Annotated in this window: 54 protein-coding genes (2 of these 54 running past the window's edge); 33 read left to right on the top strand and 21 right to left on the bottom strand. The window is 68.4% G+C overall.

Features of this window, described 5'->3' with window-relative positions; genetic code table 11:
- The 7 genes from nuoF to TY25_RS02870 form a co-directional block, all read right to left on the bottom strand.
- Positions 1-1,198, bottom strand: the 5' portion of a protein-coding gene (nuoF, locus tag TY25_RS02900) for an NADH-quinone oxidoreductase subunit NuoF (RefSeq protein ID WP_042253882.1). The gene continues 116 nt to the left of window position 1, outside the view; the window shows 1,198 of its 1,314 coding nt (coding positions 1-1,198); it begins with the start codon at positions 1,196-1,198; its stop codon lies off the left edge, out of view.
- 1 nt (position 1,199) lies between these two features.
- A complete protein-coding gene (nuoE, locus tag TY25_RS02895; protein ID WP_042253881.1) occupies positions 1,200-1,928 on the bottom strand; it encodes an NADH-quinone oxidoreductase subunit NuoE in 729 nt (242 codons plus the stop codon).
- The gene (gene nuoD, locus TY25_RS02890) at positions 1,925-3,304 is read right to left on the bottom strand and encodes an NADH dehydrogenase (quinone) subunit D (protein WP_226887345.1); all 1,380 of its coding nucleotides are present in this window, start codon (positions 3,302-3,304) and stop codon (positions 1,925-1,927) included. The genes nuoE and nuoD overlap by 4 nt, the downstream gene beginning before the upstream one ends.
- A complete protein-coding gene (locus TY25_RS02885; protein ID WP_226887344.1) occupies positions 3,304-4,074 on the bottom strand; it encodes an NADH-quinone oxidoreductase subunit C in 771 nt (256 codons plus the stop codon). Before TY25_RS02885 ends, nuoD begins: the two co-directional genes overlap by 1 nt.
- Complete coding sequence (locus tag TY25_RS02880; protein ID WP_014984960.1) at positions 4,071-4,625, bottom strand: NuoB/complex I 20 kDa subunit family protein; 555 nt, start codon at positions 4,623-4,625, stop codon at positions 4,071-4,073. Before TY25_RS02880 ends, TY25_RS02885 begins: the two co-directional genes overlap by 4 nt.
- Before the next feature lie 50 nt (positions 4,626-4,675).
- On the bottom strand, positions 4,676-5,044 hold the full coding sequence (locus TY25_RS02875; protein WP_228832056.1) for an NADH-quinone oxidoreductase subunit A: 369 nt from the start codon (positions 5,042-5,044) through the stop codon (positions 4,676-4,678).
- Positions 5,045-5,605: 561 nt separating this feature from the next.
- On the bottom strand, positions 5,606-6,001 hold the full coding sequence (locus TY25_RS02870; protein ID WP_042253878.1) for an Rv3143 family two-component system response regulator: 396 nt from the start codon (positions 5,999-6,001) through the stop codon (positions 5,606-5,608).
- Positions 6,002-6,161: 160 nt separating this feature from the next.
- Here TY25_RS02870 and TY25_RS02865 point away from each other — a divergent pair, with 160 nt between their 5' ends.
- The 3 genes from TY25_RS02865 to TY25_RS43855 are packed head-to-tail and all read left to right on the top strand — an operon-like array spanning position 6,162 to position 10,469.
- Positions 6,162-7,703 (top strand): hypothetical protein, encoded by a 1,542-nt coding sequence (locus TY25_RS02865; protein WP_042253877.1) that lies wholly within the window; start codon positions 6,162-6,164, stop codon positions 7,701-7,703.
- Between the two features lie 4 nt (positions 7,704-7,707).
- Positions 7,708-8,151, top strand: coding sequence for a hypothetical protein (locus TY25_RS02860; RefSeq protein ID WP_042253876.1), 444 nt, complete (start codon positions 7,708-7,710; stop codon positions 8,149-8,151).
- A complete protein-coding gene (locus TY25_RS43855; RefSeq protein WP_052382758.1) occupies positions 8,148-10,469 on the top strand; it encodes an FHA domain-containing protein in 2,322 nt (773 codons plus the stop codon). The genes TY25_RS02860 and TY25_RS43855 overlap by 4 nt, the downstream gene beginning before the upstream one ends.
- A gap of 248 nt (positions 10,470-10,717) precedes the next feature.
- On the opposite strand, the gene TY25_RS02845 is transcribed toward TY25_RS43855, so the two are convergent.
- Complete coding sequence (locus TY25_RS02845) at positions 10,718-11,311, bottom strand: helix-turn-helix domain-containing protein (protein WP_042253875.1); 594 nt, start codon at positions 11,309-11,311, stop codon at positions 10,718-10,720.
- Between the two features lie 89 nt (positions 11,312-11,400).
- Between TY25_RS02845 and TY25_RS02840 the strand changes: the two genes are divergently transcribed.
- From TY25_RS02840 to TY25_RS42370, 5 genes are all read left to right on the top strand, one after another.
- On the top strand, positions 11,401-12,027 hold the full coding sequence (locus TY25_RS02840; RefSeq protein WP_042253873.1) for an SAM-dependent methyltransferase: 627 nt from the start codon (positions 11,401-11,403) through the stop codon (positions 12,025-12,027).
- Between the two features lie 38 nt (positions 12,028-12,065).
- A complete protein-coding gene (locus TY25_RS02835; protein ID WP_201773631.1) occupies positions 12,066-12,524 on the top strand; it encodes a DinB family protein in 459 nt (152 codons plus the stop codon).
- A gap of 422 nt (positions 12,525-12,946) precedes the next feature.
- Positions 12,947-13,963: an alpha/beta fold hydrolase gene (locus tag TY25_RS02830; RefSeq protein WP_042253869.1), complete on the top strand. Its 1,017-nt coding sequence runs from the start codon at positions 12,947-12,949 to the stop codon at positions 13,961-13,963.
- 251 nt (positions 13,964-14,214) lie between these two features.
- Entirely contained in the window at positions 14,215-14,400 is a 186-nt protein-coding gene (locus TY25_RS42375; protein ID WP_042253867.1) for a hypothetical protein, read from the top strand.
- An 18-nt stretch (positions 14,401-14,418) separates the two neighbouring features.
- On the top strand, positions 14,419-14,943 hold the full coding sequence (locus TY25_RS42370) for a hypothetical protein (RefSeq protein ID WP_156055034.1): 525 nt from the start codon (positions 14,419-14,421) through the stop codon (positions 14,941-14,943).
- Between the two features lie 186 nt (positions 14,944-15,129).
- Here TY25_RS42370 and TY25_RS02815 read toward each other — a convergent pair whose 3' ends face one another.
- On the bottom strand, positions 15,130-15,999 hold the full coding sequence (locus tag TY25_RS02815) for a LysR family transcriptional regulator (RefSeq protein WP_226887343.1): 870 nt from the start codon (positions 15,997-15,999) through the stop codon (positions 15,130-15,132).
- 385 nt (positions 16,000-16,384) lie between these two features.
- Between TY25_RS02815 and TY25_RS44750 the strand changes: the two genes are divergently transcribed.
- From TY25_RS44750 to TY25_RS02780, 8 genes are all read left to right on the top strand, one after another.
- Positions 16,385-16,873, top strand: a complete 489-nt coding sequence (locus TY25_RS44750) for a hypothetical protein (RefSeq protein WP_236639085.1) — start codon at positions 16,385-16,387, stop codon at positions 16,871-16,873.
- A gap of 25 nt (positions 16,874-16,898) precedes the next feature.
- Complete coding sequence (locus TY25_RS44745) at positions 16,899-17,828, top strand: ribulose-bisphosphate carboxylase large subunit (RefSeq protein ID WP_236639084.1); 930 nt, start codon at positions 16,899-16,901, stop codon at positions 17,826-17,828.
- Between the two features lie 17 nt (positions 17,829-17,845).
- On the top strand, positions 17,846-18,268 hold the full coding sequence (locus TY25_RS02805) for a ribulose bisphosphate carboxylase small subunit (RefSeq protein WP_042253864.1): 423 nt from the start codon (positions 17,846-17,848) through the stop codon (positions 18,266-18,268).
- Positions 18,258-19,280: an AAA family ATPase gene (locus TY25_RS02800; RefSeq protein WP_042253863.1), complete on the top strand. Its 1,023-nt coding sequence runs from the start codon at positions 18,258-18,260 to the stop codon at positions 19,278-19,280. The genes TY25_RS02805 and TY25_RS02800 overlap by 11 nt, the downstream gene beginning before the upstream one ends.
- Positions 19,281-19,296: 16 nt before the next feature.
- On the top strand, positions 19,297-20,376 hold the full coding sequence (locus TY25_RS02795; protein ID WP_042253862.1) for a class 1 fructose-bisphosphatase: 1,080 nt from the start codon (positions 19,297-19,299) through the stop codon (positions 20,374-20,376).
- Positions 20,377-20,405: 29 nt separating this feature from the next.
- Positions 20,406-21,284 carry a phosphoribulokinase gene (locus TY25_RS02790; RefSeq protein WP_042253861.1) on the top strand — a complete coding sequence of 293 codons (879 nt, stop codon included), beginning with the start codon at positions 20,406-20,408 and terminating at the stop codon, positions 21,282-21,284.
- A 109-nt stretch (positions 21,285-21,393) separates the two neighbouring features.
- Positions 21,394-21,807, top strand: a complete 414-nt coding sequence (locus tag TY25_RS02785) for a nuclear transport factor 2 family protein (RefSeq protein WP_042253860.1) — start codon at positions 21,394-21,396, stop codon at positions 21,805-21,807.
- Between the two features lie 136 nt (positions 21,808-21,943).
- On the top strand, positions 21,944-22,495 hold the full coding sequence (locus TY25_RS02780; protein ID WP_042253858.1) for a Uma2 family endonuclease: 552 nt from the start codon (positions 21,944-21,946) through the stop codon (positions 22,493-22,495).
- Positions 22,496-22,501: 6 nt separating this feature from the next.
- Here TY25_RS02780 and dinB read toward each other — a convergent pair whose 3' ends face one another.
- Positions 22,502-23,734, bottom strand: a complete 1,233-nt coding sequence (dinB, locus tag TY25_RS02775) for a DNA polymerase IV (RefSeq protein WP_042253857.1) — start codon at positions 23,732-23,734, stop codon at positions 22,502-22,504.
- Between the two features lie 141 nt (positions 23,735-23,875).
- Here dinB and TY25_RS02770 point away from each other — a divergent pair, with 141 nt between their 5' ends.
- Genes TY25_RS02770 through TY25_RS02755 form a run of 4 tightly spaced genes read left to right on the top strand, consistent with a single transcriptional unit; the run spans position 23,876 to position 27,759 of the window.
- Positions 23,876-24,280 (top strand): BlaI/MecI/CopY family transcriptional regulator, encoded by a 405-nt coding sequence (locus TY25_RS02770; protein WP_226887342.1) that lies wholly within the window; start codon positions 23,876-23,878, stop codon positions 24,278-24,280.
- Positions 24,277-25,227: a M56 family metallopeptidase gene (locus TY25_RS02765; protein WP_042253855.1), complete on the top strand. Its 951-nt coding sequence runs from the start codon at positions 24,277-24,279 to the stop codon at positions 25,225-25,227. Before TY25_RS02770 ends, TY25_RS02765 begins: the two co-directional genes overlap by 4 nt.
- Positions 25,228-25,245: 18 nt before the next feature.
- Complete coding sequence (locus TY25_RS02760) at positions 25,246-26,352, top strand: winged helix DNA-binding domain-containing protein (RefSeq protein ID WP_042253854.1); 1,107 nt, start codon at positions 25,246-25,248, stop codon at positions 26,350-26,352.
- A gap of 3 nt (positions 26,353-26,355) precedes the next feature.
- Complete coding sequence (locus TY25_RS02755; RefSeq protein ID WP_042253853.1) at positions 26,356-27,759, top strand: MFS transporter; 1,404 nt, start codon at positions 26,356-26,358, stop codon at positions 27,757-27,759.
- Here TY25_RS02755 and TY25_RS02750 read toward each other — a convergent pair.
- The 3 genes from TY25_RS02750 to TY25_RS44395 are packed head-to-tail and all read right to left on the bottom strand — an operon-like array spanning position 27,733 to position 29,628.
- Positions 27,733-28,221 carry a UCP032817 domain-containing protein gene (locus TY25_RS02750; protein WP_042253912.1) on the bottom strand — a complete coding sequence of 163 codons (489 nt, stop codon included), beginning with the start codon at positions 28,219-28,221 and terminating at the stop codon, positions 27,733-27,735. The genes TY25_RS02755 and TY25_RS02750 overlap by 27 nt on opposite strands.
- Before the next feature lie 11 nt (positions 28,222-28,232).
- On the bottom strand, positions 28,233-29,444 hold the full coding sequence (locus TY25_RS02745; protein WP_042253851.1) for a hypothetical protein: 1,212 nt from the start codon (positions 29,442-29,444) through the stop codon (positions 28,233-28,235).
- Between the two features lie 49 nt (positions 29,445-29,493).
- Positions 29,494-29,628 carry a hypothetical protein gene (locus TY25_RS44395; RefSeq protein ID WP_256656775.1) on the bottom strand — a complete coding sequence of 45 codons (135 nt, stop codon included), beginning with the start codon at positions 29,626-29,628 and terminating at the stop codon, positions 29,494-29,496.
- 262 nt (positions 29,629-29,890) lie between these two features.
- Here TY25_RS44395 and TY25_RS41405 point away from each other — a divergent pair, with 262 nt between their 5' ends.
- The 4 genes from TY25_RS41405 to TY25_RS02730 all read left to right on the top strand — a co-directional run bounded on the left by TY25_RS41405 (position 29,891) and on the right by TY25_RS02730 (position 33,055).
- Positions 29,891-30,049 (top strand): hypothetical protein, encoded by a 159-nt coding sequence (locus tag TY25_RS41405; protein ID WP_226887341.1) that lies wholly within the window; start codon positions 29,891-29,893, stop codon positions 30,047-30,049.
- Positions 30,050-30,157: 108 nt separating this feature from the next.
- Positions 30,158-30,562, top strand: a complete 405-nt coding sequence (locus TY25_RS02740; RefSeq protein ID WP_172595853.1) for an NUDIX hydrolase — start codon at positions 30,158-30,160, stop codon at positions 30,560-30,562.
- A gap of 78 nt (positions 30,563-30,640) precedes the next feature.
- Complete coding sequence (locus tag TY25_RS02735; protein ID WP_042253849.1) at positions 30,641-31,696, top strand: fatty acid desaturase family protein; 1,056 nt, start codon at positions 30,641-30,643, stop codon at positions 31,694-31,696.
- Between the two features lie 261 nt (positions 31,697-31,957).
- A complete protein-coding gene (locus TY25_RS02730) occupies positions 31,958-33,055 on the top strand; it encodes an MBL fold metallo-hydrolase (protein WP_052382757.1) in 1,098 nt (365 codons plus the stop codon).
- 315 nt (positions 33,056-33,370) lie between these two features.
- Here the strand turns inward: TY25_RS02730 and fadD11 are convergent, their stop codons facing one another.
- Positions 33,371-35,173: a fatty acid--CoA ligase FadD11 gene (gene fadD11 / locus TY25_RS02725; protein WP_042253847.1), complete on the bottom strand. Its 1,803-nt coding sequence runs from the start codon at positions 35,171-35,173 to the stop codon at positions 33,371-33,373.
- A gap of 607 nt (positions 35,174-35,780) precedes the next feature.
- Between fadD11 and TY25_RS02720 the strand changes: the two genes are divergently transcribed.
- A complete protein-coding gene (locus TY25_RS02720) occupies positions 35,781-38,342 on the top strand; it encodes a heavy metal translocating P-type ATPase (RefSeq protein ID WP_226887340.1) in 2,562 nt (853 codons plus the stop codon).
- Positions 38,343-38,728: 386 nt separating this feature from the next.
- Complete coding sequence (locus TY25_RS02715) at positions 38,729-39,448, top strand: dienelactone hydrolase family protein (RefSeq protein ID WP_042253846.1); 720 nt, start codon at positions 38,729-38,731, stop codon at positions 39,446-39,448.
- A 364-nt stretch (positions 39,449-39,812) separates the two neighbouring features.
- On the opposite strand, the gene TY25_RS02710 is transcribed toward TY25_RS02715, so the two are convergent.
- The gene (locus tag TY25_RS02710; RefSeq protein WP_081868632.1) at positions 39,813-40,595 is read right to left on the bottom strand and encodes a crotonase/enoyl-CoA hydratase family protein; all 783 of its coding nucleotides are present in this window, start codon (positions 40,593-40,595) and stop codon (positions 39,813-39,815) included.
- 448 nt (positions 40,596-41,043) lie between these two features.
- Between TY25_RS02710 and TY25_RS02705 the strand changes: the two genes are divergently transcribed.
- The gene (locus TY25_RS02705; RefSeq protein ID WP_042253845.1) at positions 41,044-42,207 is read left to right on the top strand and encodes an AI-2E family transporter; all 1,164 of its coding nucleotides are present in this window, start codon (positions 41,044-41,046) and stop codon (positions 42,205-42,207) included.
- 11 nt (positions 42,208-42,218) lie between these two features.
- On the top strand, positions 42,219-43,469 hold the full coding sequence (locus tag TY25_RS02700) for an MFS transporter (protein WP_042253843.1): 1,251 nt from the start codon (positions 42,219-42,221) through the stop codon (positions 43,467-43,469).
- Between the two features lie 311 nt (positions 43,470-43,780).
- Here the strand turns inward: TY25_RS02700 and TY25_RS02695 are convergent, their stop codons facing one another.
- Positions 43,781-44,440 (bottom strand): enoyl-CoA hydratase-related protein, encoded by a 660-nt coding sequence (locus tag TY25_RS02695; protein WP_042253842.1) that lies wholly within the window; start codon positions 44,438-44,440, stop codon positions 43,781-43,783.
- 9 nt (positions 44,441-44,449) lie between these two features.
- Positions 44,450-45,088, bottom strand: coding sequence for a TetR family transcriptional regulator (locus TY25_RS02690; protein WP_042253841.1), 639 nt, complete (start codon positions 45,086-45,088; stop codon positions 44,450-44,452).
- Positions 45,089-45,315: 227 nt separating this feature from the next.
- Here TY25_RS02690 and TY25_RS02685 point away from each other — a divergent pair, with 227 nt between their 5' ends.
- On the top strand, positions 45,316-45,864 hold the full coding sequence (locus TY25_RS02685) for a TetR/AcrR family transcriptional regulator (RefSeq protein WP_042253840.1): 549 nt from the start codon (positions 45,316-45,318) through the stop codon (positions 45,862-45,864).
- A 3-nt stretch (positions 45,865-45,867) separates the two neighbouring features.
- Here the strand turns inward: TY25_RS02685 and TY25_RS02680 are convergent, their stop codons facing one another.
- Positions 45,868-47,721, bottom strand: coding sequence for a Na+/H+ antiporter (locus TY25_RS02680; protein ID WP_042253839.1), 1,854 nt, complete (start codon positions 47,719-47,721; stop codon positions 45,868-45,870).
- 125 nt (positions 47,722-47,846) lie between these two features.
- Between TY25_RS02680 and TY25_RS02675 the strand changes: the two genes are divergently transcribed.
- The 3 genes from TY25_RS02675 (at position 47,847) to TY25_RS02665 (ending at position 50,701) form a co-directional block, all read left to right on the top strand.
- Positions 47,847-48,734, top strand: coding sequence for an alpha/beta fold hydrolase (locus TY25_RS02675; RefSeq protein ID WP_042253838.1), 888 nt, complete (start codon positions 47,847-47,849; stop codon positions 48,732-48,734).
- Positions 48,735-49,399: 665 nt separating this feature from the next.
- A complete protein-coding gene (locus TY25_RS02670) occupies positions 49,400-49,951 on the top strand; it encodes a TetR/AcrR family transcriptional regulator (protein WP_014984975.1) in 552 nt (183 codons plus the stop codon).
- A 360-nt stretch (positions 49,952-50,311) separates the two neighbouring features.
- Entirely contained in the window at positions 50,312-50,701 is a 390-nt protein-coding gene (locus TY25_RS02665) for a hypothetical protein (protein WP_042253837.1), read from the top strand.
- A gap of 198 nt (positions 50,702-50,899) precedes the next feature.
- On the opposite strand, the gene TY25_RS02660 is transcribed toward TY25_RS02665, so the two are convergent.
- The 3 genes from TY25_RS02660 to TY25_RS02650 all read right to left on the bottom strand — a co-directional run bounded on the left by TY25_RS02660 (position 50,900) and on the right by TY25_RS02650 (position 56,253).
- Complete coding sequence (locus TY25_RS02660) at positions 50,900-52,366, bottom strand: FAD-dependent monooxygenase (protein WP_256656777.1); 1,467 nt, start codon at positions 52,364-52,366, stop codon at positions 50,900-50,902.
- Positions 52,367-52,936: 570 nt separating this feature from the next.
- Positions 52,937-55,141 carry a molybdopterin oxidoreductase family protein gene (locus TY25_RS02655; RefSeq protein WP_042253834.1) on the bottom strand — a complete coding sequence of 735 codons (2,205 nt, stop codon included), beginning with the start codon at positions 55,139-55,141 and terminating at the stop codon, positions 52,937-52,939.
- A gap of 143 nt (positions 55,142-55,284) precedes the next feature.
- Positions 55,285-56,253, bottom strand: coding sequence for an SGNH/GDSL hydrolase family protein (locus TY25_RS02650; RefSeq protein WP_146153974.1), 969 nt, complete (start codon positions 56,251-56,253; stop codon positions 55,285-55,287).
- Positions 56,254-56,277: 24 nt separating this feature from the next.
- Here TY25_RS02650 and TY25_RS02645 point away from each other — a divergent pair, with 24 nt between their 5' ends.
- On the top strand, positions 56,278-56,660 hold the 5' portion of the coding sequence (locus TY25_RS02645; RefSeq protein ID WP_146153973.1) for a hypothetical protein. 280 nt of this gene lie beyond the right edge of the window; 383 of the gene's 663 nt are visible here — the first part of the coding sequence; the start codon lies at positions 56,278-56,280; its stop codon lies beyond the right edge, outside the window.

The following is a 56,660-nucleotide window of genomic DNA, read 5'->3' as shown; positions in this document are numbered from 1 at the left end:
TGGCCGCGCCGTCACCGAGCGCGCAGAACGACTTGCCGTTGATGGTGTCGCTGATGTCGAGCAGCTTGTCCAGGTCGGCCTCGGTGCCGCGGCCCTGTTCGATCCGTTCGAGCAGTTGCACCAGCCAGTAGGTGCCCTCGCGGCAGGGGGTGCATTTGCCGCAGGATTCGTGCGCGTAGAACTCGGTCCAGCGCAGCACCGCGCGGACCACGCAGGTGGTTTCGTCGAAGATCTGTAAGGCCTTGGTGCCCAGCATGGATCCGGCCGTGGCGACGCCCTCGTAATCCAGTGGCACGTCGAGGTGAGCGGCGGTGAACAGCGGCGTGGACGAACCGCCCGGCGTCCAGAACTTCACCTCGTGGCCGTGGCGCACACCGCCGGCGTAGCCGAGCAGTTCGCGCAGCGTGATCCCCAGCGGCGCTTCGTACTGCCCGGGCCGGTGCACGTGACCCGACAGCGAGTAGAGCGTGAAACCCGGCGACTTCTCGGTGCCCATCGCGCGGAACCATTCGGTGCCGTGCAGGATGATCGCGGGCACGCTGGCAATGGATTCGACGTTGTTCACCACGGTCGGGCAGGCGTAGAGCCCGGCGACGGCGGGGAACGGTGGCCGCAATCGGGGCTGGCCGCGGCGGCCTTCGAGCGAATCGAGCAGTGCGGTTTCCTCACCGCAGATGTAAGCGCCCGCGCCGGCGTGCACGATGAGTTCGAGGTTGTAGCCGGAGCCGAGGATGTCGTTGCCGAGAAAGCCTGCCTCATAGGCCTGTGCGACGGCGGCCTGCAGGCGGCGCAGCACCGGCACCACTTCGCCGCGCACATAGATGAACGCGTGCGCGGCGCGGATGGCGTAGGCGGCGATGACGACGCCCTCGATCAGCGCGTGCGGACTCGACAGCATCAGCGGAATGTCTTTGCACGTACCGGGTTCCGATTCGTCGGCGTTGACCACCAGGTAGTGCGGTTTGGTGACGCCGTCGGGGCCCGGGCCCTGCGGGATGAAGCTCCATTTCATGCCGGTGGGGAAGCCCGCGCCGCCGCGGCCGCGCAGCCCGGCGTCCTTGACGGTCTGGATGACGTTGTCCGGCTGCATCGCCAGCGCCTTGCGCAGCGCCTGGTAGCCGTCGTGGCGGCGATAGGTGTCCATCGTCCAGGACTGCGGGTCGTCCCAGTACCGGGTGAGCACGGGGGTCAACGTCATGTCAGGCCTCCGAATCCTGTTGCAGTACCGAGGTTTGCGCGGGATCGGGGGCGGTCATGCGCTGCTCGCGCGCGACTTCCAGTCCCGCCAGCGTGGCCGGGCCCGCCGCGCCGTCGAGCACACCGGGCCGCTCGTCCGGGAAGCCGGCGAGGATGCGCGCGGTCTCCTTGAACGTGCACAGCGGCGCGCCCCGGGTCGGCGTCACCTGCTGACCCGCGCGCAGCGCGTCGACGAGGGCCTGCGCCGATTCGGGGGTCTGGTTGTCGAAGAACTCCCAGTTGATCATGATCACCGGGGCGAAATCGCAGGCCGCGTTGCACTCGACGTGCTCGAGGGTGATCTTGCCGTCCGCGGTGGTGTCGCCGTGCGCGATGCCGAGATGCCGTTCGAGCGCGGCGAGGATGGCGTCGCCGCCCATCACCGCGCACAGCGTGTTGGTGCACACGCCGACGTGGTAGTCGCCGGTCGGGGTGCGCCGGTACATCGAATAGAAGGTGGCGACGGCGGTGACCTCGGCGCCGGTCAAACCCAGCTGGTCGGCACAGAAGTCGATGCCGGTGCCGGTGACGCAACCCTCCTCGGCCTGCACCAGATGCAGCAGCGGCAGCAGCGCCGAGCGCGGCTCCGGATAGCGGGCGATGATCTGCTTGGCGTCGAGTTCGAGCCGCTCGCGAATGAACGGCTGGAACGGTTCCGGCCGCGTGCTGAGCTTCAACAGTATTTCTGTCATCGGTCTACTCCGCCCATCACGGGGTCGATGCTGGCGACCGACGCGATGACGTCGGCGACCATGCCGCCCTCACACGTCGCCGCCACCGCTTGCAGATTGGTGAACGAGGGGTCGCGGTAGTGCACCCGGAACGGCCGGGTGCCGCCGTCGCTGACCATGTGCACGCCGAGTTCGCCGCGCGGCGATTCGACGGCGGTGTACACCTGACCCGCCGGCACCCGGATGCCCTCGGTGACCAGCTTGAAATGGTGGATCAGGCCCTCCATCGAGCTGCCCATGATCTTGCTGATGTGCTTGGGAGAGTTGCCGAGTCCGTCCGGGCCGATCTGCAGATCGGCGGGCCAGGCGATCTTCTTGTCGTCCACCATCACCGGGCCGGGCCGCAGCTTGTCCAGGCACTGCTCGACGATCTTGAGCGACTCCTTCATCTCGTCCACCCGGATCACGTAGCGGCCGTAGCAGTCACAGCCCGTGGTGGTGGGGATGTCGAATTCGTAGTTCTCGTAACCGCAGTAGGGCTGGGCCTTGCGCAGGTCGTGCGGCAGGCCGGTGGCGCGCAGCACCGGACCGGTGATCCCCAGCGCCATGCAACCCTGCAGATCGAGGTAGCCGATGTCCTGGGTGCGGGCCTTCCAGATCGGGTTGGCGGTGAGCAGCTGCTCCATGTCGCGCAACCGTTTCGGCATGAGCGCCAGCAGTTCCCGGACCTTGGCGACACCGTCGTCGGGCAGATCCTGGGCCAGGCCGCCGGGCCGGATGTAGGCGTGGTTCATCCGCAGGCCGGTGATCGTCTCGAAGACGTCGAGGATCAGCTCGCGTTCCCGGAAACCGAACAGCATCGGGGTCAGCGCGCCCAGTTCCATGCCGCCGGTGGCCAGCGCCACGAGGTGCGAGGAGATGCGGTTCAGTTCCATCAGCATGACGCGAATGATGCTGACCCGCTCCGGGATCGCGTCGGTGATGTCGAGCAGCTTCTCCACCCCGAGGCAGTACGCGGTCTCGTTGAAGAACGGGGACAGGTAGTCCATCCGGGTGACGAAGGTGACGCCCTGGGTCCAGTTGCGGAATTCCAGGTTCTTCTCGATGCCGGTGTGCAGATAGCCGATGCCGCAGCGGGCCTCGGTGACGGTTTCGCCCTCGATCTCCAGGATCAGGCGCAGCACGCCGTGCGTGGACGGGTGCTGCGGGCCCATGTTGACGACGATGCGTTCCTCGCCGGCGCCGCGCAGCGAGTCGGCGACCTCTTCCCAGTCCTGTCCGGCGACGGTGACGACGGTGGGTTCGGGCCCGGCGGCACCGGGTTCGAGCTCGGTCTCGTGCGCCCCACCCGTCACCCGCCCGCTACTACGCACGGAATCGTTTTGCGATGCAGTCATCAGTTGTACGCCCTCCGCTCGTCGGGCGGCGGTATCCGCGCGCCCTTGTACTCGACCGGGATCCCGCCGAGCGGGTAGTCCTTGCGCTGGGGGTGACCGCGCCAGTCGTCGGGCATCAGGATTCGAGTGAGCGAGGGGTGCCCGTCGAAGAGGATGCCGAAGAAGTCGTAGGTTTCCCGCTCGTGCCAGTCGGTGGTCGGATACACCTCGTACAGCGACGGGATGTGCGGGTCGGCGTCGGGCGCGGCCACTTCCACGCGCAGGCGCCGGTTGTGCGTGATCGACATGAGCGGGTACACGGCGTGCAGTTCGCGGTCGGCGTCTTCCGGGTAGTGCACCCCGCTGACGCCGAGGCACAGTTCGAAACGCAGTGCGGCCGTGTCGCGTAACGCGCGTGCGACGGCGACGAGATGTTCGCGCCGCACGTGCAGGGTGAGTTCGCCGCGGAAGACGACGATCTTCTCCAGCGCCGTCTCCAACCGCAGGCCGCCCTGGTCGAGCGCGGTGCGCAGCGCGTCGACGATCTCGTCGAAATAGCCGCCGTAGGGCTGGGGCGAGCTGCCCGGCAGGCTGACCGGGCGGACGAGCCCGCCGTAGCCGGAGGTGTCGCCGGTGCCGCGCACGCCGAACATGCCGTGCCGGGTGCCGATCACCTCGTCGGGTTGTTCCGGGATCGGCCGCGTGCCTTCCGGGCCCGCCGTCGCCGCGGCATCGATCTCGTCGTGCGCCGCGGTGGTGGTGTTGTTGTTGTCGGGGGAGTCGAAAGTCATCGCAGCAGCCCCTCCATCCGAATGGTGGGCGTCGAGGCCAGGGCCGCCTGCTCGGCGGCGCGCACGGCCTCCTCCCGATTGACCCCGAGCGGCATCTCCTGAATCTTGGCGTGCAGGGTCAGGATTGCGTTCAACAGCATCTCCGGCCGCGGCGGGCAGCCGGGCAGGTAGATGTCGACCGGTACGACGTGATCGACGCCCTGCACGATGGCGTAGTTGTTGAACATCCCGCCCGATGACGCGCAAACGCCCATGGCGAGAACCCATTTCGGCTCGGTCATCTGGTCGTAGACCTGTCGCAGCACCGGCGCCATCTTGTTGCTGACCCGGCCCGCGACGATCATCAGATCGGCCTGCCGCGGCGAGGCGCGGAACGCCTCCATGCCGAAGCGGGCAATGTCGAAACGGCCTGCGCCCGTGGCCATCATCTCGATGGCGCAGCAGGCCAGACCGAAGGTGGCGGGCCACAGTGAGCCCTTACGCAGATATCCGGCGAAATCTTCGACCGTGCTCAGCAGAAAGCCGCTGGGCAGTTTTTCCTCGAGACCCATATCCGACTAACCTTCACTTCCACTCGTCGCCCGAACATGCTGTGCGGCAGTCAGTCCCAACTGAGCCCGCCGCGCCGCCATTCGTAGGCGTAGGCCACGGACACGTTGAAGATGAACAGCGCCATCGCGGCGAGACCGAAGAGACCGAGTGCATCGAAGTGGACTGCCCACGGGTAGAGGAACACGATCTCGATGTCGAAGATGATGAACAGCATGGCGGTGAGGTAGTACTTCACCGGAAAGCGCTGGCCCGTAACGTTTCCCGGGCCACCGGCCACGGCGTGCGGGGTCGGTTCGATACCGCACTCGTAAGCCTCGAGTTTGGCCCGGTTGTACCGCTTCGGGCCGACGAGGGCCGCCATGATGATGGTGAACACCGCGAACGCCGCAGCGACCGCGCCTAGTACAAGAGTCGGCATTTCGATATTCACGACTGCCCTCTCCCTTGGTGTGAGCCGGCCCCCTCCGGGTGGGCTGGAGCCTGCGGGTGGGCCGTCCGTTAGCCGGACGGCAGCTTCCGAGGCGGGCTGACGTCGTTGTCCGCCTCGGCCAGACTCGCCCCATGGCCAGCTCGGCGCGGGGTGATGGCTGTGCCCGCGCACCTGTGAGCTAGGGCACAGCCTACAACCGATATGTCTGGGTGCCGCAGCTTTGACTGCTGCGTTTGATCTAATTCGTGACGCGGATTTATGACTGAAACGGTGGTAATCGCAAGGGCTGTCACGTGACGTTGGTCGACCGGTCAGTCGGTGTCGTGAAAAACCGCTCCTCGGAGCGGGTTTCGCGTGGTGGCCAGGGTTTTGCCGTTAGGTGAGCCTCACTACGTTATCGGCTGTGGCGGCAGGCAAGGGCGAGGTCTCTATGCGCGACGTCCGCGATAAGTCTGCAACTCGGCGTCGGCTTATGTAGTGGCAGGACTGTTTTCAATCAATGCAGACTATGCATCAATGCCCGCGCTGAAAGTGGTACGGGGGAACCGCTCAGGCTGCCGAACGGTTGCGCAGCAGGCCGACCACGGCCTCGGTGAGCCGGATCGGATCGATCGGATGCGAGACCGCCGCCTCGGCGCGCGACCAATTGGCCAGCCAGGCATCGTCGGGCCGGCCGGTGAGCACGAGCACCGGTGGGCAGTGCTCGATTTCGTCCTTGAGCTGCTTGGCGATACCCAGCCCGCCGGTCGGGGTGGACTCGCCGTCGAGGATGACGAGATCGATGCCGCCGGCGTCCATGTGCTGGATCACCACGGGGCCGGTGGCCACTTCGAGGTAGTCCAGCGCCGGTAGCTCCGGATGCGGCCGTTTACCCAACGCCAGGATCACCTGGCGCCGCGTATCGGCGTCGTTGCTGTACACGAGGACCCGCAGTGAGTCGGCCACGACCGCATGCTACTTCCGCCGGGCCCACCCCCGTGGCATCTTCGATCAGATCCGGGGTTTCTCGCGCGTCGTACGGCCCGCACCGCGCGTCGCCGGGAGTGCTTGCGCCCGCAGGGTAATCGCAAGTTGTCCATAAGAATCGGCCGGTAGCATCCCCGCAATGCGGGGCGATCTCACACAGGTCCTCGTCGATACCGACGTGTGGACCGATGACATGCTGAACAGTGCCGGGATACCGGTGATCGATGTGCCGTTCGTGACGATCGGCAGTGGGATCGGCTCGTTCGTCACCTATGACACGTTGCGCATCTTCGGGGTGCCCGCCCAGGCGATGGCCGTGCTCGGCCCGCAGCAACATCCGTGGTCCTCCTACGAATATCTCACCCGGGTCTCGCAGATCCCGCGCGGCGAGCGACTGCGCAGCGATTCCGCGTCCGAGCCGGACAACATGTGGGGCTTTCCCTCGTATGCGGTGCGCGAGGCGCTCGCAGACAAGTCGATCAAGCCGCTGTGGAATGTGTTCGTGGAGCCCATCTTCGCGAACTACTACACGCCGCGAGCCGGGCAGGCGTTCGAAGGTATGGAACGCGAATTCCATCGCATCGGATACCCGAGTTCGTTGCATCGCGGGCAGGTTCGCATGGTGCGCAAGCGCCACGGCGGCGGCTATTTCACGATCCTGACCCCGCCCGCGGATTCGACGCCGACCAAACGGATCGCGTTCCGCAGCACCTATGTGCATGTGGCCGTGGGATATCCCGGGCTCAAGTTGCTGCCCGATCTCCAGGAATATCGCGAGACCCATCGCGATCCCACCCGCGTGGTCAACGCCTACGAGCCGCACGAGCACGTCTACCAGGCGTTGCAGCGCAGACCGGGGACGGTGCTGATCCGCGGTAGCGGGATCGTCGCGAGCCGGGTGCTGCAGCGGCTCATCGACGATCGCGACCGGCTGAACCTGAACACGCAGATCCTGCATCTGTTCCGGACCTACGTCGCCAAAGCGCACGGCAAGAATGTGTTCAACCGGCGACCCGGTTCGCACGGCTGGGCGTATCAGGGGTTCAACTATCCGAAATCGGTATGGGGCGGGCAGCTCAAACAGAAGATCCGCAACCTGCAAGGCGAACAGCGGGCCGAGGCCTACAAGGAGATCTCGGGAACCAACACCCCGATCCGGAATTCGTGGCAGAAACAGCTGCGGCGCGGCCGGGCCGAAGGGTGGTATCAGGTGATGGCCGGGACCATGCGCGCCCCGCGGCCCGCGGAGGGACGCCAAGGTGTAATCGCGACGATCCTGCCGGACGTGAATGCCGAACTGCCGGTGCCGCCGCCGACCCAACCGTTCGACACGACGGTCGATTACATCATCGACTGCACCGGGCTCGAAGCCGATATCCGGGAACATCGCCTGCTCGCCGATCTACTCGAGCACACCGGGGCCGGGCGGAATCCGGTCGGGCGGTTGGACGTCGACACCACCTTCGAGTTGATCGGCACCCGAAGTGGCACCGGACGCATCTATGCATCCGGTAGCGCCACACTGGGCGGCCCGTTCATCGGCGTCGACACGTTCCTCGGGTTGCAGATCGCCGCGCAGGAAATCGCCGACGATCTTGCGGCGCTGGGGTTCTGCCGCCGGATGGGTCCGCTGCGCTCGACGAGCCAGTGGTGGTCATGGGTTACGAACAAGAAGATCTGAGCTGATGCTGCCAACCTTGAACGGGCGTATCCAGACCCGTGTGCTCGCGCTGAGTGTGATCGGCGTCTTCGTCGCCTTGCTCATCACGCCGCTGCTGCCGACCGGTTCGCTGAGCCTGGGCCAGGCCTATCGGGTGACGCTGTCGGTGCTGCTCGCCACCGTTCTGGTCGGCGTGCTGTGGGAGTTGCTCTACCATTTCTTGCAACAGTTCCGCTGGGAAAAGGACTGGCCGACGCTGTTCGGCTTCCTGACCGTGATCAACGAGGGGGCACTCATGTGGGTGCTCGTGGACCGCACCACCATCGTGCTCCCTGAGCACCTGCACCCCTCGCTCACCGCGTTCCTCATCCAGTTCGTCCTCACCTGGATGGTGTTCTGGCTCATCGTGAACGGGCCGCTGCGGGTGCCGTTCCATCGTTGGCGATTCCAAGGTGGCAGGTTCCTGTGAACAGGCAGATCGAGGTCCTTCCCGGCGCGCACCTGGTGGCCGGCGCCGGCGGCGTGGTCGTTGTCGTCGCCCACCGGTCGGTGACGCCGGTGACCCAGGCATCGATCGCGGCCCGCACCATGACGGCGCTGCTCGGGATCGTCCGGCGGGTCGCCGCCGACGAACCCCGCCGCAGCGGGCGAACCGTCGCGCGGCTGGCCACCAACTGGCTGATGAGCCTGGAAAACGGCGACGAGGACGCCGTCGAATTCGGGGTACTCACCCCGACCGACACCGGCCTGGCCGTCTTCCTGCACGGCGGGGTGAGCGCGATCCTGGACGCAGGTCCGCGGACCGAGATACTGCGCGGCCGCGAAGCCGGATTCACCGTCGACCGCGTAGTGCTACCCGCTCCGTCCGTCGGTGCCGGACTGTTCGTCGACGAAGTCGGCCTCGATATCGAAACCTTGCCGACCCGTGGGGTTTTCACGTTGACCGAGGGGACCACACCGGGGGCGGGAGCCGTCCTGTGGTTCGGCGCGAACGAGGCGGCGCTCGGGGGTATCCAGAACGCGGAAGGTGCGGCGGGGTCCGCTGCGGCACGGCACATCGCTCCGCCGCCCGTACCCGGAAACGCACCGGCAGCCACAACCCAGCCTCCACCCGCCCCGCCCGGAATCAGCCACCCGCCCACCGACGTCCGGCCCGGCACCGCACCGCCAGCGGCCCTGCCCAGCGCCACAGACCTCCGCAAGCCCGCCGAATCCGCTCCGGCCCAGCCTGATTCGCGGGCCGGTTCCTACCGCACCCCCGTTGGCGCACAAGAGGTCTCGCAGTCGCGCGAGGGCGAGGAACGGGATCCGTCGGCAGCCGAACTCACTGGCTCGACGTCGGGCGGTAGCGCCACATCCGCGGATTCGGGTGGCGTTGCGTCCGGCGGCGATGAGCGACCGGCAACCTACCTGCCGCCCGCCGGGAGCGAAAATGATGCACCCGGTGCAGCGCTGGGCGTTGGGCGTAGTACGGATCGCGGTGGTGTGGCGGCTGGTCGTGGTGACGCGCCGACCGAGTATGTCGCGGCTGCCGATGGTGGACTGTCCGCGTTCGCGGGAAGTGTTGTGCCCCGAGGTGATCAGCGACCTTCGAACAATACGCCGCCTTCTGGGGGTGATGCTCCGACGGAATTCGTGGACAGTGCGGCCGTGGAGTCCGCCCCCGGCCGTTCGACTCGCAGCGAGCGGGCGGCCCGGGGTAGCGAGACAGGCGGCGGGGACGCGCCGTCGGAATATGTCGACAGTGAGGCGATCAGCTCTGCCCTGGGCGGCGCCCGGGGGGCGGGGCGAGGTGGGTCTTCGCCCGGAAGTGGGGCGGTTGGCGGCGGGTCGGCGCAGAGTGTCGCGCCCGGGGGAGACGAGCGCCGGCGGAGGTCCATGTCCGCTGCGGGTGATGCCCCTACTAAATACGTTGCGTTGGCGGACAGCGGGTCGGTCGGAACGCGCGGCACCGACGCAGGTGCCGGCGGTGGCGACAGCGGGGCGGTCGGGAAACGTGATGCGGGTGCTGTCGGTGGGGACGACAGCGGGGCTTCGAGCGTCTTCGGTGATGCTGTTCAGGACTCCGGGGTGGCCGATGAGCGGCCGACGTCGTATATGCCGCCGGCGGCTGTCACACCGCCGCGACTGGTGAAGCCGTCGAATGTGGTTGCGCCGCCGTCGAATACCGGACCGCAGGAGCGGGCGGTACGTGACCGGGGTTCCGGGCCGGTGCATTACGGCGGGTCGGCGTCGGAGATCGATATGCAGGAGACCGTGGTGCCGACCTCGGCGCGGACTCCGCACGTACCCGAGGTGGCGTCGAACGATCCGGGGGTGGTGATCAAAGGGTTCAAGTGTGCCCGTGACCATCTCAACGATCCGCGGGTGTCGTTCTGCGCGGTGTGCGGTATTCGGATGGATCAGCTCACCTGTGTGCTGACCGACGGCGTGCGCCCACCCCTGGGCCTGCTACTGCTCGACGACGGCACCTCCTTCGTCCTCGATGCCGATTGCGTTCTCGGCCGCGAACCCGAACACGCCGAAGCGGTTTCGCGCGGCGCCCGCCCGGTCCGCCTCGAAGACCGCTCGGGCGGCATGTCGCGCGCGCATGCCGAGATCCGTTTGGTCGACTGGGATGTCACCGTCGTGGACGGCGGCTCCACCAACGGCACCCACATCCGCCAACCCGGCCACCAGGATTGGTCCCGCGCCATCCCCGGCCACCCGGTCAAACTCATCCCCGGTGCCCAAGTCCAATTAGGCAGCCGCGTAGTAACTTTCGACTCCCAGCACGGCCAACTCTAGGCCCCATCGGGGAGCGTCGAACCACTACGTCCGAGGACTTCGCGGCCCACGCACGCGATCCCGATTACCTGGCCCGGCCCGGCATGCCGGGCCACCCGCGCGCCCTCGGGCGACACGCCGAGGTTCCGTTGGTCAGTCGATCAGGTGGAATTGGTGGCGGCATCGGCCGAGAGCCCGCCGCCACCAGTTCCTCCTGATCGACTGTCCAGCTCCAGCGGGTGCGAGTTCCGCGTCGAGAGCCGAAGGGTTCAGCGCTCTTTCGACGTCGGCGGGTCGGCGCGGACGTGGGCGCGCATTCCTTGGGGGCCGAAGAGGATGAGGAGTTCGACGGCGCCACCGTCGGCGCTGCCCAGCCAGTGCGGGACAGCGGTGTCGAATTCGGCGGCCTCGCCGGGCGGGAGGGTGAAGTCGCGATCGCCGAGCACCAGGCGCAGGTGGCCGTTGAGCACGTAGAGCCATTCGAAGCCTTCATGCGTCTGCGGTGTGGGTTCGAGCGGTTCCGGACGGGCGGGGATGATCATCTTGAACGCTTGGATCCCGCCCGGTCGCCGGGACAGCGGCACGAAGACCATGCCGTAGCGGCGGATCGGTTTCAGGTGGATGCGCGGATCGCCGGTGCGGGGCGCGCCGACCAGGTCGTCCAGCGGGACGTCGTAGGTGCGGGCCAGCGGCAGCAGCAGCTCCAGGGTCGCGCGGCGTTGCCCGCTTTCGAGCCGGGACAGGGTGCTCTCGGAGACGCCGGTGCGGGCGGCGAGGTCGGCGAGGGTGATGCCGCGTTCGCGGCGCAGGGCGCGCAGGCGGGGCCCGACCACGTCGAGCACGTCTTCGGTTTCGCGGTCCATGCCGCCATCTTGCCGGAACCGCAAGTTTGCGTGCCAGATGGTGGTGGGGCTGGCGAGACTGGGCGCGTCACGACAAGTTAGGAGCCCCGATGAGCACCACCGATGCGGTCGCGTTCTGGGACGGCGTCTATGCGACCCGGCCGGCCGCGACCGATCCGACGCCCAATGATCGACTCGTGGAAACGGTCACCGACCTGCCACCCGGTGCCGCGTTGGATCTCGGCTGCGGCAACGGCGGAGACGCGCTGTGGCTGGCGCGGCGCGGATGGCGGGTGACTGCGGTAGACATCTCCGCGGTCGCCGTTGCGCGGCTCGCGGAACTCGCCGCCGCGCACGGACTGGGTGCGCGGGTCCGGCCGGAGCAGCACGACATGCGGGAGTCCTTCCCGCCGGGGCAGTTCGATCTGGTCACCGCCCATTACCTGCACACGCCGTTCGATCTGGACCGGGCCGCGGTGTTGCGGCGGGCCGCGCACGCGCTGCGGGTGGGCGGGTTGTTGCTGGTCGTCGATCACGGGTCGACCGCGCCGTGGTCGTGGCAGCAGGATCCCGATCTCCGGTATCCGAGTCCGCTCGAGGTCGCGGCCGATCTGGCATTGGATCCGGCGGCGTGGACGGTCGACCGGGCCGTCGCGGCCCGCCGCAACGCGCGCGGCCCCGACGGGCGCACCGCCGAGGTCGTCGACCACATTCTGCTCATTCGCCGCATCGCCTGAAGGAGATCCTCGTGCCGACCACCAAGCGCCGCAAGGACATGCCGCCGCCGCGCACCGGAAGCAGCGAAGCCGAGACCCTGCGCGGCTTTCTCGATTACTTGCGGGATTCGATCGCCGCGAAGGTCGACGGCGCGCCCGAACCGCAGGTTCGTACGGCCGGGGTGGCGTCGGGGACGAATCTGCTCGGCCTGCTCACCCACCTGACCGCCGTCGAGCGCTCGATGTTTCTGGGCGACAACGTCTCCGACTGGCAGGCGACCTTCCATGCCGACCCGGCGGACACCGTCGCCGACGTCGTCGCCCGCTACCGGGAAGCCGTCGCGCGGGCGAACGAAATCCTCGACGGGTGTGCAGATCTCACCGCCCCCATCCCGCGGCCGGGCCGTCCAGCCCCTAGTGTCCGCTGGGCACTGGCGCACATGATCGAGGAAACCGGCCGCCACGCAGGCCACGCCGACATCCTGCGCGAACTGATCGACGGAACCACCGGACGCTGAACCGAGTCCCGAGCCGAGCGGCGTGGACTGGCTGCTGACCGACGAGGGCGGCTCTATACCAGGCCGGGCAATCGGAACCAGGCCGGGCGAGCGGAACCGGGGCCGGGCAAGCGGAACCGGGCCGCGCAATCGGAACCAGGCCGCGGAACCGGGCCGTGCGAGCGGAACCGGGACCGGGACCGGGCGGATTCGTCCGCACCGATACCTCGAGCGCCGCTCTACCGACTGCCCGGGTAAGCGGCCAGTCCGGTCGGTCTCGGGAACTTGTGCGTGCACGTCGGCCTAGGGACTGCGCGGACTGCGCCTGACTGCAGTCGAGTTGCTGCCGAGTTGACCGCCCCCGGCGAGGACGTACCTGTTCAGCGGCGCGTGTGGCCTGGACGCAACCACCGCCGGACACCATTCACCTTTGAAAGGAAGCTATGAAAACCGAATCGCGGCCGACGCCGAGCAGTTTCGCGCGCTCGATGGGAGCACTCGTTTTCGCTCTGCTGCTCACGATCGGCACCGCGGCGTGCACCACGACGGCGGCCGCTGCGGTGCCGCCGTATGCCGTTGCCACGCAGGGTGATCCGAAGTTCGAGAACACCTTCCGGCACGAGTTCGCCGATGTCGACGGTGTCCGTATGCATTACGTGCAGGGCGGCAGTGGTTCGCCGGTGGTGTTGATCCACGGCTGGCCGCAGACCTGGTTCGGCTGGTGGCCGATCATGCCCGCCCTCGCCGAGAACCACACCGTCTACGCCGTCGATCTGCCCGGGCTGGGTGACAGCACGGGTTCGCCGAGCGGCTACGACAAGGCGACGCTGGCCAGGTATGTGCACACGCTGATCGCGGATCGGCTCGGGGTGCACGATGCCCAGGTGATCGGGCATGATTTCGGCGCGGCGGTGGCCTTCCAGTACGCGAGCCGATTCCCTTCCGACACCGCACGTCTCGGCTATCTCGACCTACCGCTGCCCGGGCCCGCGATCGACGGCCCCACCTACCGGTCGCTGAGCTGGCATATCGCCTTCCACTCGCAGCGCCGCGTCCCCGAGGCCGTGGTGCGCGACGATGTGCGCGACTACCTCGCCCTGTTCTACCCGCAAGTCTCGTTCGGCGGCACGGCTTTCGGTGGCACCTCGGACCGCTCACCGTTCAGCGATGCCGAAATAGACGAATTCGCAAGGACTTACCGCAGGCCCGAGGCCCTCTCCGGCGGTTTCGAACTCTACCGGGCCCTCGACCAGGACGTCCGCGACACCGTGGCCGCGACTCCGACCGCCGTGCCCACCCTCGTGCTGACCGCCCAGGGGCAACTCGACCCGGTCCGCGCCACCGCCGCCCCCCGAATGACCAACATCGTGCAAGCGGCCGACGTCCCGCACGCGGGCCACTGGCTGATCGAGGAAAACCCGGAGTTCGTCACCGCGCAACTACAGCGCTTCCTGCAGTGACCGCCACCGAGCGCGCCAATCGAACTGGGACGCGGCGGTCCGTGCGGCCGGATCCACGGAACCTCAACGCTGCTGCACTGACCCCGACGACGTGTCCGTGACCCGGAACTCGACGGATAGCTGCTGCCGCAGCCGGATCCGCTGTCCCAGCCCAACCCGGCTGTGGCGACCGTCCGCCGTACAGCAGCCGGATCCGCGGAACTTCAGCCTGCGCGGCCCGGCTGCGGATGCGGCCGATGCCCGTCGCCGCAATGACCTTGATGACCGCGCCCCGCCACCTGAGAAACCGGGACGCGGCGACAGCGGTTGCTCCACCGGATCCGCTGTTCTGGCTGACCCGGCTGCCGCAACTGAACCGCTGCCCGGCCCTTGCGCGCGGTCCGCCGAACGTTGCCGACCCCGCGCGGCTGAGCCTGGACGCGTGGGCGGCGCAGTAGCGTGGTGCCGTGCGACCGATGCGGATGGGGTTGGGGAAGCGGGGTGCGTGGGCGGGGTTGCTCGCGGGTGTGGGGGCGCTCGGCCTGCTCGAGGTCGCGGTGCTGCATTTCGTGGTCGGAGCCTATGCCCCGCGGGTGGTGACCCTCGTGCTCGACGTCCTGTTCGGTGTGCCGACGCTGGCCTTGCTCGCGGCGATGGCTTCACCGCTGTGGAGCGCGCAGCGGGTGGACGGCGAGCGGTTGCGGCTGCGGTTCGGTTGGCTCGCGGCATTCGACGTACCGCTGGGGATCGTCCGCACCGCCGAGCCGCACCGGCCGAGCGTCCGCTATCCCGCGCAAACAGGTCTGGATTTCGCGGACGAGTCTGCCACCGTCTCGCTGATACGTTCGCCCGCTTCGGAATTGGTCCGCGTCGAGTTCACCGAAGAGGTGCCCGCGCGCATCCAAGGGTTCCGCCGGGTCCGTGCGCGCTCGGCGGTCGTCAGCGTCGACGCCGCCGCCGAGTTCTGCGCCGCGATCGCCGCCCGCCGGTCGAGCAAGTGACGCGGTGGCCGACCGTCGACCGCGAATCATCCACCCGCTTCGCACTTTCCGTGCTCACCGGCATGGTGAATGTGCCGTTCCTGGGCGGGCAGCGCCACACGTGGCCAGGAATTCCCGACCGGCGCGGGACATCACCGGTCGGCGTCTCCCACTGCATCATTCGCGCCGGAGCGGGCGGCTCCCTCCTCACGCGGGGTGGAAAGCATCGCAGCCTACTTCGGCGGCGTCGCAGAGGTGATTGAGGAACAGGCGGGTGGTGGGGGTGGGGGTGCGGGTGGTGATGGCGTGCCAGGGGCGGTCCATGGGGGTGCCGGTGACCGGAAGGATGTGCAGCGCAGCGGTTTCGAGGTCTTGGGAGACGGCGTCGCTGTGAATCAATGTGACGCCGAGACCTGCTCGGGCCGCCGCGAGGACGGCGCCGTGACTGCCGAGGGTGAGGGTGGGTGGGGCGAGGTCGAGTTGATCGAGCAGTCCGAGGGTGGCATCGCGGGTGCCGGAACCGCGCCCGCGCAGCAGCCACGTGGCTTGTAGTGGACGCTGGCCTGCGGCGCCGACGACGACCAGGCGGCTGGCTCGGCGCGCGCGGACGACGAGTCCGGTGTTGCGGGGCGGGCGGCCGGCGATGACGAGATCTGTTTCGTGGTGCTGTAATTCGAGGAACAGCACGTCGCGCGGGTGCACCGAGAGGCTGAGTTCGATATCGGGGAAGCGGTGGCGAAACGAGGCGAGCGGGCGCAGCAGCACGTATTCGCCCGCGGTGGCGACCACGCCGATGCGTAGTCGCCCGGTTTCGGCCTGCTGGACGGCGGCGTGCGCTTCGTTCATCAGTCCGAGGATGCTGCGGCAGTATCCGGCGTAGACGCGGCCGGCCTCGGTGAGCACGATGCCGCGCCCGGATCTGGCGATCAGCTTGGCGCCCAGCTGTTTCTCGATGTGCGCGACGGCCGCGGAGACGGCGGCCTCGGTGATGTGCAGCTGGGCGGCGGCGCGCCGGATGCTGCTCATCCTGGCCACGACCAGGAAAGTTTCCATCCTGGCGGCACTGACCGCTGCCATCCGCCGACGGTAGCAGACTTCGACGGTGACTCTGGTGCCATAGGAATTGATGGCGTCGCGGGAGCGGCGCGCGGGCGGTGATCTGTGGAAACATCGGATCTGTCAGGGTCAACCCGACGGCGGCGCGTGACTCCCCTTCCGCGCCGTGCTCGAACACCCCGGAGTGGTGCGCGCTCCGGGGTGTTCGTAGCGACTCCGGAAGTTTTCCAGCACTCCTCGCCGCCCTTTCCCGAACTCGAGTACGACGAAACCTTACTTTTCGGTTGAGCTTACGCAGGAACAATCAAATTGTTTGTTGTCCGCGCTGCCGTCATCCTGGAATTCGCAAGGCGCACAACCCGAATCGCCGGACGCGCCTGCCGATCACCGACCGCCAGGAGGAACGATGGCCGAAGCAACCGAGCGGGACCGGTGGGATCCGGGTGTTCAGTCGTATGCGTCGATGGGGTATTACGCGCCGGACTATCAACCCTCCGATACCGATGTGCTGGCCGTGTTCCGGGTGACGCCGCAGCCCGGCGTCGATCCGATCGAGGCGGCGGCCGCAGTGGCGGGCGAATCATCCACGGCGACATGGACGGTGGTGTGGACCGACCGGCTCACCGCGCACACCAAGTATCAGGCCAAGTGCTATCGGATCGACGAGGTGCCCGGCCGGGCGGGCGAGTATTTCGCGTATATCGCCTACGATCTCGACCTTTTCGAAGAAGGTTCGATCACCAATCTGACCTCCTCGGTGATCGGTAATGTGTTCGGCTTCAAACCTTTGCTGGCGCTGCGGCTGGAGGACATGCGCATTCCGGTGGCATACGTGAAAACGTTCCAGGGCCCGCCGCACGGCACCGTGATGGAGCGCGAATATCTGAACAAATAACGGCAGGCCACTGCTGGGCGCGACGGTGAAACCGAAACTGGGTCTGTCGGCACGCAATTACGGCCGGGTGGTGTACGAGGCGTGCAAGGGCGGCCTGGATTTCACCAAAGACGACGAGAACATCAATTCCCAGCCGTTCATGCGCTGGCGGGACCGGTATCTGTATGCGATGGAGGGCGTGAACCGCGCGATCGCCGAGACCGGCGAGCTCAAGGGCCATTACCTCAATGTCACCGCGGCGACGATGGAGGACATGTACGAACGTGCCGAGTTCGCGAAGGAACTGGGCAGCGTCGTGATCATGATGGACCTGACCGTCGGCTACACGGCGATGCAGTCGATGTCGCATTGGGCGCGGCGCAACGGAGTGCTGCTGCATCTGCACCGGGCCGGGCATTCCACCTTCACCCGGCAGAAGACGCACGGGGTGAGTTTCCGGGTGCTGGCCAAGTGGTGCCGGTTGATCGGTGTCGATCATCTGCACGCAGGCACCGTCGTCGGCAAACTGGAGGGCGATCCGGCGATGACCAAGGGGTTCTATGACACGTTGCGGGACAACCACATTCCCACCAATCCGGGCAACGGCATCTTCTTCGATCAGCAGTGGGCGAGCCTGCCCGGGGTGATGCCGGTCGCCTCCGGCGGTATCCACGCCGGCCAGATGCATCAGCTGCTCGACCTGTTCGGTGACGACGTGATCCTGCAGTTCGGCGGGGGCACCATCGGCCATCCGCTGGGCATCGCGGCGGGCGCCGAGGCGAACCGGGTGGCGCTGGAGGCAGTGGTCAAGGCGCGCAACGAAGGTCGCGATCTGCTGAAGGAGGGGCCCGACGTGCTGCGCAACGCGGCCGAGAGCTGCCGCCCGCTCGAGGTCGCGCTGGCGACCTGGGGCGATGTCACTTTCGACTACGCCGCCACCGACGCACCCGACGCCGTGCCGACGGCGACCCGCTGACCGTCCAGGAGCCACTCATGTATCTGCGTCACGGAACCTTTTCCTACCTCCCGGAATTCACCGATGCCGAGATCGCCGCGCAGGTGCGTTACGCACTGCTCAACAGCTGGCCGGTGTCGATCGAATACACCGACGACCCGCATCCGCGCAACGCCTACTGGGAGATGTGGGGCCTGCCGCTGTTCGATCTGGACGAGCCCGACGGCGTGCTCGCCGAGATCAACGCCTGCCGTGCGACCTTCCCGCATCACTACGTGCGGGTGCTGGCCTATGACGCCCGCTACGGTAGGCAGACGACGGCGCTGAGTTTCCTCGTGCAGCGTCCGGGCGACGAGCCGGGCTTCGTGCTGACCCGGGCCGAGGGCCCGGATCGACGGCAGCGCTACGGTTTCCACTCCTATGCCACCGACGACCGCCAGGGGCAGCGGTATGGCGGCTGAACACAACGGTTTCCGGCTGCACCGGCCCGGTACCGGCGACGGCAGGCCGGTACGCGCCGAGCCTGCTGCCGAGGCCGCGCCGCAGCCGCTGGATGCCGATGCGCTGCTGGATCTTTCGACCGATATCGCGGGCAACGACGTCGAGGAGACGCTGCGCAGGCTCGACGCCGAACTGGTCGGGCTGGCGAATGTGAAGGGCCGGGTCCGTGAGATCGCGGCACTGCTGCTGATCGACCGGGCCCGGCAGCGGTTCGGGTTGAGTTCGTCGCGGCCCACCATGCATATGAGCTTCACCGGCGGCCCGGGCACCGGCAAGACCACCGTCGCGCTGCGCATGGCCGAGATGTTGCACGCGCTGGGCTATATCCGTAAACCGAAGGTGCACACCGTCACCCGTGACGATCTGGTCGGGCAGTTCATCGGCCACACCGCGCCCAAGACCAAGGAGGCGCTGGCCAAGGCGGCGGGCGGGGTGCTGTTCATCGACGAGGCCTACTACCTGTTCCGCCCGGAGAACGAGCGCGACTACGGGCAGGAGGTCATCGAGATCCTGTTGCAGGAGATGGAAAGCGAACGCGACAGCCTGGTCGTGATCTTCGCCGGCTATCCGGATCGGATGGAGCGCTTCTTCTCCGCGAACCCGGGCCTGTCCTCGCGGGTCGCCCATCATCTGGAGTTCGCCGACTACACGCACGCGGAGTTGCTCGGTATCGCCGAATTGATGGTGGCGCGGGAGAACTTCCGGTTCGATCCGGCCGCGCACACCGCGTTCGCCGAGTACCTGACGTTGCGGATGGCCCGGCCCCGGTTCTCCAACGCGCGCAGCGTGCGCAACGCGCTGGACCGCTGCCGGCTGCGACAGGCGAAAAGGCTGGTGGAGCTGCACCGGCCGCTCGGCAAGTCCGATCTGATCACGCTGACGGACCGGGATGTCTACGGCAGCAGCGTGTTCGAGCACGACCGCAGCACCACAGCGCCGCCGGACGGGCCGAGCGCGCGGGCTCCGGTGTGAGGAGAACGAGGCGCCCATGCCAGAAGGACTCAAGACGCTCACCCGGTACACGATCGAGGAGGAGCATCGGCATCCCGGCTCGTCCGGTGAATTCTCGGCCCTGGTCAATGTGGTCGCGACGGCGACGAAGATCATCGCCAACCAGGTGACCCGGGGTGCCATCGTCGGTTCGCTGGGCGCCGCGGAGCCGGACAATCTGCCGCCGACGGTGCACCGCAAGCTCGACGCGATCGCCAACGACATCATGGTCGCCGAGACCCAGTGGACGGGACATCTGGCGGCGTTGCTCTCCGAGCAGATGTCGGCCGTTCATCCGGTGCCCGACGCGCATCGGCGCGGCAAATATCTGCTGGCGTTCGATCCGCTCGACGGTTCTTCCAACATCGACGTGAATCTGCCCGTCGGCACCATCTTCAGTGTGCTGCGCGCCCCGGAACCGGGCGAGAACGGCCCGGTGGCAAGCGATTTCCTGCAAGCCGGGGTGCATCAGGTGTGCGCGGGCTTCACCCTGTACGGCCCGGCGACGATGCTGGTGCTCACCACCGGCCGGGGTGTGGACGGGTTCACCCTGGACCGTGAGATCGGCGCGTTCGTGCTGACCCACCCGCGCATGCGCATCCCCGAGGACACCTCCGGGTTCGCGATCAACGCCGCCAACGAGCGGTTCTGGGAGCGCCCGGTGCGCCGGTACGTGCACGAATGCCTCGACGGGGTGGAGGGCCCGCGCGGGCGCGATTTCAACATGCGCTGGGTCGCGTCGCTGGTGGCGGACACCTTTCACATCCTGACCCGCGGCGGGGTCTACCTGTATCCGCACGACGATCGGCCGCCGGTGCGGCCCGGCCGGGTCGCGCTGCTCTACGGTGCCAATCCGATCGCGTTCATCGTCGAACAGGCGGGCGGCTGGGCGACCACCGGCGGGGAACGCGTGCTCGAGGTGCCGCCGCGCGAGGTGCACCATCAGGTGCCGCTGATCTTCGGCTCCCGCAACGAGGTGGCGCGGATCGAGCGGTATCACGCCGAGCCCGACGAAGGACCGAGCTTCGACAGCTCGCTGTTCGGGTCGCGCTCGCTGTTCCGGCCCGCGCCGCACTGAGTTCTGTCCGCCGGCCATCGAGGAGTGCCATGTCGGTCAAACATCCCGTCGTCGCCATCACCGGGTCCTCTGGTGCGGGCACCACCAGCGTCACGCGGACCTTCCAGGAGATCTTCCGCCGCGAAGGGATCAATGCGGTGGTGGTAGAGGGTGATTCGTTCCATCGCTACGACCGCAACGAGATGAAGCAGGCGATGGCCGAGGCCGAGCAGAGCCGCAACGTCACGTTCTCGCATTTCGGCGAGGAGGCCAACCTGCTGAAGGAACTCGAGCGGTTGTTCCGCGACTACGGCGAGACCGGGGTCGGGCAGGTGCGCAAGTATCTGCACGACGAGCGCGAGGCCGAACCGTACGGGCAACCGGCGGGCACGTTCACGCCGTGGGAAGACCTGATGCCCGGCAGCGACCTGCTGTTCTACGAGGGACTGCACGGGGCCGCGGTCACCGACAGCGTGAACGTCGCGCAGTACGCGGATCTGCTGGTCGGGGTGGTGCCGATCGTGAACCTGGAATGGATTCAGAAGGTCATCCGGGACAAGACCGAACGCGGCTATTCCAGTGAGGCGGTGATCGACACGATCCTGCGCCGGATGCCGGACTACGTGAAGTACATCTGCCCGCAGTTCTCGCACACCTACGTCAACTTCCAGCGGGTGCCGACCGTGGACACCTCCAATCCGTTCATCGCCCGCAGCATCCCCACCGCGGACGAGAGCTTCGTGGTGATCCGCTTCGCCGACCCGAAGGTGATCGACTTCCCGTATCTGCTCTCGATGCTGCACGACTCGTTCATGTCGCGGCCCAACTGCATCGTCGTGCCCGGCGGCAAGATGGAGCTGGCCATGCAGCTGATCTTCACGCCGTTGATCCTGCGGCTGATGGACAAGCGGCCCAAGCGCGCCCGCTGATCCGGCACCCGGTGCCGTTGTGCATCGGGTGCACCTCTGGTGGAGAAGCGCGGTCCTGGGCTACTGTCGATCGGACCCTATTCAACGAGTTGCATATGCGAGGTGGGATATGACCACGTTCCGCGAGGCCGTCGAAGCGCGGGACACCGCGGCGATCGAAGCCCTGTTCGCCGACGACGTCGTCTTCACCAGCCCGGTCGCGTTCAAGCCCTACCCGGGCAAGGCGATCACCACCGCGATCCTGCGTGGCGTGCTGCGAGTCTTCGAGGACTTCCGCTACGTCCGCGAGATCGCCGACGCCGGCGGCCGCGACCATGCCCTGGTCTTCGAGGCCACCGTCAACGGCAAGACCGTCAACGGCTGCGACTTCCTGCACTACGACGAGTCCGGCAAGATCGACGCTCTCACCGTCATGGTCCGCCCCCTCTCCGCCGCCCAAGCCATCTCCGAAGCCATGGCCGCCCAATTCCCCCGTATCCAAGAAGAAGCCCTCGCCGCCACCCCATCCCAACCCACCCCCTGACCCGACCCGGCGCTCGGCGCGCGCCTGCGACCGGCCATCTGCCGCGTAGCATCACCATCGACCGATAGCCCTACTCCGAGCGAGGCAGTCAGTGAGCGTTCTTCCGGTATGGGCCGATGATCCAGGCGCTTTGGAGATGTCCGAGGCCGCCTATGATGTGCTGCCGGACGATTTGCGCAAGCTCATCGAGGTCATCGACGGCAACGTCATTCGTTGCCAGAGCGGTTCACCCGAACACAGCGACGTCGCTCGGCGTCTGGCCAATCATCTGGAGGCCGCGAAACCGGAAGACCCGTGCACCCGGGTGTCGACCGATGTCGACGTTCGCTTCACCCGTCGGCAACCCCGGGACGGCGCGTTCTCGTTTCGGCGACCCGACGTCACGGTCTATCGGTGCGTCGAGCGCGGAACGAAGCTGACGACCGGCGATGCCCTGCTCGTCGTCGAAGTGGTCTCGCCGGGCTCGGGCTATACCGACACAGTCGACAAACTGGCCGAATACGCCTACGAGGGCATCCCCGTCTACCTCGTGGTGCATCTGGATGCGAGCTTGTACGTGAAGATGATTCAGGAGTATCGCCTCGATTGGGCGACTCGCGTCTATCGGCTGGTCGAAACCCATCAAGAAGCCGTGGCACTGGAGAGCCCGTTTCCGGCGACGATCCTGTTCGAGCAGCTCGACGGCTGAACCTGGTCAGTCCGGCAGGAGGGGGACCGAGAGGCCTTCGCCGCGGTTGAGGAGGGCGGCGCGGGTGACGGCGGCGGAGCCGAAGCGGTGGCGGAGGCTGTCGAGGGTGGCGTCGAGGGTGTTGCCGGGGCGGTGGTCGAAGGGGAGGGGGAGTTGGTAGGGGTCGGCGTTCTCGAGGTTGGTGAAGGCCAGGCCGATGAGGGTGAGGCCGCGCTCCTGGATCATCGGGCCGGCCGCGCCGAGCAGCGTGCGGGCCGCGCCCAGCAGGGTGCCGGTGTGGTCGGTGGCTTCGGCGAGGGTGTGCGAGCGGGTGGCGCGGGTGAAATCGTCGAAACGCATGCGCAGCACCACGGTTCGGGCGATGCGGTCGGCGGCGCGCAGGCGCCGGCCGAGCCGGTCGGTGAGGCCGTGCACGTAGGCCTCGATCTCCTCGGGCGGATGCGGGACGCGCCCGAGCGCGCGCTGCGCCCCGATGGACCGGCGGCGCACCCCGGTCTCGACCCGGCGCGGGTCCCGCGCCCACGACAGCGCGTACAGGTGCCGGGCCGCGCCGGGGCCGAGGATCGCGCGCAGCGGGCTTTCGCCGAGGTCGGCGAGTTGGCCCACCCGGGTGATGCCGTGCTCGTGCAACGTGCGCGCGGTGACATCGCCGACGCCCCACAGTCTTTCGACCGGTAACGGATGCAAGAAGTCCAGTTCGCCGTCCGGGGGTACACAGCGCAGGCCGTCGGGTTTGGCGACGGCACTGGCCACTTTGGCCAGGAATTTGGTGCGCGCGATGCCCACCGAGATCGGCAGACCGACCTGGTCACGCACCCGCGCGCGCAGGCCTTCGGCGATGCCGATCGGTGCACCGGCGATCCGCCGGAGCCCGCCGACATCGAGGAACGCCTCGTCGATGGAGATGCCCTCGACCACCGGGGTGGTGTCGTGGAAGACCTCGAACACGGCTTTGCTCGCTTCGGCGTAGGCCGCCATGCGCGGCGGCACCACGATGGCGTGCGGGCACAGCCGCCGCGCCTGCCCGCCGTTCATCGGCGTGCGCACCCCGAACGCCTTGGCCTCGTAGCTGGCCGCGAGCACGACCCCGCCGCCGACGATCACCGGTTTGCCGCGCAGGCGCGGATTGTCGCGCTGTTCGACCGAGGCGTAGAAGGAGTCGAGATCGGCGTGCAGGATCGACGCTTCGGCCCGCGCGGCGATCCGCGGGCGGGAGGCGGGGGCGTCGGACACGAACATATGTTCGCATAGCGCACCGACATCCGGAACCCCGTGCGCGTCCGCGCACCCGACGAATCTACGATTCAACTACGTAGCAATGCGCCGGAACCGGTATTCTGGCCCGACGGTAGGGCACTTTTGGATGAGGGAGTCGGTACAGTGCGCGGATTTGGAGACCTGGAGGCGGTGATCATGGACCGCATCTGGGATCGGGACGCAGAGGACACCACGGTTCGTGAGATATTCGACGAATTGTCCGCACAGCGCGACATCGCGTACACCACCGTCATGTCCACGATGGACAACCTGCATCGCAAGGGCTGGCTCGCGCGCGAGCGCTCCGGCAAGGCCTACAAGTACTGGCCGACGTTGACCCGTGAGGAACACAGCGCGCGGCTGATGCTCGAGGCGCTGGGCGCGGGCGGACGCTCCGATCTGGTGCTGAGCCACTTCGTGGACCGGATCACCGCCGAGGAATCGGCGGGCCTGCGCGCCGCGCTACGCAGGCTCACCGCCCGCAAGACCCCGGACGCTCCGCCGGGCGCCGAAGGCGCCGCCCCATGACCCTGGCCGTAGCTCTGATGCTCTACGGCATCGTGGTGGCCGTGCTCGGCCCGCCGGTGCTGATCCGGTTGACCCGCCGCGGCAACGCGCCGCGCCTGGGCATCGTCGCGTGGCTCGTGGCGATCACCGGCACGCTCGGCGCGTGGGCCGCGGCGGCGACCATGCTCACCGTCGAGTTCGCCACCTACTGGGGACATCCGCACGACGCGTTGCAGGCCTGCTTCGCGATCATGTGGACGCCGCTGCACGAGGACGGCAGCGGCGCGACGAAGGCCGCGACGTTCGCGGTGGGTGCGCTGGTCGCCGCCTGCACGATGGCGGTGGTGGCGCGGGCGGTGTCGGTGGTCAAGGACATGCGCCGGCGCACGAGCGCGCACGCCAAGGCGCTGCGGCTGGTCGGGCGGCGGGTGCCCGGAGTCGGCGCGCTTGTGCTGGATTCGCCCGAGCGCCAAGCCTATTGCGTGCCGGGCAAACCCGACACCATCGTGGTGACCAGCGGCGCGCTCGACGCGTTGACCCCCGATCAGCTCGACGCGGTGCTCGCGCACGAACACGCGCACCTGGCCGGCCGGCACGCGCCGTTGACCGCGGTGCTGCGCGGTATCGCGACGACGCTGCCCGGCCTGCGCCTGGTCACCGTCGGCGCGACCGAGATCGGCCGGCTGCTCGAGATGTGCGCCGACGACAAGGCCGCGGGCAAGTACGGCTCCGAACCGCTGCTCGGCGGCCTGCTCGCCATCCTCGGCGTCACCGAGCCGGTCCCGTCGGGCGCGCTGGCCGCGGCGGGGACCGCGGTACTGGCCCGGGCCGAACGCCTGGTCGATCCGGTGAGCGCGATCCAGCGGGCGACCACCCGCACGGCGCTGCTCGGCGTGATCGCCGCGACGGTCACCGGTTTCGGTTTCGTGGCCGCTACGGTGGCTTTCTGTAGCGCCGTTCTAGGCTGAGTTTTTCGAAGGAGAACCATGCGACTGACCTGGGATCAGGTATTCGCGTGGCGGCTGGAGCGGCAGTTCGTCACCGCCCCGGCCGGCACGGTGTCCGAGGTGGTCGAGCGGTTGGCGGGGGTGCAGGCACAGGTCACCTCGTCCGCGGAAACGGCCGTCGCCCTGCGTAGTTCGACACCCGCGCCCGGTGCGCTGGTGCGAGGGCTGAACGAGGGCACCTTGATCAAGACGTGGGCGATGCGCGGCACGCTGCACGCGCTCACCCCCGCACTGGCCGCGGCCTGCCTCTCGCTGATCGCCTCGGCCCGCACCTGGGAGAAACCGGTGTGGGAGCGCAACTTCGGCGCGTCACCGGCCGAGGTCGCGGCGCTGACCGACGAGGTGCGCAGGGTACTGGACGGCAAGACGCTGACCCGGGAGGAACTGGTCGCGGCGATCGTGGCCGATCCCGGCTTCGAGCGCCTGGGCGAACAGTTGCGATCGGGGTGGGGTGCGCTGCTCAAACCCCTTGCCTGGCAAGGCGCGATCTGTCACGGACCGGCCAAGGGCAACAAGATCACGTTCACCGATCCGGCGCAGTCGATCAAGGACTGGCCCGGGCTGCCCGAGCCCGATGACGCAGCCCCACAAGCGATCCTGGCCTATCTCGGCGCCTACGGTCCCGCGACGCCGGAGACGTTCGACGCGTGGCTCAGTCGCGGCAGCTTGCGCAAAACCGTACTGCGCCGGTGGTTCTCGGAGCTGGGCGCGGCGCTCACCGAGGTCGAGGTGGAGGGCAGGACCGGGTATGTCCGCACCGGCGACCTCGAACAGCTCGCCGCCACCCGCCCGGGCACATCGGTGCATCTGCTGGGCGGCTTCGACCAGTACGTGCTCGGCCCCGGCACCGGCGATTCGGTGCTGCTGCCCGGGGATCATCGCGCGAAGGTGAGCCGCACGGCGGGCTGGATCTCGCCGATCGTGGTGGCAGGCGGTCGCATCGTGGGGACCTGGGAATTGGCCGAGGACGCGGTGGTGCTCTCGATGTTCGACGACGCGCCCGTGCCGAAGCGCGGACTCGACGCGGCCCTCGATCGGCTCGCGGTGGCGCTCGGGCGCGACACCTTGCCGGTGCGTGCCGGGTAATAGATGAACAAACACGGGGGTTCGCTGGCCGAGGACCGCGTATTGCGCACGCCCGGCATCGTTTTGGTGCTCGCGTGCGCGTTCGTGCCGATGATGGACGCGTTCATCGCGGGGGTGGCGCTGCCGGGCATCCGCCGCGATTTCGGGCTCGCCGAGGGCTCGGCGCTGCTGAGCCTGGTGCTGGTCGGCTATCTGGCCGGGTTCGGCTCGCTGCTGATCGTCGGCGGGCGCGTCGGTGACCGGTTCGGGCGCCGCCGCGTGCTGTGGGTGGCGGCAACGGGTTTTCTGCTCGCGTCGCTGATCTGCGGGGTGGCACCGAGTTTCGAGGTGCTCGTGGGTGGGCGGATCGTGCAGGGGATCGCCGCGGGATTCGTGATGCCGCAGGTGCTCGGCCTGGTCACCGCGCACGCGGGCGACCGCCGGGAGCGCGCGATCAGCTGGTACTCGTCGATGAGCGGGGTGTCGGCGCTGGTCGGGCTGATCGGTGGCAGCGCGCTGCTCGATCTGGTGGGCGGCAGCGGTGCGTGGCGCTGGCTGTTCCTGATCAACATTCCGCTGGGCCTCGTCGCGGTGATCCTGTTGCCGCGCATGGTCCCCGACACCGCACCGAACACCGCCCAGCAGATCGACGGACGTGGCGGTGCGCTGCTGTCGCTGACGGTGCTGTCGTTCCTGCTGACCGCGGCGCTGTCGAGCACACTGGGCCCGCTGACCGTCCTACCTGCGGTGCTCACGGTGGTGCTCGGCGGGGCGTGGCTGGCGCAGCAGCGGCGCGGGGTCGCGGCCGGGCGCCCGGTGGTGGTGCCCGCAGGGATGTTCGACAGCCCGCAGCTGCGCTGGGCGCTGGTGTCGATGCTGCCGTTCTTCGCGGGCGCGGGCGGGTTCCTCTATGCGCTGCCGCAGACCTTGCAGGAGGGTCTCGGGCATGCGCCGCTGCTCGCCGGGCTGTTGACCGCGCCGATGGCGGCGGGATTCCTGGTGTCCTCGTTCGCGGTGCCGCGCCTGCGCGGGCGGCTCGGGGTCGGCGCGATCGCGTTGGGCGCGACCGTGCAGGGGCTCGGCTTGGCGGGGATGGCGGTGGGGGTGAGTGCGGCGAGCGTGCCGCTGATCTGTGTGGCGATGCTGCTGATCGGCACCGGGCAGGGCATCACGCTCGGCACCATGAACGCGCACATGCTGTCGCTGGTCCCGGCCGCGCTGGCCGGGATGGGCGGGGGCGTGCTGCTCACCGCGCAACAGGTTTCGATCGCCACGGGCGCGGCGGTACTGGGCACGGTGTTCGGTGCGGTGGTGCGGTCCGCGGGCCACCAGAGCGCGATGGTGACGGTGCTGGTGGTGCAGATCGGGCTGGCGGCGCTGGTGATCGCCGCCGCCCTGCGCTCAGCTCGGCGCGTCGGCGGGCGCTAGCGCCGAGATCTCGGCGAGGCTGTGGCCCATCTCCTCGTGCAGGAACCGCACCATCGTCCACCAGCGCCCGCCCTCGGCGTCGAAATCACCGAATCGACGGCAGTACAGCGGAATCCAGCGCAGGAACTGTTCGATCATCGCCTCCCGCGAGGGTTGGCGCTGCCCGTAGTCGCCGTAGGAGATGGACCGGTGGTGGATGAAATAGCCGCCGGGTAAACGGTGCTCGCACAGTTCGGCGTACTCGCGGGTCTGCAGGATGAGGTAGTGCCACACCTCGTCGATCACCTGCTCGACCGGGAGGAACAACCCGCTGAGTGCGTCGCGGTGCGCGGAGACCAGCGTCAGATAGCGGACCGTTTCACGGACCTGGACGCGGGCGGTCGCTTCGTCGACCTGGTTGTGCTCGCGGGTGTAGTCGACGGTCTCCTGGTAGAGCTCGCCGAGGATTTCCTGTTCGCTCATCGCCTGCTCCTTCACCGGGCCAGCCAGGCGTATTTGCCGGACTTGCCGATCGGGATATGGGTGCGGTGCGCGACCGTCACGGGTGTGCCGGTCAATGCTGTTGTGGCGGCGGCCAGTTCGGCCTCGACGGGCCGTTCGAGTGCGGCGCCGTCGAAGGTGGTGTAGGTGAGTTCGGCGCGGGGGACCGACAACTGGTAGACGAAGATCCGCGGGCTGGTCGCGGCGATGACGTCGTCGAGTTCGGCCTGTGAGGTGATTGCGGTGTCGGTGACGAACAGTTCCTTCTCGCGTCCGCAGAATCGCACGATCCGGGCGGGGTCGGCCGATCCGTCGGCGGTGTGCACGCAGTCGCCGGTGTTGTAGCGCAGCAACGGCATGAACGGGTTGCGGATGCTCGACACGACCAGACTGTGGATGCCGCGGCTGCCGGGAATCGGTTGGAGTTCGACCTCCATGTCGACCAGGTGCGGGTGGTAGCGGCCCCGGGTGTCGCCGTAGTACAGGTAGCCGAGTTCGGTGCTGCCGAACAGCTCGACGACCGGGCAGTCGAGTCGTTCGGTGAGGAACCGGCGCACGTTGCGCGGGGTGAACTCGTAGCCGTGGATCGCGCTGACCGGGCGGGCGAACCGGTCCCCGGCGGCCAGCAGCAGGTGCGCGGCGTGATAGGAGGAGCAGTCGAGATGGTAACGGCCGCCGCCGGTTTCGGAGCGGACGTGCTCGATCTCGGCGAGCATGCGCTCGACCGCGGCGGCCGGCCAGGTCGCGGGATCGAGGTCCTGGTTGATGTAGACGGTGCGTTCGTCGAGCCAGCGCCGCGCCAGATCCCCGGGCGCACCGCCTTTGGCCTCGTTGACCCGCGCGACGTGCTCGGTGGCCAGCCGGGTGGTGAGCGAGACCCGGGGCACGCCGGCGGCGAAGGTGTCGCCGATCTGCGGATGATCGCGCCACACCGCGTAGTAGGTCTTCAGCAGGAACAGCGGCGGCCGGATGAGCGGCATCCGGGCGTGATTGGTGCCGGTGGACCAGACAAATTGCGCGGCACCGGTTTCCAGGGCCGCGCTGACCTGCGGGGTGAGAAACGAATCCGGGAAGGATTCGGCGAGTTCGGCTTTGGTGATGATCGGAAAGGCGTTGGCCGCAGCGGATGCCCGATAGAACGGGATGTCGCGGGTCGCGTCGACGAACGCGCTCGGCAGGGGGCGGGTGAGAGCGGTGTCGGTCATGGGGGTCCTGGCGGACGGGGCCGAGCCGGGCTCGGCCCCGGGACCGCGACTAGGAGATGCAGCCCGCCTTGGAAATACAACCTGCCTTGGAGATGCACCCGTCCTTGGCTCCGGATTCGGAGTTGACGGCTACCCACTTGTCCCAGTTGGCATCCTGCGCGAGGGTCTTGATCAGATCGTTCATTGGAGCATCCTTCGATCGATGTAATCTACCTGCATGCCCATGGTAAAGCACGAGTAAAGACTTCGCGCGGGGTGCGACGGCCGTCACATTTTCCGGCCGCCCGCACGCCGGCGGTGGCGACCGGATCTCGGCTAACCCGTATTCCGTTGCGCCAGATAGTGTTCCAAGCCGTCCCGCATCTCATGATCTCGAGCATTTTCGTTGCCCCGCAACTGATGCCGAGCTGGCTGGGGGCGATCGCCGCTGGAACCCGATCTCCTCCATGGTCGCCGCGGCGCACGAGTTGTTCGGCACACCGGTCGGCAGCGGGGATTCCTGGATCGAACAGCACGCGCTGCTGATGGGGGTGCCGTGGCCGGAGCTCATCACGGTGATGTTCCTGCCGTTGGCGGTGCGGCGGTTCCAGCGGTTGAGCCGGTGAGGTCGCGGTCCTGATGCGTGTGTCGCACCGGGTCTCAGCACCCGGTGCGGCACACGTCTTCGTGCGGCCCGGTGCCACCGGTGACGGACGGGTGGTTAGGGTGCGTGGGTGACCGACGAGCGGCTGATCGATACGGTGGCATGGGTGCGGATCGAGGACGGGCGGATCCTGTGTGCCCGGCCGCGCGGCAAGGACGTCTTCTACATCCCGGGCGGGAAACGCGAAGGCGGCGAGACGGACCTGCAGACGCTGCTGCGCGAGATCGAAGAGGAACTGACGGTGGCGTTGCTGCCGGACACGGTCGCGCATGTGGGCACCTACGAGGCGGTGCACGGCCCCGAGACGGGTCTGGTCGTGCGGATGAGCTGCTACACCGCCGACTATCGCGGCACCCTGGCCGTCAGCAGCGAGATCGAGGAGATGGCGTGGTTCGGCTACGCCGACCGCGCGCTGGTTCCCCCGGTCGACCAACTGCTGTTCGACGATCTGGTCGAGGCCGGTCACCTGCGCTGAATATCACTCCGTAGTCCGATTCCCCGTCATACCAAGGGATTACCGGCGACGAGAATCCGGCCGATAGCGTCGGCGGACATGACGACATCTGCCCTGGCCCCCGAGTCGAGACCGCGCCGCGGCGCCGACGGCGATTACGCCCGGCTGCTGCGCCGGATCACCGAGGCGGGGCTGATGCAGCGGCGTCCCGGCTACTACGCGATCCGGTTCGGCCTCGTCGGGATCGCGTTCGTCGCCGGATGGACAGCGTTCGTGCTGGTCGGCGATTCGTGGTGGACGCTGCTGGTCGCGGCGTTCCTGGCGGTGACGTTCGCCCAGATCGCGCTGGTCATGCACGATGTCGCGCACCGGCAGGTGTTCCGGTTGCGGCGGCCGACCGAGTTGGCGGGGCGGATCGTCGGCAACGCGGGAATCGGGCTGGGTTACGGCTGGTGGCAGGACAAGCACACGCGCCATCACGCCAACCCGAACCACGAGGACCTCGATCCCGATGTCGCCCCTGACATCCTGGTGTGGTCGCAGCGCCAGGCCCGGTCGAGTCGCGGTCTGCCTCGGCTCATCGGGCGGGCGCAGGCGTATCTGTTCTTCCCGCTGCTGCTGTTGGAGGGACTGATCCTGCATGTGGCCGGCGTGCGGGCGTTGCAGAACCGGTCGATGAAACATCGCGGCTGGGAGGCCGCGCTGCTGTTCGGCCATTTCGCCGCGTACGCGGTCGCGTTGTTCGCGGTGCTGCCGGTGGACAAAGCGCTCGTGTTCTTCGCGGTGCACCAGGGACTTTTCGGCCTGTACATGGGCTGCATCTTCGCCCCGAACCACAAGGGGATGCCGACCCTGACCGGTGACGATCGTCCCGACTACCTGCGTCGCCAGGTGCTGACCTCCCGCAACGTCCGCGGTGGGCTGTGCACCGACCTCGCCCTCGGCGGGCTCAACTACCAGATCGAACACCACCTGTTCCCGAGCATGCCCACCCCGCACCTGCGCCGCGCCCAGGTGATCGTGCGCGACTACTGCGCCGAAATCGGGGTGCCGTACCACGAAACCGGCCTGATCCGCTCCTACCGCGAAGCCCTCACCCACCTGCACCACGTCGGCGTTCCGCTGCGCACACTGGATGAAACCGCGAAAAGTTAAGTGCCACAACGTCAGTGGAGATGTCCGCGCCTGACCAGCGGCAAACGGGCAGGAAGTCTTTCACTGAGCACCCGCATAAGGCTGCGCATCCGACCGGTGTGGGATCGCCGGCGCAACCGACTCGGTGAGCTGCCGTCGGTCGGCCACGATGTCCGACACCGCCCCGCACAACCTGACGTGAAGTCGCCGGCGTCCGCATCGAGGTCTCGGCGCATCGGGGAAATGGTTGCCCTGGTTCTTGTTCCGTGGTGGGGTACAGCGATGGGCAACTTTGCGGGGCGGTCGATCGGGCGGCGGACGATGCTGGGTGGGGTGCTCGGCGCGGGGGTGCTGCTGGCGGCGGGACGATTGACGGCGTCGGCGGAGCCCGGGGACCCGCTGACGGTGGCGGCGCGGCAGCGGTTCTTCGGTGCCGACACCGTCGACGCCGCGACCGGTGCGGTGCGCGCGGACCGGGTGGTGCTGGCGTGGGTGGGATGCACGACGTATGCGCTGGCGATGGGCGGGTCGGTGTTCCTGCTCGACGCGTGGGTGCCCCGGCTCACCAACCCCGGGTATGTGCCCGCGACACCGCAGGATCTGGCCGACCTGGCGCCGGAGGCGATCTTCATCGGGCACGGGCACTTCGATCACGCCGGTGACGCGGGCCGGATCGCGCAGGCTACCGGCGCGGTCGTGTACGGCACCGCCGGTCACGGGGTGAGTATCCGCGCGCAGGTCAGCGACCCGGGGTTCGAGACGGTCGCCCTGGGCGGGGCCGAATCGTTGCCAGGGGAGCGTCACGATTTCACCGTCGGCGCCGTGCAGGTGACCGCGATCCGGCATCTGCATTCCGCGCCGACCGCGCCCGAGCAACCGGGCGGTTCGGCGCCGTTCTTCCCGCTGCCGGACCTGTGTGCGCTGGTACAACATCCACCCACCCTGGCCGGGGTGTTGCAGAACATGCCGCGGTCGAGCGACGAAGAAGGCGGGTCGCTGCTCTATCAGTTCCGGGTGCCCGGATTCGCGCTGGTATGGCACGACTCGACCGGCCCGCTCACCGAACACGCACCGCACGTGTACGACCTGTTCGCGAGCCTGCCCTCGACCGACCTGCATATCGGCGCGATCCAAGGGTTCAACCAGTTCAACAACGGATTGCGCGACCCGCGCCGCTACATCGAAGCGCTGGCGCCCAGGGTGTTCGTGCCGGCGCATCACGACAATTGGTTGCCCGGCGTCACCGCGGGCGCCGCCACCTACGATCCGCCCCTGCTCGCCGAATTGGCCCGCATCCCCGCCGCGGCCCGTCCCGAACTCCGCTCCCTGCACGACCCCGCCGACTACGTCCGCCCGGAGTTACTCACCTTCACGTTGTGAGGGCGGGCCGATAGAACAGCGCGGCCCGGGTGGCGCTGTCCTGGGTGTACGCCCAGGCCGAGCCGCTCCGGGGTGGCGGCCCTCCGGGCGCCCGGTCGCCGTCGCATCGGTGGATCCGGCTGGAGCAGAACGCGGCCGCATCGGCACTCACCTGGATGCCGAGGCGCTGGCCACCCTGAGCGACCAGGTGACAGGCCAGCGATACACCGCCGAGGTCGCTCGGGGGTGCGTCGCGTCGGTGTGTTGCTGGTCAGTTGATCACGAGGAACTGGTGGCGGCGGGCTCTCGGCCGATGCCGCCACCAGTTCCTCGTGATCATCCGTCCAGCACGGGTTCGTGGACTTCGGGCGGGCATTCGGGGGTGTAGAGGCGGTCGATGTGGTGGGCGTATTTGGCGGCGATCGGTTTGCGGCGCAGCTTCATGGTGAGGGTGATCTCGTCGCCGCCGGGTTCCCAGAAGGTCGGCAGGACGGTGAAGCGTTTGATCTGTTCGACGCGGGACAGTTTCGTGTTGCCCGCCGCGACGCCGCGCGCGATCTCGGCGATGACAGCGGGATGGGCGGCCAGGCCCGCCGCGGAGGCGTCGGGCAGATTGTATTGGGCCGCATAGGGTCCGGCGGTTTCGGCGTCGATCACGATGAGCGCGGTGTTGAACGGGCGGCGGTCGCCGATGGTGGCGATGGAGCCGATCAGCGGGGTGGCGGCTTTGATGGCGTTCTCGATATTGGCCGGGGACATGTTCTTTCCGGCGGAATTGATGATGAGTTCTTTCTTGCGGTCCACCACGCGCAGGTATCCGTCGGCGTCCTGGGTGAGGATGTCGCCGGTGTGCAGCCAGCCGTCGGCGTCGAGCGCCTCGGCGGTCTTGGCGGGTTCGTCACGGTAGGCGCGCATGATCGAGGGGCCACGGATGAGGAACTCGCCGTCGTCGGCGATCCGGCTTTCCAGGCCGGGCAGTAGCCGCCCGACGGTGCCGAGCCGGGCGTCCTCGGGCGCGGCGACGCTGGCGATGCAGGTCACCTCGGACATGCCCCAGACCTCGGAGATCGGGATACCCAGACCGAAGAAGAACCCGAGTGTTTCCGCGGGGATCGGCGCGGCTCCCGACATCGCCCACTTCACTTGGTCCAGGCCGAGTTTGGCGCGGAGCTTGGACAGCACGGCAGCGTCGGCCTTCGCCCATTCGGCGGCCAGGAGGTCGTCGATCGGTTTGCCTGCCAGTTGCGCGTCGGCCTTGCGTGCGGCGACCCCCAGTGCCCAGCGCAGGCCCTCGCGAGTGGTGTCGTCGGGTTCGTTGGCGACCGCGAATTCGATTGCGGCCTTGAACTTTTCCCACACCCGCGGTACGCCGCCCCAGATGGTCGGGCGGGCGTCGAGCAACGCGGCCGGCAGTTGGGTGCGGTCGGGCACGACGGTGATCTGGGTGCCGAACACCTCCTGCAGGTACAGCGCGGTGAACCGGTCGGCCATGTGCGCGGTCGGCAGGTACGAGGTTTGGCGGTCGCCGAATTCGACCGACAGCACCGTGTTGAAGGCGTACGCGTCGAACAGCAGGTTGGCGTGGGTGAGTTCGACGCCTTTGGGGTTACCGGTGGTGCCCGAGGTGTAGCACAGGGTGAGCACGTCGTCGGGGCGCACCGCGCGCCAGCTCGCCTCGAAATCGAAATCGTTGCGGCCCAGGGCTTTCAGATCCTCGACACTGATCGTGCCCGCGGGTGCGCCGTCGAGGCAGACGAGGTGTTCGATGGGGATGCCGCAGGCGCGGATGCGGTCCACGTATTGGGCCTCGCAGATCACCACCCGGTTGCCCGCGTTACCGAACACATAGTTCAACTGTTCGGGCACGAGGGTGTTGTACACGGAGAACGAGGTCGCGCCGGTGTGCTGGGCGCCCACTTCGAGCGGATAGAACTCCACCCGATTGGCCATCATCAGCGCGATGGTGTCGCCGCGCCCGACACCGAGCGCGCTCAGCCCCGCGGCGATCGCACGCACCTGCGCCGCGTACTCGCGCCACGTCAGACTTTGCGCGCCCCCGATCGACCGGACCGCGACCGCGTCGGGGTCGATCCCCGCCACCCGCTGAAACGCTGCACAAGACGTTGTAGGTTCATCCATCACACAACCCCGCTCGCCGCAAAAGAACTACCTGAGACGGTAGGTCCCGGCCACCGACCCCGGACCGTTTCGCCCGATTAGCTTCCGAAGCAAGGGAATTCACCGCCGCGGTCCGCGTTCGCCGCGCGGATTCCGTTGCTGGACTCTTTCCGGGGGTGGACTGGCTGGGTCGGTCCCTGGACGCGCGGTCCCAGCCCTCGCCACTGCCCGCATGGGACTTACCCTTGCCGGCCCTGGAAGTTCCGCCCGATCGCGTGGGCGTCGGCCCCCGAACTGCCTGCTCGGACCCGGAAGAAGCTCCGATCGCCCCCGAGGCCCGTATCGACGTAGTTCGGCGAGCCGTGCCCACGCCGACGAGGATCAGGACAGCGCGCAGCAGGTGGATGTACTGGATGCCGCAGCAACCGAGCTCTGGCGCGTTACCGGGAAGCCACGTGCTCGTCCGGCGAAGGTCAGCAGCGAGCTGTGGCCGGGGCGTGGCGGTGCACTCGGCCGTCCGGGTGGTCTGTTCCGGGCGATCGCCGGGCGCGCCGGATAGACACCTACCCCGTAGGGGTATATTGTCGGTGGGGCGATCCGGCCTGGGGCGACACGAGGAGTGAGCTACGTGAACGACGACCTGCAGCGCGGGACGACCCGACACCGCACGGTGGTGCTGGATGTGCGCGAGGTGCGCTGGGCCAGTCAAGCCAATGTCGTCACCGCCGTGCTGCGGCGCAGGCCCGGCGTGCTCGACGTCGCCGCCAACCCGGCCGCCCACACCGCCACCGTCACCTACGACCCGGCACGCACCTCGGTCTCCGAACTGGCCCACTGGATCCGCGACTGCGGCTACCACTGCGCAGGCCGCTCGGTCCCCACCCACCTCTGCGACCCCCTCCTCGAACCGGCCGACCCGCCCGCACACGGCGAACCCACCGGAAACCACGCTGAACCTCGGCCCCCCGCCAGCGAGCGCGATGTGTCCGTGCCGCTCGACGGCCCGTACGGCGAGGCCGCCACCGATCACGTCACGCACGCCGAGCACACTGCTCGTGGCGAGCCGACTACGCACGCCGGTCACGGCGGGCTGACGGCGCGAGGTCGCCACAGCGATCACGCGGCGCATGGCGATCACGCCGCGCACGGTGGTCACGCCGGGCATGCGGGGATGTCCATGGCGGATATGGCGGCCGATATGCGGAATCGGTTCGTGGTGGCGGCGGTGTTCTCGGTGTCGGTGATGTTGTGGTCGCCGATGGCCACCGACATGTTCGGGGTGCATCTTCCGGTGCCGTTCGGGTTGCGGCAGGACGTGTGGGCGCTGGTGCTGAGTGTGCCGGTGATCTTCTATTCGTCGGCGATCTTCTTCACCGGTGCGGTGGCGGCGTTGCGGGCGCGCACGTTGGACATGATGGTGCTGGTCGCGGTGGGGGTCGGGGCAGGCTGGCTGTATTCGCTGGCGATCACGCTGACCGGCGGCGGTGAGGTGTTCTACGAGGCGTCGACGATGCTGGCAACCTTTGTGCTGCTGGGACATTGGTTCGAGATGCGGGCCCGCGGCGGCGCCAACGACGCGGTCCGGACGCTGCTGGATCTGGCCCCGCCCAGGGCGGAGGTGATCCGGGACGGCGTGCCGGTGGAGGTGCCGACCGCCGACGTGGTGGTGGGTGATCTGCTGCTGGTGCGTCCGGGTGCGAAGATCGCGGTGGACGGGGTGGTTCGCGAGGGCGACAGCGATGTCGACGAGTCGATGGTGACCGGGGAAAGCTTGCCGGTGCACAAGGAGCCGGGCGCCGCGGTGATCGGCGGATCGTTGAACACCAACGGCACGCTGCGGGTGGCGGCCACGAAGGTCGGCGCGGAGACGGCGCTGGCGCAGATCGTGGAACTCGTTCAGCAGGCGCAGAATTCGAAGGCGCCGGGCCAGAAGCTGGCGGATCGGGCGGCGTTCTGGTTGGTGCTCGTCGCGTTGGCCGGTGGCGCGTTGACGTTGACGGTGTGGCTGCTGGCCGGCGCGTCGTTCGCGAAGGCGATGCTGTTCGCGATCACGGTGGTGGTGATCACCTGCCCGGACGCGCTGGGTTTGGCGACGCCGACCGCGATCATGGTCGGCACCGGTTTGGGCGCGAAACGCGGTGTGCTGTTCAAGAACGCGCTCGCGCTCGAGGCGGCCGCACGGATCCAGACGGTGGTGTTCGACAAGACCGGCACGCTGACCAAGGGCGAACCCGAGGTCACCGAGGTGCGTACGGCCGACGGTTTCACCGCCGATCAGGTGCTGCCCCTGGTCGCGGCGGTGGAGCGGGAATCCGAGCATCCGCTGGCCGCCGCGATCGTGCGGCACGCCGAGGGCGGGGTCCGGTTGTCGGCGAACAAGTTCGAGAACGTGCCCGGTCACGGCGCGGTGGCCGAGGTCGACGGGCACCGGGTGGCCGTGGGGAACCGGCGCTTGTTCGAGCGGGACGGCATCGAGCTGGGTTCCCTTGGCGCGCACCGTGGTCAGCTCGCCGCCTCGGGGCACACCGCGGTGCTGGTCGCGATCGACGGGGTCGCGGCGGCGGCGATCGGACTGGCGGACGCGCCGCGGGAGTCCTCGGCAGCCGCAGTCGCCGAACTGCACGACCTCGGTGTCGAGGTGGTGATGTTGACCGGCGACAACCGGGCGACGGCGGAGCGGATCGCGGCCGGGCTCGGCATCGACACGGTGATCGCGGAGGTGCTGCCCGGCGACAAGGCGGCGAAGATCGCCGAGCTGCAACGCGGGGGCCGCAAGGTCGCGATGGTCGGCGACGGGGTGAACGACGCGCCCGCGCTGGCGGGTGCCGATCTGGGGATCGCGATCGGCGCGGGCACCGACGTCGCGATCGAGACCGCCGACCTGGTGCTGATGCGTTCGGATCCGCTGGATGTGCCGACCGCTCTGCGTATCGGACGCGGCACCTTGCGCAAGATGCACCAGAATCTGGCGTGGGCGGTCGGCTACAACACGATCGCGCTGCCGATCGCGGCGGGCGTGTTCGTTCCGGCGTTCGGGTTCACGCTGCGGCCGGAGATCGCCGCCATGTCGATGTCGGGTTCCAGCATCATCGTGGCGTTGAACGCGGTGTCGCTCGAGCGACTTCGGCTGCCGGGGCAGCGCCCCACCGATGCCGCCCCCGCAGCGGACGAGCACCCTGCCCACCACTGATCAGCCGCGAACCGTGCGGGCGGTAACGTGCAGCGGCGGTACCCATGCCGTCGGCCGATCCACCCGATCACCAGTGCGTCCTCGGTCGTCAGTGCGCCACCGCTTCGCCCGCAGCACCCGGCTGGTGGTGCGCGGAACCGGTCGAGTACGCGACGCCGCCACCGACTACGCACGCCCGCGCACTTCTCGTCACCCCGCGCGCGTGTCAGCCGACCGACATGCGCGCGGGGTGACGAGAAGTGCGCGGCAGTCTGTGCACCGGCTCCCTGGCGCCTGAAGTCATGGCTCGTGGTCCGCGCCGCCACCGCCTGACGATCAATTGACCACTCCGTGCACGGACAAACCGCCCTGTACATGTCTGAGACACTCGCCTAGATTCGGTGGTCATGGACACGATTGAACTCACCACCCCCGATGGACGGCTGGAGGCGATGATCGCGCGGCCGTCGGGACAGGGCCCGTGGCCCGGGGTCGTGGTGATCCACGATGCGGTGGGGTTCAGCGCCGATCTGCGGCGGACGATGCGCATGCTCGCCGACTACGGGTATCTGGCGGTCGCGCCGAACTTGTTCTCCCGCGGCCGAGTGCGGTGCGTGCGCTCGATTTATCGGGCGCTGGTGTCCACCGGCGACGGACCGGCCGTGCGTGATGTGCTGGCCGCGCGCGATCACCTCGTCGCCCAACCGGACTGCACCGGGCGCACCGCCGTCGTCGGATTCTGTATGGGTGGCGGGTTCGCGTTGCTGGTGGCGCCCAAGGGTTTCGATGCGTCGGCGCCGTTCTATCCGTCGCTGTTCGCCGACTACCGGTCCGTGCTCGACGGCGCCTGCCCGGTGGTGGCCAGCTTCGGGCAGCGCGATCCCGTGTTGATCGGCAAACCCGCCAAACTGGAACAGACCCTGACCGAGTTCGGTGTCGAGCACGACATCAAGGTCTATCCGGGCGTCACCCACGCCTTCGCCAACCTGACCGCGGCCGACCCGGTCCTGCGCGTCACCGGCCTGGGCTACAACGAGGACGCCACCCGCGACGCGTGGCAGCGCATCTTCGCCTTCTTCGACACCCACCTGTCCGCCGACGAACCCCCGGTCGCCGAATCCTCGTAGGGTCAACAAACGTTTTGCCGGATGAGTTGCGCACCGAACCCGCGCGGCTGACCGGTCCTGCACCGGCGGGGGTAACGCCGACCCGATCGTTGCGGGGCCGTGTCGACCGACCTGGACCTCGAGACACCTTTCTGGCTGGTGCAGGCGCTGCTCCCCGCGCTGTCGGAAGCCTTGCTCGGTGCGGACGACCCTGATCTGACCGTTGTCCCTCCTGGTGAGCCGGAACGCAGCGGCGGCGGTGAAAACCGATCAGCGCGAAGGCCGATACGCGGTCTGCGGCGAGGCAGTCCCGCCGTCACCGTACTCGCGCCCGGCGACCGTGGGTCACGTGCAACGAGCGCACCCCGCGCGCGGTCAACGCGGACTACTCGCCTGTCCATCGGGGAGCCCGCTTCTCGGCGAACGCGCGCGGGCCTTCGAGGAAGTCCTTGCTGGTGAAGATCGGGGCGGCTTCGGCGGCGCTCATCTGCCAGATGGGGTCGTCCCAGTCGGAGCCGAAGTCGTTGACGCGGTGCATGATTCGCTTTGTCGCCCGGACCGAGAGCGGCGCGTTGGCGGCGATGGTCTCGGCGAGGGCGAGTGCGGCGGGCAGCACTTGGCCGGCGGGCACGACCCGGTTGACCAGTCCCCAGTGCGCGGCGCTCGCGGCGTCGATCGGACTGCCGGTCAGGGCGATCTCGAGCGCGATCTTGGGCGGGATGGCGCGCGGCAGCCGCAGCACACCACCGGCCGCGGCGATCAAGCCGCGGGTCACCTCGGGCAGTCCGAGCGAGGCGTCTTCGCTCATCACCGCGAGATCGCTGGCCAGCACGATCTCGGTGCCGCCGCCGAGGGCGAACCCGTTGACGGCGGCGATGAGCGGCTTGTCCACGAAATGCTGGACCAGCCCGGCGAATCCGTATTCGGGGTGGTCGGGATCGTGGATGGCGTTGCCGCGCGCGATCTCCTTGAGGTCGGCGCCCGCGCAGAAGGCGCGCCCGGCGCCGGTGATCACCCCGACCCGCAGGTGCGCGTCGGTGGCCAGTTCCTCGAGTGCGGCGCCGACGGCGCGGGACAGTGCGGCGTTCACCGCGTTCATCGCCTCGGGACGGTTCAAAGTGATGACGGCGATATGGCCCCGGCGTTCCAGGGTGGCGGCGGCGGACAAGGGCCCTCCTTCGAAGTCGATCACCCGAACCTACCGGGCGCATCCACCTAGACCGCCCCGGATCCCGATGAGCGGGCCCTAGTTTCGTCGCGGGGGACGTTCCACGCGTGCTGGTCAGATGATCACGAGGAACTGGTGGCGGGAGCCTCTCGGCCGATGCCGCCACCAGTTCCTCGTGATCACTTGACCAGTTCGAGGCGCCCTGCTGCGCTTCGGCGAGTCCGAGGGCGCGGCGATCGTGCACAGTACCGCCGAGTGTGACGGGCTCCTACCGGTTTTCCGGCGCGTTGTGGACGCGTCGGACGTGTGGTGCCGTGCGAGACTGTGCCCGTGATCGAGCGTCGGCACTGTTCGGGCGGCAACGTCCGGCGGGGCCGGTGGCCGCATGACGGGGAGCGTCGAGCAAAGGCGTACCGGTGCTGGAGTCGAGGAGCAGTGAGGCGCAGGCATGAGTGAGCCGAAGGAAACGGCGGAGCAGAACCCCGCGGACCGCGGTCGGGGTGCGGGCAGGGATCGCGGTGAGGTGATCGGGTCGGGTCTGCTGTGGCTCGCGAAGTGGGCGCTGTGCATCGTCGCGATCGCGGCGGGCAGCTGGGTGCTGCTGTATCTGATCGGGAAACTGTGGGTGGTCATCCTGCCGGTCGCGTTGGCGATCGTGGTCGCCACGGTGCTGTGGCCGCCGACGCGCTGGCTGGTCGAGCACGGTTTGAAGCCGGGTTTGGCGGCGACGATCACCGTCGTCGGTTTCATCGCCGCCCTGGCCGGTGTGGTCGCGCTGATCGTGCCCTCGGTGGTGGATCAGGCACCGGAGCTGGCCGACAAATCCACCGCGGGTGTGAACAAGGTGCGCGACTGGTTGCAGGGCCCGCCGCTGCGCATCCGCGACGAACAGCTCAGTTCGGCGGTCGACGCGATCGTGTCCCGGTTGCAGTCGAGCGCCGAGCAGATCGCGACCGGGGTGTTCACCGGCGTGAGCACCGCGACCTCGGCCCTGATCACCCTGTTCCTGGTGCTGGTGCTGGCGTTCTTCTTCGTCAAGGACGGGCCGCGCCTGCTGCCCTGGTTGCATGCCGTGCTCGGCAGCCGCAGCGGACGCCACGTCGAAGAGGTGCTGAACCGGGTGTGGGTGACCCTCGGCGGATTCATTCGCACGCAGGCGCTGGTCAGCTTGATCGACGCGGTGTTCATCGGCGCCGGTCTGGTGATCCTGGGGGTGCCGCTGGCTTTGGTGCTGGCGGTGATCACGTTCATCGGTGGGTTCGTGCCGATCGTGGGCGCGTTCGTCGCGGGTGCGCTGGCGGTGCTCGTCGCGTTGGTCGGCAACGGCTTGACCACGGCGTTGATCGTGCTTGCCATCGTGCTCGCGGTGCAGCAACTGGAAGGCAATGTGCTGCAACCGGTGCTGCAGAGTCGCAGTATGCAGTTGCATGCGGTGGTGGTGCTGCTCGCGGTGACGGCGGGCGGGTCGCTGTACGGGATCGTCGGCGCGTTCCTCGCCGTACCGGTCGCCGCGATCGTCGCCGTCGTGGTCCGCTACATCGGTGAGCAGATCGACGTGGTCACCACCGCACCCCCCGAATCCGGCGACGAGGTCCAACCCGCACCCGAGTAACCTCCGCTGACGTGAACCCGACGCACGCCGACCGCCTCGGTCCGGGCTTCGCCCGATTGTGGTCGGCGGCAACGATTTCGAGCTTCGGCGACGGGGTGACCCAGATCGGCGCCACCCTGCTGGCGGTGTCGATCACCCGTGACCCGGTAGCGGTGTCGGGACTGATGATCGCGCAGGTGACGCCGTTCCTGGTGTTCGGTCTGCCCAGCGGCGTGCTGGTGGACCGGTTCGATCGACGGCGGCTGATGACCGTCGCGACGATCGTCCGCATCGGCGTGCTCGGCATTGTCAGCGTCGCGGTCGCGACCGGTCATGCGGGACTGCCGCTGCTCTATGCGGCCTTTTTCGTGGTGGGCTGCGCGGGCCTGGTCTTCGACAACGCTTCGGTCACCGCGATTCCCGCAGTGGTCGCACCCGCACACCTAGATCGCGCCAACGGTCGCATGCAGGCGACCCGTGCGGTCATCGAACAGGTGCTCGCGCGTCCGCTCGGTGTCGTGTTGTTCGGCATCACCGCGTGGACACCGTTCGTCGTCGACACGGTGGGCTTGGTCGCGGTCGCCGTGCTGGCGGGCACACTACCGGCGACCGTCGGTCGACGCGGGCACGCAACCGATCGGCCTCGGCTCACTGCCGCGGTCGCCGACGGGGCGCGCTGGCTGTGGCGGCATCGCCTGGTCCGCACCCTCACGCTCACCGTGGGACTGTCCAATATCGGTCTCGGCGCGATCTTTTCGCTGCTGGTCCTGATCGCGCAGGAACGTTTGGGGGTCGGCGCGACCGGCTATGCGGTGCTGCTCGTCGCTGCCGCGCTCGGCGGTGTCTGCGGTGGCTTGACCGCGCCGCGGATCATTGCGGCGCTCGGGCCGGGCACGACGTTGCGGGTGGGGTTGCTCATCGAGATCGCGGCCTATGCCGGGATGGCGTCGACGCATAGTGTCGTCGTCGCCGTCGCCATCCTCGTGCCCTTCGCCGTGCACCTGTCGGTGTTCTCCACCATCGGTGCCTCGCTGCGTCAGTCGCTCGTGCCGCCGGCGTTGCTCGGGCGGGTGCACAGTGCGTATCGACTCGTCGGGGCCGGCGGATTGTTCCTCGGTGCGGCGCTGGGCGGAGTGCTGGCCGGCCGGTTCGGTCTCGCCGCGCCCCTGTGGCTGGGGCTTGCCTGCGCGGTGGTGTTCACGCTGCTGGCCTGGCGCACACTCGCGGACCGCTGCATCGCTGCCGCTCGTGTGGCGAGGGACCAGCTGCCGGCCGAGGAGTGAGCGACAGGCGGTGCGCCCGGGTTCCTGCACCGACACCGAGTGCTGCGCCTGGCCGCGCGCCGGCCTCGTCCAGCAGCGCCAGGTTCTGTGCCTGGGGCCCGCCTGTTGAGATCGTCGGCCGAAAGCCGCATCACCGCCCGGCTCACTCGATTCCGTCGACAACCCGCCCCGCGCCAGCCGGTTCGTACCGAGCCCCGTTGGTGCACAGGAGGTTCCACACCGGACAGGCGGCGACTCGCCCTCGTCACGGCGGCGTTGTCGTGCTGTCCGATCCGGTTCGAGGGCGCGACACCCTCGAACCGGTGCCGGGCTCAGGCGCGGCCCGCGGCGAGGGCGGCGATGGCGGGGCCGAACATGGTGGTCTTGATGGCGGTGAGGGTGCCGCGATCTTTGCCGCCCAGGGGAGCGAGCATCGCCAGGGCGGCATCGGTGACCGCGCCCTCGGCGGCGGTGGCGTCGACGATGTCGTAGGCGAGGGCCTCGGTGCCGCCGAAGCGGCGGCCGGTGGTCATCGAGGCGATCACGGCCTTGGGGGTGAGCTTGGCTTGGATGAGCGCGGCCATGCCCGGGGTGAACGGGATGCGGATATCGGCTTCGGGGAAGCAGAAGTAGCCGCGGTCGGCGCGCATGGCCCGGTAGTCGTGGGCGATGGCGAGCATGGCGCCGGCGCCGAAGGCGTGCCCGGGCAGCGCGGCGGCGGTCGGCACGGGCAGGGTGAGCACCCGGGTGAACAGCGCCTGCACCTGCGCCACATACCAGTCGCCACGATCGCTGTTGGCACCCAACCAGTCCAGGTCCAGGCCGTTGGAGTAGAACTTCCCGCCGGCCGTGGTGACCAGTCCTTGCGCGTCGGCGTCGAGGGCGGCGTCGATGTGGGTGTTCACCTCGTCGAGAAACTCCGGGGAGAAACGGTTCTCGTTGTCGCCCAGATCGAGGACTGCGATCTTGTCGTGGTAGCTCAGGCTCGGCATCGAGGGTTCCTAACTGTTGCGGGTTACCGGATGGTCGGTGGCACCGGACGGCGGGCCGATCGCGAGCACGGCCTGGACCGCCGCTCGAAGTTGTTCGCGGGCAATGGGATTGGTGAGGCGGTCGCGGCGCAGCAGGATCGCGGTGGGCAGGTCGACCAGGCACAGGGTGAGCACGTCGACGGCTTGGCGGTCGCGCCGGTCCCAGAGGTGACGGGTCAGCCGGATGAGCAGATCCACCAGCGCCTTGTCGGTGGCGGCGAGTTCGGCGCCGACGGTCTCGGGGGCCGCACCGAGCAGTTCGTCGCGGGGGACGATCAGCAGCAGTCGCGCCGAGGTCGGGAACTGTCCGGCGAAGACCAGCGGCGCTTCGGCGGCGGCCAGGACCGCTTCGACCGCGTCGGGTGTCGCGCTGTCGAGCGCCGCGTCGACCAGGCCGGTTTGCAGGTTCTGGAATCGGCGCGCGGCACGTAACCAGGTGCGCGCGAGCAGTTCCGCGCGCGAACCGAAGGTGTGATAGATCGCGCCGTTGGACATCCCGGTGGCCGCCGCGACCGCCCGGGTGGTGACCGCGGCCGGACCCGAGCGCACCACCAGCGACTCCGTGGCGTCGAGCACGGCGTCGGGGTCGTGGGTCCGGGGGCGGGGCACGCGTTCATCATAACAGAGCGTTCGCTCTGTTACTCGGCCGGCGGTCCCACCATCCGACCGCATGCGCCGATTACCCACGCGCACTACATATTTCGCACGGTAACAGCTACCGCGGGTCGCTGAAATGACCCGTTCCGTCCTTCGGATATCGGCGTACGCGCCGACCCGGCCATGGGGTACTGTTCGGTCCTCCCACCCTTGCCCGAACGAACAGAACGGCGCCCGGCATGTCACGTGTGGTCACCAAGGAGCAGTACTTCGACAGCGCTCTGGAGGTGCTCGCCGAACTGGGGTTCAAGGGTCTCAACATCGGTGTGCTGTGCCGCCGGCTCGGGGTCACCAGCGGGTCGTTCTACCACCATTTCGGCAGCTGGCAGGGTTTCGTGGATGCGCTGCTCGAGCACTGGGAGAACCGGCAGGTACTGATCCTGCGCACGCTGAAATTCAACCAGGGCAACCCCGACGACGACATCCGCGCGATGTCGGATCTGGCCGCGGGCCTGCATCACGCCGCGGAGGCCGCGATCCGCGCCTGGGCCGCCAACGACGAATCGGTGAACCTGGCGCTCAAGCGTGTCGACGAATGCCGCAGGCGCACCGTGCACAAGGCGATCATGGGCGTCGTCGGGGACGAGGAGACCGCCGCCACCGTCACCTCGCTCGGCATGTCCATGCTGATCGGTTACCAGCAGATCGCCGCGGGCGGCGAGGACGTCTCGCTGGACAAGCTGCTCGCCGAGTACGCGCGGCTGATCTATTCGCACGCACGCCGCTGACACCTAACCCAGCAGCTCGTCGACGTAGCACCAGCGCCACGCCTCCCCGGGTTCCACGCTGCGCATCACCGGATGCCCGCTGCCGGCGTAGTGCTTGGTCGCGTGATTGCCCTCCGAGGAGTCACAACAGGCGATGTGCCCGCACGCCAAACACATTCGCAAGTGCACCCAGCTCAGGCCTTCGGCGAGACATTCGGCGCATTCGTCGGGCTCGTCGGGGTTCATCACCAGCGGCGCGGCCCGCAGATGCGCGCAACTGTCCGCCATCGGGACGGCGAGGGGTTCGACGCGGTCGTCGTCGGCTTCGTCGTAGCGGTCGATCATCGATTCCTCGAGGTCGAGCCGGGCCAGCACGTGTTGCAGGATCTCGTAGTCGAGGCCGCCCGAATCCCGTACGCGCAGCACGGTTTCCCGTTCCGCGGCGAGCATCGCCAACCGCAGCCGGCGATATTCGGCGGTGGGGGTGACCGATTCGGATTCCGCGCGCCCCAGCCGCTCCCACGCGGCGTTGGCCTTCCACGCCACCCGGTCACGTAGTTGCTGCACGACCCCCGGCGGTGTGTCGGGGGTGATCGCGTTGTCGAGGGCGGCCAGTCCCGCGGAGGTGGCTTGCTGGAGCAGGCTCGCCTTGCGCAGCGCGTCCTCGGCGCGGCTGGGACCGCGCAGCCGGATCAGGCGCACCAGCCACGGCAGCGACGTACCCTGCATCAGCAGGGTGCCCGCGACGACCACCAAGGCCAGCAACTTCAGCACCGGCAGTTGCGGGGTGTCCTCGGGCAGCAACAGCACCGCGGCGAGAGTGACCACACCGCGCATGCCCGCCCAGGACACGACCGTCGAATGTTCCAGCGGCACAGTGCCCGAACGCCCGAGCCGGCGCACGAGCAACGACCACGGGAAGATCCACAGCGGTCGCGCCAGCATCACCGTCACCAGCACCGCCACCGCGGTGAGCACCAGGGTGCGGTGATCGAGCCCGCTGCTCCACGCCCCTTCCAGGATCGCGCGCACCTGCAAACCGATGATGACGAACACCGAACTCTCCAGAATGAACTGGATGGTGCGCCAATTGGTGCGCTCGGCGATCCGCGACGCCGCGCTCTGCCACACCGGCGCACCATGACCGAGGATCATCCCGCAGGTGACCACCGCGATCACCCCGGAGGCGTGGATCCCCTCGGCGGGCAGATAGGCGGCGAAGGGCGCGAGGAACGACAGCGTCGTGTCCAGCACCGGGTCGCTGATCCGGCGGCGCAGCAGCGCGAGCAGATACGCGACCGCCACACCCACCGCGGCGCCACCACCAGCCGCGAGCAGGAAATCACCGCCCGCGGTCCACACCGACACCGCGCCCGCCGACGCCGCGATCGCGGTCCGCAACGCCACCAGCGCGGTCGCGTCGTTGAACAGCGACTCCGATTCGAGGATGGTGACGATCTGGCGCGGCATCCCGATCCGGCGGGCCACCGCGGTCGCGGCCACCGCGTCCGGCGGCGCGACCACCGCACCCACCGCCACCGCCACCGCGAACGGCACCGGCAGCAGCCACCACACCACCGCCGCGACCGCGAACGTCGTGAACAGCACCAACCCCACCGACAGCGACACGATCGCCCGCACGTTCGCGCGGAAATCCACCAGCGAGGTCCGGATCGCGGCCGTGTACAGCAGCGGCGGCAGCAGACCCAGCAGGATGATCTCCGGATCGGGATGGATCTCGGGCACGAACGGCAGATACGACGCCGCCACCCCGGCCAGCGTCAGCACCAGCGGTTCGGACAAGCCGAACCGGCGCGCCAGCGCCGCCAACGCCGCCGCCGACGCCACCAGAACCACCAAGCCGATCGCGACATGCACCGTGGCATTCTCGCAGAGCGCATGTGCGGCAACCTCGCCCGCGGTAGATGACGTGTCCGGTGTCGACGGATTTCCTGTGCCGGGCCGGTCGAGGGTCCATGCTTGTCGGCGACAGGGAGGTAGGCATGGAGGAATTCGCGTTCTGGCGGGCCAACGGCCGACGGTTCACCCACCGCGGTCACCAGATCTTCTATCGCGACGGCGGCTCGGGAGCCGACGGCACACTGCTCTGCATCCACGGTTTCCCGACCGCGTCCTGGGACTGGCATCGGCTCTGGCCCGGACTGTGCGACCGGTTCACCCGGGTGCTCGCACCGGACATGATCGGCTTCGGCTGGTCGGCCAAACCGCTCAACTACACCTACACGATCGCCGACCAGGCCGATCTGCACGAAGCCCTGCTCCGGGAGCAGGGGATCGACCGCTTCCACATCCTGGCCCACGACTACGGCGACACCGTCACCCAGGAACTACTGGCCCGCGATGCCGAACGCCGCGCCGCCGGCGACGAATCGCTGCTCATCGCCTCGGTGTGCCTGCTCAACGGTGGACTGTTCCCCGAAACCCACCGGGCCCGTCCCGCGCAACGCCTGCTCGCCGGACCACTCGGACCGCTGGCCGGAATCTTCGGCACCGAACGCGTCTTCACCGCCAGCCTGGCCGCGGTGTTCGGCCCCGACACCCGGCCCAGCGAAGAAGAAATGAACCAATTCTGGCTGCTGTGGTGTAGCCGGCACGGTAAACGCAACGGGCACAAGCTGATCCGCTACATGGGCGAGCGGCGCAAATACCGGGAACGCTGGGTCGGCGCACTGCGCGACACCCCGGTCCCGATCCGGCTCATCGACGGCCTGCGCGACCCCGTCTCCGGCGCCCACATGGCCCGCCGCTACCGCGAACTCATCCCCAACCCCGACATCGTCGAACTCGAGGTCGGCCACTACCCGCAACTGGAAGCCCCCACCGACACCCTCAACGCCTTCCTCGACTTCCACACCCACGCGACGAAGTAGGCGAGGGGCGGGATTCGCCGACGCGTGTGTGCAAGCGGGCGCCGGGATGTTCCGGCAGCGCGATCCTTGGCCCGGCGGGCGCGGTGTCAGTCGTACCCACGCCGTCGAGCACTGGATGCAATGCGGCAGGCAGTGCCTGTCGGAGCTGTTCTGTGTGAAGGCAGACCAGCGTTTCCGGCGGAGCACTTGTAGCCCTGGCCGAGGCGCGGTCGCCGCGCGACGATCACCACTGCAGCCGATGGCCTACCATGCCTGATTCACGGTCGCGGGCGAGCGCTTCTTGTCCCGCACAACGTCCCGCCTGATCGAGGCAGTGTCTCGCCACAGGTCTGCCCCGCTACGCACCCGGAGCACGACAGAGTGGCACGGGCCCGAGGTGCCGGTACGACAACGGGCCCGCAGCGCCGGCCACTGGAGGTAGAGGCGCAGGCAGTGCCGTCGGGGCGGGCCGCACTCCCGACCTCAGCACCGCGGCGCACCTGTGGCTGATCGGGGCTCGCTGTGGAGCACACCTCGTGCGTCCAGCGGAACGCGCGGTGCATGCGTCTGGGGCTGGGGATGTGCCGGGTCTATGGCACGTCCCATAACATGGCGGTATGGCAGCGACACGCCGAGCTCGAGGTGAAGGTTCCGTTCGTCCGCGTCCGGGGGATGCGCGACGCCGGATGGTCGAGGGGGCGATCGACTCGCTGCGGGTACGCGGGGCCAGCGCGACCAGTGTGGATCGGGTGCTCGCCAGCACAGGCGCCCCGCGCGGATCGGTGTACCACCATTTCCCCGGCGGACGCACCGAGCTGATCAACGACGCGGTGGTGGCGGCGGGCACGTTCATGTCCGAGTACATCGAACGCCTCACCCTCGAACACGACCCCACCTCCGCCCTCGAACAGTTCGCCGACATGTGGCGGCGCACCCTGCTCGACAGCGACTTCCGCGCCGGCTGCCCGGTATTCGCGGTCGCCGTCGAAACCAACGACGAGGCCCCCGAATTCGCGCGCGCCGCCGCCGACTCCTTCGACCGCTGGCAACGCGCCCTCGCCGGCATGCTCGTCCGCGACGGCATCCCGCAGGCGCGCGCCGCCCGCCTCGCCACCCTCACCGTCACCTCGTTCGAAGGCGCGATCGCCCTGAGCCGAGCCCGCCGCACCCTGACCCCCCTCGACGACATCGTTCAGGAACTACACGATCTACTCGTCGCAGCCCGCCCCAGCAGTTGACGACCGCCGCAGTCGTCGCAGCCCGCCCCCACAGCTCGCCGACGGCGGCGTAGCGCAGGTTTCTCACAGAGGTTGTCGACACCTCGCACAGCGACTTGCCGCGCGCCGCGCCGACCCTCGGTGCGCGAGCTCTGTGACGCGGTGTTGGTCTGTTGATCAGGGGGAATTGGTGGCGGCATCGGTCGAGAGGACAACGCCACCATTGCCTCCTGATCAACAGACCAACATCTACCACCCCAAGTAGCTCTGGCGGCCCGTGCGGATCCCGAGAAGTGGTGCGGTTGTTTCGTGTGCTGATCGCGACGCGACGGTGATGTCGTCGCAGGGACACAGGACGGTGGTGACCGTAGAGTTCGGCGCATGGCGTTCCAACTCGAGCTGCGGCCGACTCCACCCTTGCCGTTGACCCCGGAATGCCTGCTACACACCGGAATAGCGCGATTGTTCGTCACCGGCATGCTCGTGCAAGGCTCCGGCGCTCCGCCCGAACAGTTCGGTTTCTTCGTCCCGACCGCGCCCGCACTACCCGAGGGCACCCCGGAACCGCGACTGCTCGCCGAAGCGCACCTGATGACCGGCATCGCCACCTCCACCTCCGGCGACTTCCCGTTCGGCGTCGAATACGTCCGAGCCGCCTACGTCTCCGACCCCCGCGGTGGCACCGACCGCTGGCTCTACCTCAGCGGCGCCGCCCACATCGGCCGCGAAATCCGCCTCGGCTACCGAGTAACGGTCCTGACCGTCAATTGAACTGCCCCACAGTTCCTTTCGCGCTGCGGGCGCAGCAGTCGACGGTGTAGCCGCGCTTGCCGTCGACTGCGGTGGAAGTGCCGATTCCCTGTCGAGGACCACCAGATCCACGCCGCGCGCCTGCAGCGCGTCGGACAGCTCGATCAGACGCTCGCGGGAGCGGCCGAGCCGGCCCAGCTGCTTTCCGATGGCCAGTTCCTACCCGCCTGTTCGATCCTCCTCGCAGGCAGTCGGCTGCCCGGATGTGAACTCAATGGCAGGTTCGCCGAACCAGCGCGACAGACAGTCGTCCAGCTCCTGCTGATCGTCTCCGAACCAGGCGACATGACCGTCGGGGCGTAGCAGGACGCACGGAACATCAAGTGCCGCAACGGGATCTGCGAGGTAGTCGACCCGGTTCGACCAACCGCCGACGGTCAGGCGTTCGGTGCGGTCCAGCAGCAGGCCGCGGCCGCGGTGCAGCAGACTGTAGAGGCGGCCCTGTTTCAGGTCGATGTCGGCCAGGCGGCGGCCGAGCAGGTCGGGGCCCTCGCCGAAGTCGTAGCGTATGCCGGTCGCGGTGATCTTCTCGATCAGATAGCGGTTCACCTCGTCGAAGTCCATCAATTCGGTGAGCAGCCTGCGCACCGCCTGCGGGCCTGGTTCGGTGGCGTGCAGTTCCATCTGGGCGCGAGTGTTGTCCAGCACGTCCTCGGCGACCGGATGACGTTCAGCATGGTAGGTGTCCAGCAGTGTTTCCGGCGCCCAGCCGCGGATCTGTGCGGCCAGTTTCCAGCCCAGGTTGAACGCGTCCTGAATGCCCAGGTTCAGGCCGTGACCGCCGGCAGGCGGATGGATGTGCGCGGCATCGCCGGCCAGCAGCACACGCTCGACCCGATAGCGCTCGGCCAGCCGAGTGGCATCGCCGAAGCGGGACAACCCGCGCGGGGAGTGCACGCCGAAATCGGTTCCGGCAATGGCGCGCAGCTGTTGTTTGAAGTCCTCGAGGGTGGGCGGCACCGCGGGATCACTGACTCCCGCAGCGGGGACGACAACGCTGTAGGTCCGATCGCCCACGGGCCGGAGACTGAATCGCTTGTTGGTTCGATAGATCTCGGCTGCCTTGGCGGCGATCTCCTGCTGCGGCACAGCCACTTCCATCTCGCCCATCAGCGTGTCGTTCTGTGCGGGCTCGCCGGGGAAGCCGACGCCGAGCAGTTTGCGCACCGCGCTGCGCGCGCCGTCACAGCCGACGAGGTAACGCGCACGCAGCGGCTCACCGTCGGCCGGCTCGACGGTCACGCCGTCATCGTCCTGCTCGAAACCGGCCACCGCGCAACCGCGCCGGACCTGCGCACCCAGCGTGATCGCGTGTTCTTCGAGCAGGCGAACGATGACCGGCTGCTGGATGCCCAGCAGATACGCGTACGCGGAATCCAGGCCGTCGGGCGCAGGCTTGGGAATCGCGGCGAAGATGCCGCCGACCGGACGCCGCCTTCCGTAGTCGAGAATGCGATCCAGTAGACCGCGCATCGCCATCAGCTCGAGACTGCGCATGTGCAGGCTGACTATGCGCACGAACGACGCAGGCTCGGTTTCCTTCTCCAGAACGAGTACCCGCACACCGTGCAGACGCAGTTCGGCGGCCAGCATCGCACCAGTTGGTCCGCATCCGGCGATGATCACGTCGAACGAGGGGGGCGTGCGATCGGTGTCGGGGGACGGCGGCCGACGGCCGGAGACATCACCGGCACTGACATCGCGCTCGAGAACGTTGTCGTCGCCGCAGCGGTTTTCGGAATTGAATTGCACGATAGTGCCTTTCGGGAGTGCTGGTGAACGGCGCTCCCGGACGGCCTACCGCCCGACCATGACCCACAAGGGGAGCACCCGTGTCGATACTGCGTTCACTGGTACCACCTCCTCGGTCTCTTGCACGGCCTCCGGAAAGGTAACAGTGGCCGCTGTGGTTCGCCAACAGGTTTTGCAAAGAACCCGAACGCGCACTGCTCGGCTACTTACAGGCCGTTGACGAGCGACGGCACGAGTATCGAGTCGAGGTCACAGGTAGTGCCAACAATCCCAAGAGGTCGAGTGCCTGTCGACCATCTCGTTCGCGGTGCCGTCGGGTTCCGCTTCAGGTCGCGGGGTGCCGGGTAGAGCCAAGCGGCCCCGCCCGCCGCGAACCAGCGCCACCGCGAACCCGGCCCGGAATCGAGACACCGATGCCGGTTACTGCGGCAACCCTGCCCCGGATCACACAGTCGACGCGACGTCCACCGACGCGGCGGCGACCGGGGACGGGGTTGCGGCGGTGACGGTGACCCAGGTGTTGTTGACGGCGGAGGTTCCGGAGAAGGGGTCGGTGAGGGCGGGGTCGTGCAGGAGGTTCACGTTGGCGCCGGGGGAGGACGCCGCTACCGTCCAGCCGACGCCGGGTTCACCGTGCCCCCAGCCGTGCGGGATGGCGATCGTGCCTGCGCGGATGTCGTCGCTGACCTCGAGCGGGACCACGATCGAACCCGTGGGTGAGCTGACGGTGACCGGCACACCGTCGGTCAGGCCGCGTGCGGTCGCGTCGTCGGGATGCATGAGCGCGGTGCAGCGGTCGCGGCCCTTCACCATCGCGGGGACGTTGTGCAGCCAGGAGTTGTTGCTGCGCAGATGCCGGCGCCCGATCAGTTTGAGGTCGTAGCCGTCGGTCGGGGTGGTCAGCGAGTGACCGCGCTGGGCATCGGTCAGCACCTGCAGTGCCGCGGCGACGAAATCGGCGGGCGCGAGCCGCACCTTGCGGTCCTTCGTCCCGATCAACGCCCGCAACCGCGGCGTCAACGGACCCAGATCGATCCCGCCCGCCGCCGCTCTAGCCTTCCCGACGGTCAACCCTTTGCGCCCTCGCCGCAACACCCCGTACGGTCCCGTCGCGACACCGACGGTCGCGATCCGCAACGGACTGACCTGACCCAGCACACCATTGAGCACCTGCCCGGTGAACCGGCGCGCGGGCAAGGGCACCAACTCGGTGATCATCCGCGCCAGGATCTGCCAATCTTCCAGCCCCTCGGCGGGCGGCTCGAACACCCGCGCGTCGTAACGCAGGTTGTTGCGCACGCTGAACACCGGGAACAGGATGTTGACGTCCTCACGTTCCAGCGGCGAGATCGGCGGCAGGATGATATCGGCATGCCTGGTCGTCTCGGTCACGTACATGTCCACCGCGACATAGAAATCCAGCGAATCCAGCGCCGCACCCAACCGGCCGCGCTGCGGCGTCGACAACACCGGATTGCCCGCATAGGTGATCATCGCCCGAATCCGCCCGCGGCCCTCGGTGCGGATTTCGTCGGCCAGCGCCGCGACGGGCAACTCGGTGCGGAACGACTTGTAGGTGCCGGAGCGGTCGGTCCATGCCCCGTAACCCATCGGCAGATATTTCGCGAACCGCGCCGCATCGATCGGCGGCTTGGCGAACATCTGCCCACCTGCCCGGTCCAGGTTCCCGGTCACCGCGTTGATCGCGTTCACCAGCCAGTGCGTGAGCGTGCCCGTCACCTGCTGACAGACCCCGATCCGCGCGTACAGCACCGCCGAACTCGCGGCCGCGTGCGCCCGCGCCAATTCACGGATGACGTCGGCGTCGACACCGGCGTGCGCCGCCAGCAGCTCCGGCGACGCCGCCCCGACCAGCGCCCGCAGCTCGTCCCATCCGGTGCACTGGGCGCGAATCGCCTGCTCGTCACACAGGTTCTCGGTCACCAGCACGTGCAGCATCGCCAGCAGCAGGTACACGTCCCCGCCGGGACTGATCGCCACATGCTGGTCGGCCAGGCGCGCGGTCTCGGTCCGGCGCGGATCGATGACCACCACCCGACCGCCGCGCCGGCGCACGTCCCTGATCCGCTGTTTGGCATTGGGCATCGTGGTGATCGACCCGTTCGACACCGCCGGATTGGCCCCCAGAATCACCAGCCGATCGGTCCGATCGATATCGACCACCGGCATCAGCACATTCGACCCGAACATCCGCCACGCCACGAACTCCTGCGGGAACTGGTCGATCGAGGACGCCGAATAGAAATTCCTGGTCAGCAGCACCGCCCGCAACAGTGCCCCGTAGATCACCGAGGAACTGTGCGCGGCCGGATTACCCAGGTACATACCGATCGCGCTGGGCCCGTACTCGTGCCGCACCGCGCGCAGCCGCTGCCCGATCTCGCGGAACGCCTCGTCCCACCCGATCGGCTCGAAACGCGAACCCACCCGCTTCACCGGCGTCCGCAGCCGATCGGGGTCGTGATGCAGCCCGCCCATCGCGGTGGCCTTCGGGCAGATATACCCCTGGGACAGCACGTCGTCGGGATTGCCCTCGATCCGGATCACCCGCTCGTTCTCGGTGGTGACCAGAATTCCGCAATGCGCCTCGCACAGCGTGCACTGCCGCGCGATCGTGGTAGCACCCATCGGTTTTCACCTTCTGCCGGTTCCCAACAGGCTATCAACCAACCGTAGGCAGCTCTACGTTCTGCGGGAGGATCCCGGACAGGCGATCACCAGGTGATGGTGGCGGCGGGCTCTCGGCCGATGCCGCCACCATCACCTGGTGATCAATCGACCAAAGCCGCGAGCACGCTGCGCGCCTGATGATCGGCGCCGAGCTGATTGGGATGGAACGGCACCGCGAGCCCCGGCGGATCGGTCGAGAGCGGGATCAGCCCCTCCACCCAGCGGGTACCGGGCGGCTGGCAGGCATCATGGCCGGCACTGGTGCTGTAGGTGTCCACCAGCTCGACCTCGGTCGCCCGCGCCACCCGCGCCAGCATCGCATTCAACTCGATCAGCTTGCGGCCCAGCCAATCCGCGTCCCCATCCGAGATCGGCACCAGCGGAAAACACCCCGCACCGGTCCGCACGCCGGCGAAGTAGTCCAGCAACAGAATCCGCGCCCGCGGCGCACGCGCCCGGATCCCTTCCACCGCGCCCGTCACGGTCCGCTCGGCCGCCGCGATGTTCACCGACATCCGATCCACCCCACCGGAGACCAGCGAATCCAGACACGGCGACACCGCCGGATCGGAGGTCAGACAGTTCTGCACCGTCGCCGCCAAACCCGCGTCGTTGCCACCGATCCCGAGCGTCACCAGATCCGTCGACGCGCTCAGCCGATCGAACTGCGGGGGATTGACCCCCATCGGAACGCTCTGCGCCGCAGTCATATTCGTCGTCTTCGCCGCGCCGCACGTCGCGTCCTTGAACACCGGCACCGACAACGCCGCCGCCACCTGCTTGGCGTAACTGCGCCGACTCTGCCCGCAACCCAGCGGGACGAACTCGTCGGTCGGCTGACTCAACGACGCGTCCGCCGCCCACGAATCACCCAATGCCACATACTCACCGAACGCCGGCGCCGCCGACGCGACCGGCCCGCCACCGAGCGGCACGATCATTCCCACAGCCGCACACGCCAATACCATCCGCGCTGTACCGCGCACCACGCCTCCAGACCGCCCGACCCGAATCACACCGTGCTGGACGGTCGTCCAGCCCAGCTGCAACCTAACATCAATCTCGAGCAACCCCAGCGCTATACGATGCAGACCATGCCAACGCGCCGCTCCCGCCTGCCGGCCGCACTCGGAGCGCTCCTGATCGCCGCCACCACCACCGGCTGCATCGGCGCGGTCGACCGCGCCGACTTCGAACGCACCCTGCGCACCCGCGGCGGCGGACTCGTCTCGGCCCTGCCCGCCGCAGCCTTCGACGCCCTGCACCGACGCCTCGGCGTCGACGACCTCCAGGCCTCCGTCATCCTGTTCACCACCCCCGACTCCAGCCAATTCCGGCTCACCACGATCGACCAGCCACCCCAGCTCAGCCGCTACTTCAACGACCACCACAACCTCGCCGGCCAAGACACCGCCGTGCGCATGCGCATCCGCGTCCCCGGCCACCCCGAACAGCAGGACGACTACACCTACGCCAA

Source organism: Nocardia brasiliensis NBRC 14402, from assembly GCF_000308475.2.
GTDB lineage: Bacteria > Actinomycetota > Actinomycetes > Mycobacteriales > Mycobacteriaceae > Nocardia > Nocardia brasiliensis.
This window is presented reverse-complemented; position numbering and strand designations above follow the sequence as displayed.

What these genes read in the sequence shown, in the direction of transcription:
- nuoE (WP_042253881.1), bottom strand. Translation starts at nt 1,928, where the DNA reads ATGACAGAAATACTGTTGAAGCTCAGCACGCGGCCGGAACCGTTCCAG.
- TY25_RS02785 (WP_042253860.1), top strand. Translation starts at nt 21,394, where the DNA reads ATGACCACGTTCCGCGAGGCCGTCGAAGCGCGGGACACCGCGGCGATC.
- TY25_RS02665 (WP_042253837.1), top strand. Translation starts at nt 50,312, where the DNA reads ATGGCGTTCCAACTCGAGCTGCGGCCGACTCCACCCTTGCCGTTGACC.
- TY25_RS02880 (WP_014984960.1), bottom strand. Translation starts at nt 4,625, where the DNA reads ATGGGTCTCGAGGAAAAACTGCCCAGCGGCTTTCTGCTGAGCACGGTC.
- TY25_RS44395 (WP_256656775.1), bottom strand. Translation starts at nt 29,628, where the DNA reads ATGAACGATCTGATCAAGACCCTCGCGCAGGATGCCAACTGGGACAAG.
- TY25_RS02675 (WP_042253838.1), top strand. Translation starts at nt 47,847, where the DNA reads ATGGAGGAATTCGCGTTCTGGCGGGCCAACGGCCGACGGTTCACCCAC.
- TY25_RS02790 (WP_042253861.1), top strand. Translation starts at nt 20,406, where the DNA reads ATGTCGGTCAAACATCCCGTCGTCGCCATCACCGGGTCCTCTGGTGCG.
- TY25_RS02840 (WP_042253873.1), top strand. Translation starts at nt 11,401, where the DNA reads ATGAGCACCACCGATGCGGTCGCGTTCTGGGACGGCGTCTATGCGACC.
- TY25_RS02885 (WP_226887344.1), bottom strand. Translation starts at nt 4,074, where the DNA reads ATGACTTTCGACTCCCCCGACAACAACAACACCACCACCGCGGCGCAC.
- TY25_RS02865 (WP_042253877.1), top strand. Translation starts at nt 6,162, where the DNA reads ATGCGGGGCGATCTCACACAGGTCCTCGTCGATACCGACGTGTGGACC.
- TY25_RS02830 (WP_042253869.1), top strand. Translation starts at nt 12,947, where the DNA reads ATGAAAACCGAATCGCGGCCGACGCCGAGCAGTTTCGCGCGCTCGATG.
- TY25_RS02780 (WP_042253858.1), top strand. Translation starts at nt 21,944, where the DNA reads ATGTCCGAGGCCGCCTATGATGTGCTGCCGGACGATTTGCGCAAGCTC.
- TY25_RS02745 (WP_042253851.1), bottom strand. Translation starts at nt 29,444, where the DNA reads ATGACCGACACCGCTCTCACCCGCCCCCTGCCGAGCGCGTTCGTCGAC.
- TY25_RS02765 (WP_042253855.1), top strand. Translation starts at nt 24,277, where the DNA reads ATGACCCTGGCCGTAGCTCTGATGCTCTACGGCATCGTGGTGGCCGTG.
- TY25_RS02835 (WP_201773631.1), top strand. Translation starts at nt 12,066, where the DNA reads ATGCCGCCGCCGCGCACCGGAAGCAGCGAAGCCGAGACCCTGCGCGGC.
- TY25_RS02735 (WP_042253849.1), top strand. Translation starts at nt 30,641, where the DNA reads ATGACGACATCTGCCCTGGCCCCCGAGTCGAGACCGCGCCGCGGCGCC.
- fadD11 (WP_042253847.1), bottom strand. Translation starts at nt 35,173, where the DNA reads ATGGATGAACCTACAACGTCTTGTGCAGCGTTTCAGCGGGTGGCGGGG.
- TY25_RS02760 (WP_042253854.1), top strand. Translation starts at nt 25,246, where the DNA reads ATGCGACTGACCTGGGATCAGGTATTCGCGTGGCGGCTGGAGCGGCAG.
- dinB (WP_042253857.1), bottom strand. Translation starts at nt 23,734, where the DNA reads ATGTTCGTGTCCGACGCCCCCGCCTCCCGCCCGCGGATCGCCGCGCGG.
- TY25_RS02730 (WP_052382757.1), top strand. Translation starts at nt 31,958, where the DNA reads ATGGGCAACTTTGCGGGGCGGTCGATCGGGCGGCGGACGATGCTGGGT.
- TY25_RS02685 (WP_042253840.1), top strand. Translation starts at nt 45,316, where the DNA reads ATGTCACGTGTGGTCACCAAGGAGCAGTACTTCGACAGCGCTCTGGAG.
- TY25_RS02815 (WP_226887343.1), bottom strand. Translation starts at nt 15,999, where the DNA reads ATGGCAGCGGTCAGTGCCGCCAGGATGGAAACTTTCCTGGTCGTGGCC.
- TY25_RS02695 (WP_042253842.1), bottom strand. Translation starts at nt 44,440, where the DNA reads ATGCCGAGCCTGAGCTACCACGACAAGATCGCAGTCCTCGATCTGGGC.
- TY25_RS02860 (WP_042253876.1), top strand. Translation starts at nt 7,708, where the DNA reads ATGCTGCCAACCTTGAACGGGCGTATCCAGACCCGTGTGCTCGCGCTG.
- TY25_RS02750 (WP_042253912.1), bottom strand. Translation starts at nt 28,221, where the DNA reads ATGAGCGAACAGGAAATCCTCGGCGAGCTCTACCAGGAGACCGTCGAC.
- TY25_RS02655 (WP_042253834.1), bottom strand. Translation starts at nt 55,141, where the DNA reads ATGGGTGCTACCACGATCGCGCGGCAGTGCACGCTGTGCGAGGCGCAT.
- TY25_RS02805 (WP_042253864.1), top strand. Translation starts at nt 17,846, where the DNA reads ATGTATCTGCGTCACGGAACCTTTTCCTACCTCCCGGAATTCACCGAT.
- TY25_RS02705 (WP_042253845.1), top strand. Translation starts at nt 41,044, where the DNA reads ATGAGTGAGCCGAAGGAAACGGCGGAGCAGAACCCCGCGGACCGCGGT.
- TY25_RS02755 (WP_042253853.1), top strand. Translation starts at nt 26,356, where the DNA reads ATGAACAAACACGGGGGTTCGCTGGCCGAGGACCGCGTATTGCGCACG.
- TY25_RS42370 (WP_156055034.1), top strand. Translation starts at nt 14,419, where the DNA reads ATGCGGATGGGGTTGGGGAAGCGGGGTGCGTGGGCGGGGTTGCTCGCG.
- TY25_RS02845 (WP_042253875.1), bottom strand. Translation starts at nt 11,311, where the DNA reads ATGGACCGCGAAACCGAAGACGTGCTCGACGTGGTCGGGCCCCGCCTG.
- TY25_RS41405 (WP_226887341.1), top strand. Translation starts at nt 29,891, where the DNA reads ATGGTCGCCGCGGCGCACGAGTTGTTCGGCACACCGGTCGGCAGCGGG.
- nuoD (WP_226887345.1), bottom strand. Translation starts at nt 3,304, where the DNA reads ATGACTGCATCGCAAAACGATTCCGTGCGTAGTAGCGGGCGGGTGACG.
- TY25_RS02715 (WP_042253846.1), top strand. Translation starts at nt 38,729, where the DNA reads ATGGACACGATTGAACTCACCACCCCCGATGGACGGCTGGAGGCGATG.
- TY25_RS02800 (WP_042253863.1), top strand. Translation starts at nt 18,258, where the DNA reads ATGGCGGCTGAACACAACGGTTTCCGGCTGCACCGGCCCGGTACCGGC.
- TY25_RS02875 (WP_228832056.1), bottom strand. Translation starts at nt 5,044, where the DNA reads ATGCCGACTCTTGTACTAGGCGCGGTCGCTGCGGCGTTCGCGGTGTTC.
- TY25_RS02670 (WP_014984975.1), top strand. Translation starts at nt 49,400, where the DNA reads ATGGTCGAGGGGGCGATCGACTCGCTGCGGGTACGCGGGGCCAGCGCG.
- TY25_RS42375 (WP_042253867.1), top strand. Translation starts at nt 14,215, where the DNA reads ATGACCTTGATGACCGCGCCCCGCCACCTGAGAAACCGGGACGCGGCG.
- TY25_RS44750 (WP_236639085.1), top strand. Translation starts at nt 16,385, where the DNA reads ATGGCCGAAGCAACCGAGCGGGACCGGTGGGATCCGGGTGTTCAGTCG.
- TY25_RS02795 (WP_042253862.1), top strand. Translation starts at nt 19,297, where the DNA reads ATGCCAGAAGGACTCAAGACGCTCACCCGGTACACGATCGAGGAGGAG.